The 56,516-nt window shown below is 70.2% G+C and carries 48 protein-coding genes and 2 tRNA genes (2 of these 50 cut by a window edge); 25 read left to right on the top strand and 25 right to left on the bottom strand.

All coding sequences use genetic code 11. The features are described from left to right. The 3 genes from prfB to MCHT01_RS22280 form a co-directional block, all read left to right on the top strand. Nucleotides 1-206, top strand: a protein-coding gene (gene prfB, locus MCHT01_RS22290) for a peptide chain release factor 2 (protein ID WP_148661672.1); it begins 899 nt to the left of the window's first position. Within the gene, nt 1-206 belong to an annotated coding region that runs on past the window's edge; the region does not span the whole gene. A 96-nt stretch (nt 207-302) separates the two neighbouring features. Then, the gene (gene pepN, locus MCHT01_RS22285) at nt 303-3,026 is read left to right on the top strand and encodes an aminopeptidase N (RefSeq protein WP_067068914.1); all 2,724 of its coding nucleotides are present in this window, start codon (nt 303-305) and stop codon (nt 3,024-3,026) included. 95 nt (nt 3,027-3,121) lie between these two features. Further along, nucleotides 3,122-4,141, top strand: a complete 1,020-nt coding sequence (locus tag MCHT01_RS22280; protein ID WP_067068912.1) for a class 1 fructose-bisphosphatase — start codon at nt 3,122-3,124, stop codon at nt 4,139-4,141. Between the two features lie 194 nt (nt 4,142-4,335). Here MCHT01_RS22280 and MCHT01_RS22275 read toward each other — a convergent pair whose 3' ends face one another. From MCHT01_RS22275 to MCHT01_RS22260, 4 genes are all read right to left on the bottom strand, one after another. Next, complete coding sequence (locus MCHT01_RS22275; RefSeq protein ID WP_148661671.1) at nt 4,336-7,050, bottom strand: TonB-dependent receptor; 2,715 nt, start codon at nt 7,048-7,050, stop codon at nt 4,336-4,338. 143 nt (nt 7,051-7,193) lie between these two features. Then, nucleotides 7,194-8,423, bottom strand: coding sequence for an MFS transporter (locus MCHT01_RS22270; protein ID WP_067068909.1), 1,230 nt, complete (start codon nt 8,421-8,423; stop codon nt 7,194-7,196). A 23-nt stretch (nt 8,424-8,446) separates the two neighbouring features. After that, on the bottom strand, nt 8,447-9,484 hold the full coding sequence (locus tag MCHT01_RS22265; RefSeq protein WP_067068906.1) for a carbohydrate kinase family protein: 1,038 nt from the start codon (nt 9,482-9,484) through the stop codon (nt 8,447-8,449). 116 nt (nt 9,485-9,600) lie between these two features. Further along, entirely contained in the window at nt 9,601-10,785 is a 1,185-nt protein-coding gene (locus MCHT01_RS22260) for an ROK family transcriptional regulator (RefSeq protein WP_218017932.1), read from the bottom strand. 348 nt (nt 10,786-11,133) lie between these two features. On the opposite strand from MCHT01_RS22260, the gene MCHT01_RS22255 reads away from it, so the two are divergent. The 3 genes from MCHT01_RS22255 to MCHT01_RS22245 all read left to right on the top strand — a co-directional run bounded on the left by MCHT01_RS22255 (nt 11,134) and on the right by MCHT01_RS22245 (nt 16,431). Further along, a complete protein-coding gene (locus MCHT01_RS22255; RefSeq protein WP_067068900.1) occupies nt 11,134-12,309 on the top strand; it encodes a hypothetical protein in 1,176 nt (391 codons plus the stop codon). A gap of 145 nt (nt 12,310-12,454) precedes the next feature. Continuing rightward, nucleotides 12,455-14,341: a glycoside hydrolase family 9 protein gene (locus tag MCHT01_RS22250; RefSeq protein ID WP_148661670.1), complete on the top strand. Its 1,887-nt coding sequence runs from the start codon at nt 12,455-12,457 to the stop codon at nt 14,339-14,341. A 239-nt stretch (nt 14,342-14,580) separates the two neighbouring features. Further along, entirely contained in the window at nt 14,581-16,431 is a 1,851-nt protein-coding gene (locus MCHT01_RS22245) for a putative bifunctional diguanylate cyclase/phosphodiesterase (RefSeq protein ID WP_067068891.1), read from the top strand. An 87-nt stretch (nt 16,432-16,518) separates the two neighbouring features. Here the strand turns inward: MCHT01_RS22245 and MCHT01_RS22240 are convergent, their stop codons facing one another. Then, nucleotides 16,519-17,331: a class I SAM-dependent methyltransferase gene (locus MCHT01_RS22240; protein WP_067068888.1), complete on the bottom strand. Its 813-nt coding sequence runs from the start codon at nt 17,329-17,331 to the stop codon at nt 16,519-16,521. A gap of 238 nt (nt 17,332-17,569) precedes the next feature. On the opposite strand from MCHT01_RS22240, the gene MCHT01_RS22235 reads away from it, so the two are divergent. Beyond that, complete coding sequence (locus MCHT01_RS22235) at nt 17,570-18,172, top strand: hypothetical protein (protein WP_067068886.1); 603 nt, start codon at nt 17,570-17,572, stop codon at nt 18,170-18,172. 16 nt (nt 18,173-18,188) lie between these two features. Next, on the top strand, nt 18,189-18,746 hold the full coding sequence (locus MCHT01_RS22230; protein WP_067068882.1) for a hypothetical protein: 558 nt from the start codon (nt 18,189-18,191) through the stop codon (nt 18,744-18,746). A 79-nt stretch (nt 18,747-18,825) separates the two neighbouring features. Here MCHT01_RS22230 and MCHT01_RS22225 read toward each other — a convergent pair whose 3' ends face one another. The 3 genes from MCHT01_RS22225 to MCHT01_RS22215 are packed head-to-tail and all read right to left on the bottom strand — an operon-like array spanning nt 18,826 to nt 21,645. Further along, a complete protein-coding gene (locus MCHT01_RS22225) occupies nt 18,826-19,536 on the bottom strand; it encodes an alpha/beta fold hydrolase (protein ID WP_148661669.1) in 711 nt (236 codons plus the stop codon). A gap of 1 nt (nt 19,537) precedes the next feature. After that, nucleotides 19,538-20,881 carry an alanine racemase gene (locus MCHT01_RS22220; protein WP_148661668.1) on the bottom strand — a complete coding sequence of 448 codons (1,344 nt, stop codon included), beginning with the start codon at nt 20,879-20,881 and terminating at the stop codon, nt 19,538-19,540. Further along, nucleotides 20,878-21,645 (bottom strand): helix-turn-helix domain-containing protein, encoded by a 768-nt coding sequence (locus tag MCHT01_RS22215; protein ID WP_067068879.1) that lies wholly within the window; start codon nt 21,643-21,645, stop codon nt 20,878-20,880. The genes MCHT01_RS22220 and MCHT01_RS22215 overlap by 4 nt, the downstream gene beginning before the upstream one ends. A 141-nt stretch (nt 21,646-21,786) precedes the next feature. Between MCHT01_RS22215 and MCHT01_RS22210 the strand changes: the two genes are divergently transcribed. Next, nucleotides 21,787-24,132, top strand: a complete 2,346-nt coding sequence (locus MCHT01_RS22210) for a TonB-dependent receptor (protein ID WP_067068876.1) — start codon at nt 21,787-21,789, stop codon at nt 24,130-24,132. A gap of 94 nt (nt 24,133-24,226) precedes the next feature. Here the strand turns inward: MCHT01_RS22210 and MCHT01_RS26920 are convergent, their stop codons facing one another. Further along, entirely contained in the window at nt 24,227-24,463 is a 237-nt protein-coding gene (locus MCHT01_RS26920) for a hypothetical protein (protein ID WP_067068873.1), read from the bottom strand. On the opposite strand from MCHT01_RS26920, the gene MCHT01_RS22200 reads away from it, so the two are divergent. From MCHT01_RS22200 to MCHT01_RS22185, 4 genes are read left to right on the top strand one after another with little or no spacing between them, the layout of a single operon-like run. After that, nucleotides 24,438-25,928 (top strand): MFS transporter, encoded by a 1,491-nt coding sequence (locus MCHT01_RS22200; RefSeq protein WP_169806194.1) that lies wholly within the window; start codon nt 24,438-24,440, stop codon nt 25,926-25,928. The genes MCHT01_RS26920 and MCHT01_RS22200 overlap by 26 nt on opposite strands. A gap of 14 nt (nt 25,929-25,942) precedes the next feature. Then, the gene (locus MCHT01_RS22195; RefSeq protein ID WP_067068867.1) at nt 25,943-27,739 is read left to right on the top strand and encodes a serine hydrolase domain-containing protein; all 1,797 of its coding nucleotides are present in this window, start codon (nt 25,943-25,945) and stop codon (nt 27,737-27,739) included. A 31-nt stretch (nt 27,740-27,770) separates the two neighbouring features. Beyond that, a complete protein-coding gene (locus tag MCHT01_RS22190) occupies nt 27,771-29,234 on the top strand; it encodes a M81 family metallopeptidase (protein ID WP_067068865.1) in 1,464 nt (487 codons plus the stop codon). 17 nt (nt 29,235-29,251) lie between these two features. Further along, nucleotides 29,252-30,424, top strand: coding sequence for an NAD(P)/FAD-dependent oxidoreductase (locus tag MCHT01_RS22185; protein ID WP_067068998.1), 1,173 nt, complete (start codon nt 29,252-29,254; stop codon nt 30,422-30,424). A 14-nt stretch (nt 30,425-30,438) separates the two neighbouring features. Here MCHT01_RS22185 and MCHT01_RS22180 read toward each other — a convergent pair whose 3' ends face one another. Continuing rightward, entirely contained in the window at nt 30,439-32,277 is a 1,839-nt protein-coding gene (locus tag MCHT01_RS22180) for a S8 family serine peptidase (protein ID WP_169806193.1), read from the bottom strand. 218 nt (nt 32,278-32,495) lie between these two features. Between MCHT01_RS22180 and MCHT01_RS22175 the strand changes: the two genes are divergently transcribed. Continuing rightward, on the top strand, nt 32,496-33,344 hold the full coding sequence (locus MCHT01_RS22175; RefSeq protein ID WP_067068860.1) for a hypothetical protein: 849 nt from the start codon (nt 32,496-32,498) through the stop codon (nt 33,342-33,344). Between the two features lie 58 nt (nt 33,345-33,402). Here the strand turns inward: MCHT01_RS22175 and MCHT01_RS22170 are convergent. After that, nucleotides 33,403-33,478, bottom strand: a tRNA-Thr gene (locus MCHT01_RS22170). Nucleotides 33,479-33,554: 76 nt separating this feature from the next. Further along, nucleotides 33,555-34,010 carry a MarR family winged helix-turn-helix transcriptional regulator gene (locus tag MCHT01_RS22165; RefSeq protein ID WP_067068857.1) on the bottom strand — a complete coding sequence of 152 codons (456 nt, stop codon included), beginning with the start codon at nt 34,008-34,010 and terminating at the stop codon, nt 33,555-33,557. 57 nt (nt 34,011-34,067) lie between these two features. Between MCHT01_RS22165 and MCHT01_RS22160 the strand changes: the two genes are divergently transcribed. Together MCHT01_RS22160 and MCHT01_RS22155 are read left to right on the top strand one after the other, a co-directional pair. After that, a complete protein-coding gene (locus MCHT01_RS22160; RefSeq protein ID WP_084453217.1) occupies nt 34,068-34,853 on the top strand; it encodes a siderophore-interacting protein in 786 nt (261 codons plus the stop codon). 174 nt (nt 34,854-35,027) lie between these two features. Further along, nucleotides 35,028-35,429 (top strand): VanZ family protein, encoded by a 402-nt coding sequence (locus tag MCHT01_RS22155; protein WP_067068854.1) that lies wholly within the window; start codon nt 35,028-35,030, stop codon nt 35,427-35,429. On the opposite strand, the gene MCHT01_RS22150 is transcribed toward MCHT01_RS22155, so the two are convergent. After that, a complete protein-coding gene (locus tag MCHT01_RS22150; RefSeq protein ID WP_169806192.1) occupies nt 35,401-36,243 on the bottom strand; it encodes a helix-turn-helix transcriptional regulator in 843 nt (280 codons plus the stop codon). The two genes, MCHT01_RS22155 and MCHT01_RS22150, sit on opposite strands and share 29 nt — an antisense overlap. Before the next feature lie 169 nt (nt 36,244-36,412). On the opposite strand from MCHT01_RS22150, the gene egtB reads away from it, so the two are divergent. Next, the gene (egtB, locus tag MCHT01_RS22145; RefSeq protein WP_439956181.1) at nt 36,413-37,933 is read left to right on the top strand and encodes an ergothioneine biosynthesis protein EgtB; all 1,521 of its coding nucleotides are present in this window, start codon (nt 36,413-36,415) and stop codon (nt 37,931-37,933) included. Next, entirely contained in the window at nt 37,930-38,850 is a 921-nt protein-coding gene (gene egtD / locus MCHT01_RS22140; RefSeq protein ID WP_067068846.1) for an L-histidine N(alpha)-methyltransferase, read from the top strand. Before egtB ends, egtD begins: the two co-directional genes overlap by 4 nt. 21 nt (nt 38,851-38,871) lie before the next feature. Here egtD and MCHT01_RS22135 read toward each other — a convergent pair whose 3' ends face one another. The 4 genes from MCHT01_RS22135 to MCHT01_RS22120 all read right to left on the bottom strand — a co-directional run bounded on the left by MCHT01_RS22135 (nt 38,872) and on the right by MCHT01_RS22120 (nt 43,616). Continuing rightward, nucleotides 38,872-39,624 (bottom strand): N-acyl amino acid synthase FeeM domain-containing protein, encoded by a 753-nt coding sequence (locus MCHT01_RS22135; RefSeq protein WP_067068843.1) that lies wholly within the window; start codon nt 39,622-39,624, stop codon nt 38,872-38,874. Between the two features lie 424 nt (nt 39,625-40,048). Further along, entirely contained in the window at nt 40,049-41,410 is a 1,362-nt protein-coding gene (locus MCHT01_RS22130; protein ID WP_169806191.1) for a lyase family protein, read from the bottom strand. Between the two features lie 167 nt (nt 41,411-41,577). Beyond that, nucleotides 41,578-42,318 (bottom strand): SapC family protein, encoded by a 741-nt coding sequence (locus tag MCHT01_RS22125; RefSeq protein ID WP_067068837.1) that lies wholly within the window; start codon nt 42,316-42,318, stop codon nt 41,578-41,580. Then, a complete protein-coding gene (locus MCHT01_RS22120) occupies nt 42,315-43,616 on the bottom strand; it encodes a hemolysin family protein (protein ID WP_067068835.1) in 1,302 nt (433 codons plus the stop codon). The genes MCHT01_RS22125 and MCHT01_RS22120 overlap by 4 nt, the downstream gene beginning before the upstream one ends. Before the next feature lie 99 nt (nt 43,617-43,715). On the opposite strand from MCHT01_RS22120, the gene MCHT01_RS22115 reads away from it, so the two are divergent. From MCHT01_RS22115 to MCHT01_RS22100, 4 genes are all read left to right on the top strand, one after another. Further along, nucleotides 43,716-44,546, top strand: a complete 831-nt coding sequence (locus tag MCHT01_RS22115) for a symmetrical bis(5'-nucleosyl)-tetraphosphatase (protein ID WP_067068833.1) — start codon at nt 43,716-43,718, stop codon at nt 44,544-44,546. 31 nt (nt 44,547-44,577) lie between these two features. Then, nucleotides 44,578-44,667: transfer RNA gene (locus tag MCHT01_RS22110), tRNA-Ser, on the top strand. 134 nt (nt 44,668-44,801) lie between these two features. After that, nucleotides 44,802-45,575 (top strand): hypothetical protein, encoded by a 774-nt coding sequence (locus MCHT01_RS22105; RefSeq protein ID WP_067068832.1) that lies wholly within the window; start codon nt 44,802-44,804, stop codon nt 45,573-45,575. Nucleotides 45,576-45,648: 73 nt separating this feature from the next. Continuing rightward, entirely contained in the window at nt 45,649-46,584 is a 936-nt protein-coding gene (locus tag MCHT01_RS22100) for a cyanophycinase (protein ID WP_067068830.1), read from the top strand. A gap of 60 nt (nt 46,585-46,644) precedes the next feature. Here MCHT01_RS22100 and MCHT01_RS22095 read toward each other — a convergent pair whose 3' ends face one another. Next, nucleotides 46,645-47,520, bottom strand: a complete 876-nt coding sequence (locus MCHT01_RS22095) for an NAD(P)H-dependent oxidoreductase (protein WP_084453211.1) — start codon at nt 47,518-47,520, stop codon at nt 46,645-46,647. A 142-nt stretch (nt 47,521-47,662) separates the two neighbouring features. Between MCHT01_RS22095 and MCHT01_RS22090 the strand changes: the two genes are divergently transcribed. The 3 genes from MCHT01_RS22090 (at nt 47,663) to MCHT01_RS22080 (ending at nt 50,850) form a co-directional block, all read left to right on the top strand. Next, the gene (locus MCHT01_RS22090; RefSeq protein ID WP_067068828.1) at nt 47,663-48,562 is read left to right on the top strand and encodes a LysR family transcriptional regulator; all 900 of its coding nucleotides are present in this window, start codon (nt 47,663-47,665) and stop codon (nt 48,560-48,562) included. A gap of 304 nt (nt 48,563-48,866) precedes the next feature. Then, complete coding sequence (locus MCHT01_RS22085) at nt 48,867-49,289, top strand: tripartite tricarboxylate transporter TctB family protein (RefSeq protein WP_067068826.1); 423 nt, start codon at nt 48,867-48,869, stop codon at nt 49,287-49,289. A gap of 10 nt (nt 49,290-49,299) precedes the next feature. After that, on the top strand, nt 49,300-50,850 hold the full coding sequence (locus MCHT01_RS22080) for a tripartite tricarboxylate transporter permease (RefSeq protein ID WP_067068823.1): 1,551 nt from the start codon (nt 49,300-49,302) through the stop codon (nt 50,848-50,850). 118 nt (nt 50,851-50,968) lie between these two features. On the opposite strand, the gene MCHT01_RS22075 is transcribed toward MCHT01_RS22080, so the two are convergent. The 7 genes from MCHT01_RS22075 to MCHT01_RS22045 form a co-directional block, all read right to left on the bottom strand. Next, nucleotides 50,969-51,799 (bottom strand): SDR family oxidoreductase, encoded by an 831-nt coding sequence (locus tag MCHT01_RS22075; RefSeq protein WP_084453209.1) that lies wholly within the window; start codon nt 51,797-51,799, stop codon nt 50,969-50,971. 81 nt (nt 51,800-51,880) lie between these two features. Then, on the bottom strand, nt 51,881-52,570 hold the full coding sequence (gene ureG, locus MCHT01_RS22070) for an urease accessory protein UreG (RefSeq protein WP_067068821.1): 690 nt from the start codon (nt 52,568-52,570) through the stop codon (nt 51,881-51,883). After that, nucleotides 52,567-53,325 (bottom strand): urease accessory protein UreF, encoded by a 759-nt coding sequence (locus MCHT01_RS22065; RefSeq protein ID WP_084453207.1) that lies wholly within the window; start codon nt 53,323-53,325, stop codon nt 52,567-52,569. The genes ureG and MCHT01_RS22065 overlap by 4 nt, the downstream gene beginning before the upstream one ends. Further along, nucleotides 53,252-54,016 (bottom strand): urease accessory protein UreE, encoded by a 765-nt coding sequence (ureE, locus tag MCHT01_RS22060; protein ID WP_067068819.1) that lies wholly within the window; start codon nt 54,014-54,016, stop codon nt 53,252-53,254. Before ureE ends, MCHT01_RS22065 begins: the two co-directional genes overlap by 74 nt. Beyond that, on the bottom strand, nt 54,016-55,734 hold the full coding sequence (ureC, locus tag MCHT01_RS22055; RefSeq protein WP_067068817.1) for an urease subunit alpha: 1,719 nt from the start codon (nt 55,732-55,734) through the stop codon (nt 54,016-54,018). The genes ureE and ureC overlap by 1 nt, the downstream gene beginning before the upstream one ends. Next, nucleotides 55,734-56,039 (bottom strand): urease subunit beta, encoded by a 306-nt coding sequence (locus tag MCHT01_RS22050; RefSeq protein WP_067068814.1) that lies wholly within the window; start codon nt 56,037-56,039, stop codon nt 55,734-55,736. Before MCHT01_RS22050 ends, ureC begins: the two co-directional genes overlap by 1 nt. Next, nucleotides 56,036-56,516, bottom strand: the 3' portion of a protein-coding gene (locus tag MCHT01_RS22045; protein WP_067068811.1) for a HupE/UreJ family protein. 125 nt of this gene lie beyond the right edge of the window; 481 of the gene's 606 nt are visible here — the last part of the coding sequence; its start codon lies beyond the right edge, outside the window — the gene reads right to left on this strand; its stop codon occupies nt 56,036-56,038. Before MCHT01_RS22045 ends, MCHT01_RS22050 begins: the two co-directional genes overlap by 4 nt.

Raw genomic sequence — 56,516 nt, 5'->3', positions numbered from 1 at the left:
ACGAGATGAAGAAGCGCCAGGCCGAGCAGCAGAAGCTCGAGGACAGCAAGACCGACGTGGGCTGGGGCCACCAGATCCGCTCGTACGTGCTGGACCAGAGCCGCATCAAGGACCTGCGCACCAACGTCGAGATCTCCAACACCCAGAAGGTGCTGGACGGCGACCTCGACGCGTTCATCACGGCGTCCCTGAAGCAGGGCGTGTGATGCGCCAGGGGCTCCCGCGGAGAGGGGGAGCCCCTGCCCTCGACACCACAAGAAATCACTCGGTGCGCGAGCACCCATCCCACAAGGAAGCCCGCCATGCGTGAAGGCACTGCCACCCTGATCCGCCGCGAGGACTACGTCGCGCCGATCTTCTGGATCCGTACCGTCGACCTGTGCTTCGACCTCGATCCGGCCAAGACGCTGGTCACCAGCAAGATGCGCCTGGAGCGCAACGCCGCGGTGGCCCACGGCCCGCTGCGCCTGCATGGCGAGGAACTCAACCTGCTGCGCGTGCTGATCGACGGCGAGAGCGTCTCCTTCCGCCAGGAAGGCCATGAGCTGATCATCGACAACGTCCCCGACGCCGATTTCACGCTCGAGATCCGCAACACCTGCGCGCCCGAGAAGAACACCGCGCTGTCCGGCCTGTACACCTCCGGCGGCGGCTTCTTCACCCAGTGCGAGGCCGAGGGCTTCCGCCGCATCACGTATTTCCTGGACCGCCCCGACGTGATGGCGGTCTACACGGTGACGATGCGCGCCGACAAGGCCAAGTACCCGGTGCTGCTGTCCAACGGCAACCTGCTGGAGACCGCCGAGCTCGACAACGGCCGCCATCTGGCCAAGTGGCACGACCCCTTCCCCAAGCCCAGCTATCTCTTCGCGCTGGTGGCCGGCGACCTGGTCGCGCGCGAGCAGCGCGTCCGCACCCGCGGCGGCAAGGACCATCTGCTGCAGGTCTTCGTCCGCCAGGGCGACCTGGAGAAGACCGAGCACGCGATGAACTCGCTGATCGCCTCGGTCGTGTGGGACGAGGCCCGCTTCAAGCTGCCGCTGGATCTGGAGCGCTTCATGGTGGTCGGCGTGTCCGACTTCAACATGGGCGCGATGGAGAACAAGGGGTTGAACATCTTCAACACCTCGGCGCTGCTGGCCTCGCCCGCCACCGCCACCGACGCGGACTTCCACCGCATCGAGTCCATCGTCGCGCACGAGTACTTCCACAACTGGACCGGCAACCGCGTCACCTGCCGTGACTGGTTCCAGCTGTCGCTCAAGGAAGGCCTGACGGTCTTCCGCGATCAGGAGTTCAGCCAGGACATGGCCGCGACGCCCAGCGCGCGCGCCGTCTGCCGCATCCAGGACGTGCGCGCGCTGCGCGCCGGCCAGTTCCCCGAGGACGCGGGCGCGATGGCCCACCCGGTGCGCCCGGACCAGTACGTCGAGATCAACAACTTCTACACCGCCACCGTCTACAACAAGGGCGCGGAAGTGGTGCGGATGTACCAGACCCTGGTCGGCCGCGAGGGCTTCGGCAAGGGCATGTCGCTGTACTTCGAGCGCCATGACGGCCAGGCCGTGACCTGCGACGACTTCGCGCAGGCGATCGCCGACGCCAACCCCGGCTCCGCGCTGTCCACCCGCCTGGACGCGTTCAAGCGCTGGTACTCGCAGGCCGGCACGCCGCGTCTGCAAGCGCGCGGCCAGTACGACGCCGCCGCGCAGACCTACACGCTGACGCTGCAGCAGATCACGCCCGCCACGCCGGGCCAGGACGGCAAGCAGCCGCAGGTGATCCCGGTCGCGCTGGGCCTGCTGAGCCGCGAGGGTCAGGCCTTGCCGCTGATGCTGCAGGGCGAGGACGGCGCCGCGGGCGCCACCGAGACCGAGCGCGTCGTGGTGCTGGACGCGGCCGAGCAGCAGTTCGTGTTCATCAACGTCCCGAGCGAGCCGGTCCCGTCGCTGCTGCGCGGCTTCTCCGCGCCGGTGGTGCTGGACGACGGCCTGGGCGATGCCGAGCTGCTGACGCTGCTCAAGCACGACAGCGACGCCTTCAACCGCTGGGAAGCCAGCCAGCGCCTGGCGCTGGCGCGCATCCTGGGCGCCGTGCGCGGCGGCCAGAAGCTGACGCTGGACGCGGCCTACCTCGACGCGATGCGCGCGGTGCTGCGCAACCCGGCGCTGGATCCCGCCTTCAAGGCGCTGGCGCTGCAACTGCCGGACGAGGCCTACATCGCCGAGCAGCTGGCCGAGGTCGATCCGCAAGCCATCCACGCCGCCGTCGAGGCCGCGCAGACGCAGCTCGCCACCGCGCTGCAGGCCGACTGGGTCTGGGCCTTCGAGGAGCACCAGATCGCCGGCGGCTACCAGCCCGATCCGGTCCAGAGCGGCAAGCGCGCGCTGGCCAACCTGGCGCTGTCCATGCTGGTCCTGAACGCCACCCGCAACGGTGACGGCGTCTGGCCGGGCCGCGCGTACCAGCGCTTCAAGGACGCCGGCAACATGACCGACCGTCTGGGCGCGCTGGCCGCGCTGGTCCACGCGCAGGCCGAGCTGGCCGACAGCGCGCTGGCCCGCTTCCATGCGCAGTTCAAGGGCGACCCGCTGGTCATCGACAAGTGGTTCGCGCTGCAGGGCCGCGCCGCCGAGCATGAGGGCAAGACCTTCGCGCGGGTGAAGCAGCTGATGAAGCATCCCGACTTCACGCTGAAGAACCCGAACCGCGCGCGCAGCCTGATCTTCTCGCTGTGCATGTTCAACCCGGCGGCCTTCCATCGCGCCGATGCGGCGGGCTACGTCTTCTGGGCCGAGCAGGTGCTGGCGCTGGACGCGATCAACCCGCAGGTCGCCGGCCGTCTGGCCCGCGTGATGGACCGCTGGACCGCCCTGGCCCAGCCCTATCGCAGCGCCGCCCGCGAGGCCATCGTCCGCGTGGCCGCCAAGCCCGACCTGTCCAACGACGTGCGCGAGATCGTCGAGCGCGCGCTCGCGCTGGACCCGCGCCCGGCCGCCGAGCCGGCCGAGGCCGCCCAGGGCTGACGAGGCCACCCCGGCGTCGGCCGATGGCCGATGCCGGGACCTCCCCTTGCCCGGGCCCGCGGACCGTACCGAATTTCAACCTCCGGAGTCGTTTCATGAGTCGTCGCGTCAGCCTGACCCAATACCTCGTCGAGCAGCAGCGCCTGCACGGCCACATCCCGCAGCAGCTGCGTCTGCTGATCGAGGTCGTGGCCCGCGCCTGCAAGCGCATCGCCATCAGCGTCAACAAGGGCGCGCTGGGTGACGTGCTCGGCAGCGCCGGGTCCGAGAACGTCCAGGGCGAAGTCCAGAAGAAGCTGGACATCATCGCCAACGAGGTCCTGATCGAAGCCAACGAATGGGGCGGTCACCTGGCCGCCATGGCCTCGGAGGAGATGGACAGCATCTACCTGGTGCCCAATCGCTATCCGCAGGGCGAGTACCTGCTGATGTTCGATCCGCTGGACGGCTCCAGCAACATCGACGTCAACGTCTCGATCGGCACCATCTTCTCGGTGCTGAAGAAGGCCGAGGGCAGCAAGGGCGTCAGCGAGGAGGACTTCCTGCAGCCCGGCACCTCGCAGGCGGTGGCGGGTTACTGCGTCTACGGTCCGCAGACCACGCTGGTGCTGACGGTGGGCGACGGCGTGGCGATGTTCACGCTGGACCGCGAGCAGGGCTCGTGGGTGCTGACCGCCGACGACGTGAAGATCCCCGCGGACACCAAGGAGTTCGCGATCAACATGTCCAACATGCGGCATTGGGACGAGCCGGTGAAGCGCTACATCGACGAGTGCCTGGCCGGCACGACGGGACCGCGCGGCAAGGACTTCAACATGCGCTGGATCGCGTCGATGGTGGCGGACGTGCATCGCATCCTGACGCGGGGCGGCATCTTCATGTATCCCTGGGACAAGCGCGAGCCCAACAAGGCCGGCAAGCTGCGCCTGATGTACGAAGCCAACCCGATGGCCTTCCTCGTCGAGCAGGCCGGCGGCGCCGCCACCAACGGCAAGCAGCGCATCATGGAGCTGCAACCGACCAAGCTGCACGAGCGCGTGGCCGTGGTGCTGGGCTCCAAGAATGAAGTCGAGCGGGTGACGCAATATCACCTGGATGCAGCGAAGGCGCCTTGATGCCCGCACGCTGAGCGGTGTCGACGCCCCTGGCGCCAGCCCGAGAAGAACGAAGGCCGCTCCATGAGCGGCCTTCTGCATTTCCAGGATCCCTGTTGCGGAGGTCGGCGACGCAGGGCCAGGTCTTGCCCCGCGTCACCTTGTCCGCCGCGACGCCGCGACGCCGTGGCGCCGTGACGCCGTGATCGACGCGATCAGTAGTCGATTCCCACCCGCAGCCCGAAGGTCCGCGGATCGTTCCAATACCCCCGCACGAAGCCGCCGCCATCCTGCGCGGAGTTGCGCGTCATCTTGTTGGTGGCGTTCAGCACGTAGAGCTCGGCGCGCCAGCCCTTGGGCGAGGCCAGCTTCACGCTCGCGTCCACCTTGGCGAAGGCCTTCTGCACATCGCCGACATGCGCGTTGTCCAGGTTCAGCAGCGAGAAGTACATCTTGTCCTGCCACTTCACGTTGACCCACGGCGTCAGTTCCCAGCCGTTGCCGAGCTGGAAGGTCTGCGCGAAGTTCACGCCGAAGCTGTACTTGGGCGACAGCGGCAGGTGGTGGCCGGTGATGTCCAGGATCTGGCGGCCGGCGAACTCGCGGATCGGACCGGTGTACGGGTCCGGGCAAGGCGGGGCGCCGACGTCCGCGCGCACGCCGCAGTTCCAGCTGTCGCTGTAGGACGGGTAGTCCTTGACCTTGCTGTCGATGTAGCTGAAGAAGGCTCCCAGGCGGGCGCCCGTCCAGGGCTTGTAGTCGAGCTCCAGCTCCAGGCCCGGGATGTCGACCACGCCGACGTTGACCGTCTGCCACTTGGTGACGATGTCGCAGGTCGGGTTGTCGTCCGGGCAAGGACCGTCGTGCTTGACCTTGGCGGCGAAGAAGTCGCCCGTGACCTGCATGTCCTTGTAGCGGCTGAAGAAGACCGTCGCCGACAGGCTCATCCGCTTGTTGAGCAGCAGGCCCTTGTAGCCGAACTCCAGGTTGGTCACCGTCTCCGGCTTGTAGGGGAAGAAGTTGTAGTGCGGTCCCGGCGGGCCGTCCACGCATTCCTTGCCGCCGCAGGCGTCGTCCTTGTCACCGAAGCCGCCCGCCTTGTAGCCGGTCGCGAGCGAGGCGTAGACCATGTCCAGCGGCGTCAGCTGCTTCTGCAGGCCCAGGCGGTAGGTGAACTTCTTCCAGGTCTGCGAATGGTCGTTGCCCGCGGGCTCGCCCCACAGACCATAGGCGCCCGGACCGGCGAAGGGCCCCATCTGCTCGGTCAGGTCGCGGCCGTTGTGGGCGCGGAAGCCCGGCGTCCCCGGCGTGCCCGGATCGAAGAGGCCGTTGTAGTAGGCCGGCGTCGAGCCGTCCCAGCCGCCGTAGACCTGGCCGCCCTGGTCGGCCTTCTTGTCGCGGCTGAAACGGCCGCCCAGCGTCGCCGTCCAGGTCGGCGCGAACTTCCAGTCCGCCTGCGCGAAGAGCGCCTTCGCATCGATCTGACGATCGGGCTGGTGGTAGTACTGGCTGGTCGGGAAGCCGTAGGGCGCGGTGACCAGCTGCTCCTGCGCGTAGTCGATCGCGTTCTTCTCGTGCATCCAGAACAGGCCCGTCACCAGCTGCAGCGCGTCGGTGTGGACCTTGTACTGCAGCTCATGCACCTGCGACTTGTACTTGGAGCCCAGCGTGTACGAGCCCTCGTCCTTGATCGGCCAGGTGCCGAAGTCGCCGTCCGCGCCCACCGGCAGATGCACGGTGACCTGGCTGGGAATCGGCTGGTAGCCGGCATCGTCGTCCGACTGCTGCGAGCGCCGCTGGTCCGCCAGCGCGAAGCCGTACTCCAGGCTGCTGTTGGCATTGATGTTCCAGACCAGGTTGGAGCGCAGCGTCCCGATCGACATGTCGGTCTTGCCCGGCACGTTGATCTTCACGTCCCACTTGCCGCCGGTGCACGCGAAGGCCGTGCCGGCCGCCATGTCGCAGTCCTTCATCGCGACTTCGCCGGCGCCGTTGTTCTGGAAGCGCTCGTAGGCCAGCAGCCATTCCACGTCGCTGCCCAGCTTGAGCCGGCCCGCGATGCGCGCCGCCCATTCGTCGCGGTTGTAGTAGTAGCGGCTGCCCTTGACCAGCGTGTTGCGGCGCTGGTCGACGTCGGGCACGCCGTCCGGCACGAAGCCGTTGGCGGGCACGTTGGCCTCGGTGAAGTCCTGCTGCTGATGGATCCAGCCGTCGCGGCGGATCTTCGTCAGCGTGGCGCGCAGCGCCAGGCTGTCGTTGACCGCGATGTTCTGGATCACGTTGACCTGGCGCTTGCGGAAGTTGCCGACGTCGACCTCCATGCTGCCGTAGGTCTCGCCGAACTCCGGCTTGGCCGGCAGGATGTTGATGCTGCCGCCCGTCGAGTTGCGCCCGAACAGCGTGCCCTGCGGGCCGCGCAGCACCTCGACCTGCTCGAGGTCGAACATCAGCGCCAGCGCGCCCTGCGGCCGCGGCGAGTACAAGCCGCCCACGTGCAGGCCGACGGCGGGGTCGCCGATCTCGGTGAAGTTGGACGAGCCGATGCCGCGGATGCTGACCTGCACGCCCGAGTCCGCGCCCGAGGAGATCTGCAGGTTGGGCACCGTGCCCGACAAGCCGCGCACGTCATGGATGCCCTCGCGGCTCAGCGCCTCCTGCGTGATCGCGGTGACGGCCACCGGCGTCTTCAGCAGGCTGGAGCTCACGCGCGTCGCGTTGATCATGACGGTGGGCAGCGCGTCCTTGTCCTTCTCGCCCTTCTCGCCCTTGGCGTCCTTCGCGTCCTTGGCCGCGTCGGCGGCCGCGACGGACTTCTGCTCGGGGGGCAGGTCTTGCGCGTGGGCCGCGGCGCAGGCCAGCCAGGCGGCCGCCGCGGCCGTCATCGTGCGGGTGAAGGCGCCGCGTCGGGTCGCCGCATGGGGGGTTCTCATCGTCCTCTTCTCCTTGGGTCTCTCTTGATGTATCTCGGGATGTCTCTGCGTTCTTGTCGTCGGACCGCGGCGCGTGCGCCAGGGCGGTCGTAGGGGCGTGACGCGTCCCGGCCGGGCTGGCCGTGGCTCGCGGGAACAGGGATTCAGGCTTGCTGCCGGGGTTTGAGCTGCGCGATCAGGCGCGACAGCGGGACCGTCTCGTTGCGCACCAGCGGCCGGGCCCAGGCGCTGACGCCCAGGATGTAGATCAGGGTCAGGAAGACCACGCCCATCGCGGCGCGCAGTCCGATGGCGTCGCCGAGCACGCCGACGATCATGGGCACGACCGCGCCGCCGAGGATGCCGGTGCACAGCACGCCGGAGAAGGCGCCGTGATGCCGCGGGACCGAGTTCAGCCCCAGCGAGAAGACCACCGAGAACATCACCGACAGGAAGAAGCCGCACAGCGGGAAGGCCCACAGCGCCGCGCCCGCCGGCCCGAACAGCGCGATCGCGGCGCAGCCGATGGCCAGCACGGTGAAGCCCGCCAGCACGACGCGCGAGTCCAGCAGCTTCAGCAGCCCCAGCCCGAGCAGACAGCCCAGCGACATCAGCCCCCAGAAGCGGCCCACCGCGTCGGCGCCCTCCTCCGTCGCGGAGAAGTGGTGGTACGTGGCGAGGAACTGCGACATCCAGTTGGCGAGCGTCTGCTCGGTGCCGACGTAAGCCATGATGCCCAGGAAGAAGAGCTTCACGTCGCGGCGCGCGAGCAGCTCCTTGTAGGCGGCCCAGCCGCCGGCGCGTTCGTCGTCCTTGAGCTCGACCTCGGGCAAGGGCAGCGTCTGGTTGGCCGCGATCAGCAGGAGGAAGGCCAGCGCGAAGATCCAGTAGAAGGGGACCCACGCCAGGCCCGCGCCCGCGTCGGGGCGCTCCATCAGCAGCTTGAAGCCGAAGGGGCTGAGGAAGGACGCCAGCCCGAAGACCAGTTGCCCCATCACCGAGAAGAAGGCGAAGTGCGCCTCGCCGCCCGCCGTGCGCATCAGGGGGTTGATCACCACCTGCAGCAGCGCCATGCCCAGCCCGATCACGAAGAGCCCGCCGATGGCCGTCGCATAGCTGGGCATCAGCGCGATCGCCAGCGCGCCGACGAAGTTCAGCGAGAAGGCCACCAGGATGGTCGTGCGCGAGCCCTTGGCCTCCACCAGCATCCCGCCCGGGATCGACACCAGCCCGTAGGCCAGGAAGAAGGAGAACGGCAGGAAGCCGGCCATGGCCAGGCTCAGCTTGAAGTCCTGGATGATGATCGGCATCAGCGGGCCGATCAGGTTGGTGACGAAGGAGATCACGAACCAGATCAGCAGGATGTAGCCGACGATCAATGCACGGTGCTTCATGGCGGGGGCCTCGATGCGGACGTTCAGGCGACGCAGTCGGCGAACTCGCCGGCGCGGATGGTCTTGCGGGGGAAGCGGGCCAGGATGGCCGCCGCGGTGCGGCAGCCGGCGGCCAGCGCCTCGGCCATGCCGGCCGCGCGCAGCCGCGCCGACAGATAGCCGGCGTTGAAGGCGTCGCCCGCGCCGATGGTGTCGAAGATGTCGACCGGCTCGATCGCGTGCTCGACGCGACGGTCCTGCTCCAGGCCCAGCGCGCCGCGCGCCCCGACCTTCACGATCAGGCTCGCGCCGGGCTTGAGCTCCGCGCCGATGCGCTTGAGCGCGAGCGCCAGATCCTCGGTGGCCGCGATGCTGCGCGCCTCCAGGTCGTTGATCAGCAGGTGGTCGCAGTGGCGCAGCCAGCCGCGCACCTCGGCCAGCGTGCCGTCGCGCCAGCCTTCGGGCGGCCAGCCGGTGTCCAGCGCGACCTGATAGCCGCGCGAGGAGGCCTCGGCCAGCAGCGCCTCGTAGCCGACGCGCAGCTCGGTCAGCAGGAAGGGCGCGGTGAACAGCGCGATCGGCGCGATCGGCGCGACGGCCGCGCCGCCGGACGCGCTCGACAGTGGCGATGCCACGAGGGCCTCCCGCTCGCGCCGACCGACCACCGGCAGGTGCTCGAGCACATGCGCCGCGGACAGCCGCTGCAGGTGGCCCTGCGTGGTGAAGAAGTTGCGATCGCCGCAGGCGTGCATCAGACCGACCGACATGGTGGTCTCGCAGTCGCAGATCTCGAGGCTGGTGCGCAGCCCGGTGAACTGCTCGGCCAGCCAGTGGCCGAGCTGGTCGTTGCCGACGGCGGAGATCAGATGGGCGCGTTGCCCGATGTGGCGCGCGGCCAGCGCCGAGTTGGCGCCGGAGCCGCCGGCGCGCAGCTCGCTGCGCGGCATCAGCAGCTCGGTCCCGATCGTGGGCCAGCCCTCCAGCGAGCCCAGCACCAGGTCGACACCGGCGTCGCCGACGATGCTCAGCGGCGCGATGTCAGGACGTTCCGTGAAGCGGTCCGATTGGCGTTCTGTTTCCATGGGCGCCGACTATAGGAGCCCGAGAATCCGCCCGTCAATAATTAAATCCAATGGATTGAAGTATTTACCCTAGGTCGGCGGGCGGGGCCTGCCCCCCGCATCGGCGCGGGTCCGGGTTAACGCCGAGACATCGGCTTGTTGCCCAGCAACTCGGCCGCGTCGAGGGTGCCGCGCCGGTCCTGCTGCAGCACTTCCAGGCGGGGCGAGAGCATCTCGTAGATCGGCAGCACCGCGGCGCCGAGCAGCGAGGAGTCATCCTGCCGATCCGACAGCAGCAGGCGCGTGGCGGGATCCGCCACGCCGCCGCGCACCGAGCGGTGCCAGGGCTGGGCCAGCGCCACCAGGTGCTCCACCAGCACCTTGGGCGCGGAGCCCCCGATCACGATGGAGCGCGGGTCCAGCATGTTCTCGATCATCGCGACCGCGTCGCGCAGCCGGTCGGCGGCCTCGCGGCACCAGGCGTGCAGCGCCTCGTCGTCGGGATTCTTCAGGCGCTCGCCGATGTCCAGCATCCACACGTCGTGGTCGGTCACGCCCAGCGCCTCGGCCAGCGAGTGCATGGACACGTAGCGCTCCAGGCAGCCGCGGTTGCCGCAGTAGCACGCCCGGCCCCCCGGCACGATGGGCACGTGGCCGATCTCGGTGGCGTTGCCGTTGGCGCCCGGATAGGCCGAGCGCCCCGTCACCAGCGCGCCGCCCAGGCCCATGCCCAGGTGCAGGTAGAAGAAGTCGTCCAGGTGGCGGGCGACGCCGAACAGCGTCTCGCCCAGCGCGCCGGCCACGCTGTCGATGCGATGGAAGAGCGGCAGGCCGGTGGCCTCGCCCAGTTCCTCGAGCACCGACAGGTCGCTCAGTCCTTCCAGCGCGGTGGGGCCGACGAAGCTGATCTCGGTATGGCCCAGCGGGCCCGGCAGCGCGATGCCGATGCCCCAGAGCCGATCGGTCGATTCGCGGCGCAGGCGCGCGATCAGCTGCAACAGCGTCGCCAGCATCTTCTGGCGATCGGTGGTGTCGATGTCGACCTCGCAGCGGTGCTGGATCTCGCCGATCAGGTTGACCAGCGCGGCCGAGGCGCGGCCCGGCTCCAGGCTGATGCCGATGGAATGGCCGGCCTGCGGGTTGAGCTCGAAGGCGATCGGCGGCTGGCCGCGCGACTTGTCCACCTTCTGCCGCCGCGACACGATCAGCCCGAACTCCTCCAGCTCGTTCGTGATGTTGGCCACCGTCTGCGGGCTTAGCGACACCATGTCCGCGATGTCCTTGCGCGAGGCGGCGCCCTGCTGGCGGATGAAATCCAGCACAACGCGGCGGTTGTACGGGGCACTGGACTGTTGGGTGGCTCCTCGGCCAATCGTTCTCATGCGGCTGCTGGGTTCGTTGCGCCCGGGATGGCGGGCGGGCCCCCGGTGTCAGGGCAGCGTTATACGCGTGCCGCGCGGACCCCGTGGTGCGGGGCGGGTCGACCGGGCGCTCAGTGTAATCCCCGCCCCGGGCCTCACATTTCAATACATCCACTGGTTTTAAATATTGACGGCAGCGCGGAACCTCTCCTACATTCGGCGCCGGCGAGCGGCTTGGAAGCAGTCGCGCGGCTCGCAGGCTACGACCCCCCACGTGGCTACGGCCACACGACTTCAGAGAGGCAACCCATGCAACTTCCTCGACCTGATCTGCGTCGCTTCGCGCGCCGCGCGGCGCTGCCGCTGCTCGCCGCTTCCACCCTGGCCGCCGCGTTCGGCGCGGCCTCGCCGGCCCTGGCGGCGGGCAACCGTGTCGCCGGCATGGCCGGCCCCAAGAGCGGCGCCAGCAGCGCCTACGTGCAGGATGGCTGGCTCTACACCCACACCCACACGGCCACCGGCGAGCCGCTGGTCACCGCCACCAAGGCCGCCGCCGCGGCGGGCGTGATTCCGGTCGGCGACTCGCGCGTCTATGGCGCGGTCTTCGACAAGGGCCGCAAGCTGACGGTCAATCAATGGCAGGCCGTGCTGAGCATGGACGCCTACCCCGAGAACGGCACGACCAACTACCAGGAGGTCGGCCCCTGGCGCTATTGCGAAGTCGACTACGAGGCGGCGCAAGGGATCTCCGACTACCGCGGCGACACCTTCGGTCCGGTCGGCGTCACCACGGTGGGCGACTTCCCCGACTACTTCAAGAAGGCCTTCGCGCCCTACGTGCTGGGCAAGAGCAACGCGACCAACGCCGACATGCTGGCCTGGGGCGTGCAGGTCACCGGCGTGACGGCGGGCAACTTCCAGGCGGACGACACGGCGCTGGATCCGTATCCGTCCAAGAGCCGCTCCGACAAGAACAAGCGCGCGGCGCTGACCAAGATCTGCGGCGCGCTGCAATCGGCCTTCGACACGCAGCAGGACAAGTACGTGATGAGCCATTACGCGCACATCGACCAGGACAAGCTGGTCCCGGTGCTGAACGCGCTCAAGGGCATCGGCTTCACCGCCTTCGACCGCTACAACCTGGTGGGCCTGGCCTTCCAGGTGCAGGTGAACACGGGCTCGATCGGCAGCATCTCGGCCTTCTCCTCGGTGAAGTCGGCCGGCAACTGCGGCAGCCTCAGCGCCGAGACCTGCTTCGCCACCTACCTGACGGACCAGTACATCCGCTGGCTGAAGTCCTCCAGCCTGGGCGACGATCCGGACAACTGCTGGCGCGCGAGCATGGCGCTGGACATCTACAAGAAGGACCCGACGATGGGCAGCGTCAGCGTGGTGAATCAGGTCATCAACGCGAGCTATCCCGGCAACAGCGGGAAATGCCCGACGTCAGGGATCAAGTGGTCGAAGAACATGTCGTGGCAGTGAGCCGCGACGGCGCGCCGCGCGCTGACGCGGCACGCCCCTGATCCCTCCCACCGATGCCATCGACCCGCGGGGCGCCGTTCGTGCGCGGTGCCCCGCCTCCGGCTTGTGATTTCTCCCTGACCCCGTCACCGACGCCCTCCCCGCCATGAAGACCTTCGCTCCCGACCTGGCTCGCCACGGCCGCCGCTCCGTCCTGACGATGACCGCCGCCGCGGCGATGGCCGCGCTGGGCGCCTGGGCGCTGCCGTCCGCCGCGCTGGCCGCCGACGCCGCCGCATCGGTCACGACCGTGTCCGTCCAGTTGCCCACGGACCCGCTGCTGGTGCAGATCAACCAGGTCGCGCTGGAGCGCGTCGGTCCCAAGCGGGCGATCGTCGAGTCCACCGGCGCGGCCGGGAGCGGCCGCTATCGCGTGCTGTCCGGCGGCAAGACCGTCGCGCAGGGCACGCTCAAGCCGCTGCCCGCGTTCAGCGAATGGGGCGCGGGCAAGCGCTATTTCGAGGTGGACTTCTCGTCGCTGGACAAGGCCGGCGATTACCGCGTCGAGGCGACGCTCGGCGGCAGGCGCGTGGTCTCCGCGCCGGTGCGGGTGCGCGACCGCGCGCTGTTCACGACCATCGCCGACAAGACGCTGGACTATTTCCATCGCGGCCGCCACACCGGCGCGGGCGATCGCAGCATCCGCATCTTCGAGACCGACCGCCGCGTCGACGTGCACGGCGGCTGGAAGGACGCGGGCGGCGACACCGGCAAGTACCTCTCGCACCTGGGCTACGCCAACTACTTCAGCCCGCAGCAGACCTCGATGGTCGCCTGGGTGCTGGCCTACACGGCGCAGACCTCGCCCGAGCTCTACCGCCGCGCGGGGCTGACCAGGCGCGTCCAGGACGAGGCCTTCTGGGGCGCGGACTACCTGCACCGCATTCTCGACGCCGAGGGCTACTTCTACACGACGGTCTTCGACAAGTGGGGCGGCGACGGCGCGGAGCGCATGGTCGTCGGCTACGAGGGCGAGGACGGCAAGTACACGACGCTGTACCGATCGGCCTACCGCGCCGGCGGCGGGATGGCGATCGCCGCGCTGGCGCGGGCCTCGATGCTGGCCAAGCAGTCGGGCCGCCACGGCGATGTCGACGGCGCGACCTACCTGGCCGACGCGATCCGCGCCTTCGATCACCTGCAGAGGTTCAGCGCGCAGTACGGCGCGAACGGCGTCGAGAACATCATCGACGACTACACCGCGCTGATGGCCGCGGTCGATCTCCTCGAGGCCACGGGCGAGCCGCGCTTCCTCGCCGCGGCGCGGGATCGCGCCGACCGGCTGATCGCGCGGCAGACGCCGGCGGGCGGCTTCATCGCCGATGGCGGGTCCCGCCCCTATTACCACGCGGTCGAGGCCGGCCTGCCGGCGTTGAGCCTCAGCCGCTACGCGAGCGTCGAGACCGACGAGGCCCGCCGCGCCAAGGCGGACACGGCGATCCGTGCCTCGCTGGATCACGAGATCGCGATCACGCGCCGCGTGGCCAACCCCTTCGACTACGCGCGCCAGTCCTTCCAGATCGCTCCGGACGGCAAGACGGCCTCCGGTCCGGTGATGGAAGGCTTCTTCATCCCGCACAAGAACGAGACCGGCTACTGGTGGCAGGGCGAGAGCGCGCGGCTGGCCTCGCTGAGCGCGGCCATGGTGGTCGGTGGACGGCGGGTCGCGCCGACGGCCGGCGCCGGCTTCGGCATCCCGGCGGCATGGGCCGGCTACGCGCAAAGCCAGATCGACTGGACGCTGGGCCGCAACCCGTATGGGATCTCCATGCTCTACGGGTTCGGACGTCGCAATCCGCCGACGGTGGCGTCCAGCGCGGGCGACATGTTCGTGGGCGGCCTCTCCAACGGGATCACCGGCGCGGTGGGCAGCGACACCGGCGCGGGCATCGCCTTCGCCCCGGGCCCGGACGGGGAGCAATGGCGCTGGGTGGAGCAATGGATCCCGCACTCGGCCTGGATGCTGCTGGCGGCGACCGAGATGGCGCGCTGAGCCCGGGACGAGACGGCCGATCGGGGCAAGCGCCTGGACGCGGCGGTCACGCGCGGCGCGCGCCCGCCGGACCGTCGCCGGCACGGCCGCGGCAGGCGCCGCGTCCCCGACGGCCGGGACAGCACGGGCGTCTGTAGGCGGATCACGCACAGCGCGTTCAGCGGTCCATGGATTGCCGTGCCCCGCGCGGCATGAAGAATTCCCCTCAGCCACGACCGCCCGTGGCCAGGGGGACCTCCATGAGCACCAACGCGACCACGAGCGCCCGATCCAGGCCGCCGCTCTACGGCTGGCACTTCGCCGCCACCACGCTGCTGACCCTCGTGATGCTGGCCGCGATGACGGTGCACTTCGGCTTCCAGGCGCTGGCACACACGGCGCGGGACATCTCGGGGGCCGTGCTCAAGCATGTCGAGGCCCAGCAAGGGCTGGGCATGGCCCCGGCAGACATCGTCGAGCAGTCCCTCAAGGAGTTCCACGACGCCGCGCAGATCGAGGTCTGCATCGACGGCCGATGCGACACGCGCGCCGCGTCGGCGGACACGCCCTTCAACGCGGAGCTGCGCGCCGGCCTGGGCTGGCCCTGCGCGACGCAGGCCGTCGCGCATCGGGGATCGACCCGGACGGCCACCGTCTGCATGGTGATCGACGACGTGATGGAGGACATCGGCCGCGACGCGATGGTGCTGCTCATCGCGCAGGCGATCGGCTTCGGCATCTGGTTCGCGGCGACCCGGCGCTTCGTCGCCCGGCGCGAGATCTGGACCGAGCGCGTGGCCCGGGCCGCGACCACCGATGCGGCCACCGGTCTGCTGAACCGCGCCTCCTTCCGGGTGGCCCTGGACGAGGCGGCCGCGCGGGGCGACGAGGGCTGGCTGGTGCTCGCGGGCATCGACGAGCTCAAGTCGGTGAACGAGCTGCACGGCTCCAGCGTCGGTGACCACGTGATCCTCACCGTCGCCGAGCGCCTGAAGGACCTGGGCGCGGTGGTGCGGGTGCTGGGCCGCACCGGTGGCGACGAGTTCGCCTTCGTGCTGGACGGCGCGAGCCCCACGACGCTGGAGCGCTCGCTGAGCCGGCTGCGCGCCGCGATGGCCGCGCCGATCGAGCATCAGGGCCTGCTGCTGAGCGCCTCGATCAGCGCCGGCGCGGTCGCCGTCGAGCGGCAGCTCTCGGCCGCCGAGCTGATGCGCCGCGCCAACGTCGCGCTACGCGCGGCCAAGAAGGTCGGGCCGGACTCGCAATCCATCTTCAACGTCGCCTACGACGTCGAGCTGCGCAAGCATCACCAGCTGCGGCTGGACCTGATGAACGCCGTCGAGAAGGGCCATCTGGAGCTGGTCTACCAGCCCATCGTCGACGCACGCGGCCAGGTGGTGGTCGCGGAGGCGCTGGCGCGCTGGAAGCATCGGGAGCTGGGCTTCGTCTCGCCGGAGGTCTTCATCGCGGCGGCGGAGTCCAGCGGACTGATCCATGAACTGGGCATCGCGCTGCTGAAGAAGGCCTGCGAGGACCTGGCCGCGGCGCGGCGGCGCGGCCTGCCGCTCAAGCGCCTGGCGGTGAACCTGTCCCCGGCGCAGCTGACGAACCCGGACCTCGCGTCCATCGTCTATGCCGTGGTGCGTGGCGCGGGTCTGGAGCCCGCCGACATCGAGCTGGAGCTGACCGAATCCGCCGCGATGGCCTCGCGCCAGGACGCGACGCAGCAGCTGCGCGAGCTGGCCGAGGTCGGCTTCGCGATCTCGATCGACGACTTCGGCACGGGCTACTCGTCGCTGAGCCGACTGCAGACCCTGCCGCTGAGCAAGCTCAAGATCGACCGGTCCTTCGTGCGCGCCTTCGAGGAGCCCTCGGGCGCGGTCCTGCTGGACGCGATGATGGACCTGTCCCGTCGCCTGGGCCTGAGCTGCGTGTGCGAGGGCGTCGAGACAGCGGCGCAGATGCACTGGCTGCGCGATCACGGGTGCGACCTGTTCCAGGGCTACCTCATCGGCAAGCCGATGCCGCTGGACCAGCTGATCGGCCTGGGGTTCCGGGTGCCGCTGCCTGGCGCGACGGTCGCACCGGATCCGGCACGTCGGAGCGCATGATGTCCCGCCGCGACGATCGCCCGCCGGGCCGCTACAGCCTCACCTGCCGACTCCAGCCGACGTCCGATGGCGGCCGCGTGATCGGGCTCAGCCCGAGGCCACGACCAGATGCGCCTGGATCCTGCTGGCGACCGGGCCGTCTCCGTGACGCGCGGCGATCGCCGCCGTCGCGCGAGCCGTCGCTTCCGCGAGCAGGCCGGCGTCCCGCGCCTCGATCTCGCTGCGCAGGGGCGTGCCCTCGCAGTACGCGATGGCGACGTTCCGTGCGGATGGGGATCGGCTCACCTCGGCATGCGTGCTGATGGCGATGTCGGTGAACCCCGCGCGGCCCAGGTCCTCGCGGATCGTCGCGACCTGGTGATACCCATGCGGCGTGCGCGCGAGGAAGCGCGGCGGGTCGTCCGGGAAGAGCGTCGCCACGGCCCGCGTCACCTCGTCGGCGAACTCGTTGTCCTCGATCCGGTCCCAGATCGTCAGCACGAAGCGACCGCCCTTGCGCAGGACGCGGCGCGCCTCGGCATAGCCCGCCGAGCGATCGGGGAAGAACATGGCGCCGAACTGGCAGCACACGACGTCGAAGCTGGCATCGGCGAAAGGCAGGCTCATCGCATCCGCCGGCCGCCACTCGATGCGCGGGTCCGGCCCCTGGCGCTCGGCGGCGAGCTCCAGCATGGCCGGGCTGAGATCGGTCACGACGTAGCGCACGCCGGCCCCCAGCTTGGGCGCGAGCGAGCGCGTGACCGCGCCGCTCCCGGCGGCCGTCTCCAGTACCGCCCGCGGCGACCACGACGCGATCAGCGTCGCCGTGCGCGCGGCATAGCCCTGGAAGATCAAGGGCACCATCAGCCCGTCATAGAGGCGGGGCATCGAGCCCGCGAAGACCTTGTCGCTCTCGGCCATGTGAGACCTCCTGGTTCGCGACCTCCCCGGGCGTGATGCTGGGCCGCGACCGGGCACACGTCAACAGATCCGGCCAGGACACCGAAATCCGTCACGGACGGACGCCTGGAGCCGGGCGGCCCGATCGAGGACGGGCGGGCAACACCGGCATCATGCGGACCTCGCGCGCCGGCGAGCTCACGAGCACAGACTCGGCCCCGGCGCGGCTTCCAACGACTGTCTTGAGGGAGGAAATCTCATGTCCCAGCATCCGCCGTTCGTGCCGACCGTGCCGACGGACCCCGCGCAGGAACTCGACGCGCGTTTCGCGCCGCCCACGGCCCACGTCGAGCCGATCGCCCCGCTGCAGGTGGCGGGAGAGCCGATCTGGTTCTCCGTGTCGCCGCTGAAGCTGGTGGTGATGTGCACCGTCACGCTGCAGTTCTACAGCGTCTACTGGTTCTACAAGCAGTGGAAGCTGGTGCGTGATCGCGAGCACTCGTCGATCCTGCCGGCGATGCGCGCGATCTTCCCGATCTTCTTCATCTGGTCGCTGGGGACCAAGGTGCGCGACGCCGAGGTCGGCCCCGGCCCACGCCTGAACGCTGGCGGCATGGCCGCGGCCTGGATCGTGTGCTCGCTGATGTGGAAGGCACCCGGTGCCATGTGGTGGATCGCGATGGCCGCGCCGCTCTTCCTGATCCCGCTGCAGAACGCGATGAACGCGACCAACCGCGTCGTCACGCCCGGCCACCCGGAGAACGACCGCTTCACCTGGGTGAACTGGATCGGCATGGTGCTGGGTGCCGGCTTCGTCGGGATGGCGCTCCTGGGTACGTATATCGAGATGAAGAACGGTTGAGGCCAAGGACGCGAACATGCCGATCACGCTCACTGTCGATCAGATCCGAGCCACTCTCCCCCTCATCGAGAACGGGCTTGGCAGATATCAATGGCTTCAAAGACGGTTCGCGGAGAGGGACGCCTGTGAGGATCCAGAGTTCAGACGAAGGTTCAACGGCTTCTACCGCGTCAGATTCGCGACCAGAATGCACGAGACCTTCTTCAACGTGCTGGAAGCGGCTCGCGAGCCGGGCCAGGACTTCGCAGCGGTGCTTCAACGCCTCTCCGCAGTGACGGGGCGATTCGAAGCGTCGTTCAGCAGCAAGATCATTGCGACCGTAGACCCCACGAAGCCGGTGATCGACGCCTGGGTTCTTCAGAACGTACAGCGTCAGATGCCAAGGCGCACAGACGCAGCTCGTCTTGCAAATGCCTGCGTGGTCCACCAAGACATCGGGAACGATGTCAACGAGTTCCTCGCCTCGCAGATCGGTCGGACATTGGTTGCCCTGTTTGATCAGATGTATCCGGAGTCCGGCATCACCAATCAGAAGAAGGTCGATCTGGTTCTTTGGCAGACTCGGCCGAACTGACTACAGCGTTGACGCAAGCGCGAAAGGTTGCATGAGTCGCGGCCCTACCAGCATCCACGTCCGATGCCTGGGCCGCGGTTCAGTTCGAAGCACCGCGTCCGCGCTGTTCTAGCGCCAGTTGCGCGATGGCCGCCGCCGCCTCCTTTGGCGAGCACTGCAGCAGCATGTGTGGCGCCTCGATGTCGATCACCCGGCAATCGCCTGACCGGCGCTCGATCTCGCGTGTCGCGCCCGCCGACACCACGCGATCTCGAGTCGCTCGCAGGCACAGCAACGGGACGCGGATCTGGCTGACCGCGTCCAACGCATCGAATGCCAGCACCTGGCTGCCTCGCTTCGCCAGCACCGCCGGCGCCACCCGCGCCAGCGACGCGCGCAAGGCGGCTTGCAGCGCCGGCGTCGCGAAACGACCCAGCAGAAGCGCGCTCATCACGGTCATCGGCATCGAGTGCATCGGCAACCACGCCGCCACGCCCTTGAACGGCGCCAGCATCCGATTCGGATACCGCGCGAACGATGCGCACATCGCCACCGCGCGCAGACCCACCGGCTTCTCCGCCGCGATCCTCAGCGCGACGGGCCCCGAGAAGGACTCGCCCAGCAGCACGAAAGGCTGCTCCCTTGGCAGCGCTGCGCGCACGAACGCCAGGAGCGCCTCGTCATCGAGCCACCGATCGACGGGATAGCGCACGATCACCGGCCTCAGGTCGGCCGGCAGCTCGCGCACGAGCGGCCCGAACAGGTCACCGGTGCCGTCCATCCCCGGCAGCAGCACGAGCGCTGTCGTCACCTCAGAAGAAGGTCCTGACGCCGCCCGTCACTCGGTAGGCGTCGTCGACGAGGTACAGCAGCGGCCACTTGTCGAAGGTCGTGCACGGGTGGCCGACGCCGAAGGCGATCAGGTCGCCGACCTGCAGCGGCAGCGCCCCGTCGCCCTGCGCGTCGACGAAGGCATGCTGGTCGTTGAGCTTGGTCACCGCCCAGTCCGCAGGCGCCATCCGTGGCGCCTCGTGCTGCCCCGCGCGGTACCACCACAGCGGCTGCGGCAGGCAGGCGTCGTAGCTCAGGTCCCGCTTGCCGGCCGTGCAGATCGCGCGGCCGGGCTCGGGCACGGACTGCACCTGCGCCCAGACCTCGATCGCGTTGCGCAGCCCGGGGCCCTCGCCCCACACCGCCCCCGCGCGCTGTCGCAAGCGGTCCTGCATGCGCTCGTACTGCAGGCTGTCGTGGGACAGGTAGCAGCCGCTGCGCAGCACCACGCGCAAGCGGTGGCCGCTGCCGCCGGCATCGACCGCCGCCAAGGTCCGGGCCGCGATGTCGAACAGCGCCGAGCCGCCCGCCGTCAGCAGGACCTCGCCCGGCGCGAACCAGTCCTCCGCGCAGCCCGCGCGGGCCAGCGCCGCCACCGTCTCCACCATCGTGAGCGCGCCCAGCTCGACACGCGCCGTGTCATCGCCGCTGTAGACGCCCTCGAAGGCCTCGACACCGCGCAGCGCGATCGCCGGTGCCGCCGCACGGATCAGGCGACCGAGCGCCAGTCCCTCCTCGACGCTGCGGACGCCCGTGCGCCCCCCCGGCGTGCCGACCTCGAGCAGCACCTGCAGCGGCCGCTTCAGTCCGCGCGCCGCGACCGCGCGGCGCAGCAGGTCCAGGCCCGCCGCCGAGTCCACCAGCGCGTAGAAGTCGAAGTCCTCGTCGGCCTCGAGCTCGCGGAACACCAGCTCCAGATCGGCCGCGCCGAGCAGCTGATTCGCGAGCAGCACCCGCGGCACGCCGAAGCGGCGATAGCTGCGCACATGCGAGGCCGTGGCCGCGGTCATGCCCCAGGCGCCTTCGTCGAACTGGCGCTGGAACAGCTGCGGCGCCATCGTCGTCTTGCCGTGCGGCGCCAGGCTCACGCCCGCGCGCTCGGTGAAGCCGCGCATCCAGCGCGCGTTGTGCGTCAGCGCAGAATCCTTCAGCACCGCCACCGGCAGCGGCAGGTCGCCCGCCAGGACCGACAGGCCCATCGCGCCCAGCGCCCGCAGCGGTCGGCCCTCGGCCCCCGCCGGCAGCCCCTTCAGCGTGCTGGCCAGCGGCGCCTCCTCGATCGCGTCGAGTGCGAGGCGCACCGCGGCGCCGTCCTTCGTGCTCATCGTGTGCCCTTCGTCTTGCGTGTCGTCGGCGCCGTGGCGCCCTTGCCCTTGCCGGCCGGCTTGACCGTCGCCGCCTGCGCCGCGACCGTGGCGCGCGCCACTGCGGACTGCCGCACCGAGGCGCCGACGAAGGTCTCCAGCATCTGGTCCGCCGCCCCGCGGCCCGAGCAGATCGCCATCACCCGGCAGGTCGCGTTCGAGCCCTTCAGGTAGGCATGGCCCATGGTGCTGTCGAAATACATCGAGTCGCCCTGCTTCAGCCGCACCGGCGCGTACAGGTCGGTGTGGAACTCCACCTCCCCGTCCAGGACGTAGACGAACTCCTCGCCCGAGTGCCGGATCAGGCCCCCGAACTCGGCGAGGAACTCGTCCAGCGTGCGCGCCCGCAGCTCCGCGATGATGGGCACCAGCTTCTTGTTGAGCAGCTCCGTCGCCAGGTAGGTCTGGCGGTAGCTGGCGGTCTCCACCACCTGGCCCTCGCCGGCGCGATGGACGATGCGCCGGCCGCTCAGCGCCACGCCCGGCAGCGCCGCCGCGGGACTGGCCTCCAGCAGCTCCGAGATGTCCACCTCCAGCGCCTTGGCCAGCAGCACCAGCTTGTCGTAGGACAGCGAGGCCTGCCCCTTCTCCAGCTTCGAGATCGTCGACACCGCCAGCCCCGTGCGCTGGCTCACGTCGCTCAGCGTCATCTCGCGCCGCTTGCGCAGCGTGCGGATCACCTCACCCGGCGTCGGGCCGGCGTCGTCATGGGCGGTTGCGTTCATGGCCGGAAATATAGCCACGCGCCGACCGCCGTCGACCCCTTCCGTGACTTCCAGCCCCTGGTGTTTTTCCTTATCGGAAATTTTTCTCTCATTCGTCTTTTTTCTCTAATATGGAAAAACATCGAACGACAAGGAAAGTCCGTGAACACTGGTCCTGCGCTTCTTTGCTGTCCCGCCGCCGCGTCCCGACGCGGCCTCCCCGCCCTGCTGCCGCTGGCCGTCGCCCTGCTGGCGGCCTTCCCCGCGGTCCGGGCCCAGCAAGCGCCGCAGGGCCCCGCGCCGGCACCCGCCGCCACCGCGGCCGCCGCCCCTGAGGCCGCGGTGGCCGGTGCCGACGCGGACAAGGACGCGACCGCCCGCCCCCCGAGCGCCCGTCCGACGCCCCAGGTGCTGGACGTCGTCACCATCAGCGCCAGCCGCCGCCGCGAGCCGGCCCGCGACGTGCCCATGCAGGTCAGCGTCATCAGCGCCGAGGGCCTGGAGAAGCGCGGCGCCAAGGCGCTGGGGGACTTCCTCGCCAACGAGCCGGGTGTGAGCATCGGCAGCAACGGCGGTGCCGGCGTGGGCGGCATCAACCTGCGCGGCGTGACCACCGGGGTCGACGTCTCCGCCACCGTCGGCGTCTACGTCGACGAGGTGCAGACCGGCGCGAACGGCGCCAGCGCCGGCGGCAACGGCATGTTCCTGGACATGGGGCTGCTGGACCTGCATCACGTCGAGGTGCTGCGGGGACCGCAGGGCACGCTCTACGGCGCGTCCTCGGTCGGCGGCCTGATCAAGTACGTGACCCACACGCCCGACACCACCGAGCTGTCCGGCAAGGTCTCGCTGGGCGCGAGCACCACCGCCAAGGGCGGCACCGGCAACACGATCGCCGGCGTCCTCAACGTGCCGCTGAAGGAGGACGTGGCCGCCATCCGCGTCGCCGCCTATCGCGACCAGGTACCGGGCCACATCGAGGCCGTCGGTCCGCTGCCGGGCAAGGACACCGACCGCGGCCAGTCCAGCGGCGCGCGGATCTCCGCGCTGGTGACGCCGACCCGCAAGCTCAGCCTGCGCTTCACCGCCACGACGCAGAAGGTCGAGCGCGACGGGCGCGACTTCGTCGACTACGCGGCGGCCACCTCGCAACCGGTCTACGGCGACTTGCGCCATCAGCGCGCGCTGTCCGAGGCGTACCGCCAACGCACCGACCTGTTCTCGGCCGAGGTGGACTACGACTTCGGCTGGGCGCGGCTGGAGGCGATCAGCTCCTACCAACGCCTGCGCTCCGAGAACCAGATCGACGCCAGCACCGCCTACGTCCCGCTGCTGGGCCAGTTCGGCATCCACCTCGACGCGGTGGACGTGCGCATCCCGCTGAACCTGAACCGCAACTCGCAGGAGCTGCGGCTGACCTCGGCGGCGGATCCGCGCTTCGAATGGCTGGTCGGGCTCTACATCGACCGCGAGCGCGGCCGTCAGACGCAGTACGCCGAATCCTTCGTGGGGGGCGCCGCCGGGCCGCGGCTGGCCTACATCGACATCCCCAGCAGCTACCGCGAGGACGCGGTCTTCGGCGACGCGACCTGGAAGTTCGGCGGCGGCTTCTCGCTGACCGGCGGTCTGCGGGTGGCCCGCAACCGGCAGACCTATGTGCAGCAGAGCTCCGGCCTGCTCGCCGGCGGCGACGCTTCCATCGACGCCGCCTCCAAGGACACCAGCCGCACCTACCTGCTCACCGGTCTGTACGCGCTGGACAAGACCAGCAACGTCTACGTCCGCGTCGCCAGCGGCTATCGGCCCGGCGGCCCCAACGCGGTGCTGCGCGACATCAACACCGGCGATCCGCTCGCGCCGCCCAGCTTCCGCCCGGACGAGCTGGTCAGCACCGAGCTGGGCCTGAAGTCCTCGCTGCTGGACCGCAGCCTGCAGCTGGAGGCCGCCATCTTCAACGTCGACTGGAAGGACATCCAGCAGGCCAGCTCGGTCAACGGCGTGTCGGTGGTCGTCAACTCCGGCAAGGCCCGTATCCGCGGCGCCGAGGCCTCCCTGAGCTTCAAGCCCACGCCGCTGTGGAGCCTCTCGGCCAGCGCCTCGTACAACGATGCCAAGCTGACCCAGGACGCCCCCGGCCTGGACGCCAAGTCCGGCGACCGCCTGCCCCGCACGCCGCGACTGTCGATGGCCGTGCAGGCGCAGCGCAACTTCGAGCTGGCCGGCCATCCCGCCTATGCCGGCCTGTCGGTGCGCCACGTCGGCGAGCGCGACGCCGGCATCCCCGGCAGCAGGCAGCTGGTGTCGTACAGGATGCCGGCCTACACGCTGACCGACCTGCAGGCCGGCATCGAGTTCGGCCGCTACAGCCTGGCGCTCTACGCCCGCAACGTCTTCGACCGGCGCGCGCAGCTCTCGGTCTACCCGGCCTTCCTGCCGCTGGGCGGCAATGCCATGGTGTCCGTCGCGCAGCCGCGCACCCTCGGCGCCACGCTGAGCGCCAGCTTCTGAGGTCCCGCATGAGCGCCCTTCCCGATCTCGGCATCTCCGGCACCGGCCCGGCCACGTCCGCGATGCCGCCACCCTCCGGTGGCACGCCCCCTCCTCACGCGAGCCACGCTTCAGCTTCACACGCGGCGTCACCGGCATCGGCATCGGCATCGGCATCGGCATCGGCATCGGCATCGTCGTCGTCGTCGTCGTCGTCGTCGTCGTCGTCGGCATCGTCGTCGACGGCGGCAGCGGCTGCGCCGGTGGCTTCCGCGTCGGCGTCGGCGTCGGCGTCGCATTCAGCGCTGTCACGCGAGCCGTTGCGCGTGTGGCTGCTCGCCTGGTATGGCATCGCCGTGCTGGTGGCGACCTCGGTGCTGGCCGCGATCGACCGCCAGATCCTGGTGCTGCTGGCCGAGCCCATCCGGCAGTCGCTGAGCCTGTCCGACACCAAGCTCGGGCTGCTGCAAGGCGTGGGCATCGCGCTCTTCGCCGGGCTGGCCGCCGTGCCGCTGGGCGGCCTGGCCGATCGGCACGGCCGCAAGCCGGTGCTGGCCGGCTGCGTGCTGCTGTGGACCGCCGCCACCGCCGCCTGTGGCCTGGCGGGGGACTTCCCCGCGCTGTTCATCGCCGCGATCGGCCTGGGCATCGGCGAGGCCGGTCTCGCGCCCGTCGTCTACGGGATGATTCCGGACATCGTCCCGCCTTCGCGCCGCGTGCTGGCCAACGGCATCTTCGCGCTCGCGTCCATCCTTGGCGCGGGACTGGGCATCAGCGTGAGCGGCGCGATGATCGGCGCCATCGCCGACCTGCGGCCCCTGCTGCCGGCATCGATGGCCGGACTCGAGGCCTGGCGCCTGGCCTTCTTCGCGGTGGCCGTCCCCGGCCCACTGATGGCGCTGGCGGTCGTCGCGATCCGCATCCGACCGCCGGCGACGGTGACGGTGACGCCGACAAGCTCGATGCCGGTGGCGACCCCTGACCCCGGCGCCGGCCCTGGCTTCTCCCACTCCTCCGGCTCCTCCACGTCCGCCGTATCCGTCGCGCCCACCGCATCCGGCGCGGTCACGTCGGGCGGCACGTCGTCCGCGGCGGGCTCATCGCCGGCGCCGACCAGCGCCGCGCCGATCACCACGCTGCGCGACTACTTCCGCGCCCACGCCCGCACCGCCTTCGGCATCTTCGGCGGCGCCGGCCTGGGCAGTCTCGGCATCCAGGCCCTGGGCGCCTGGGCGCCGGTGCTGGTCACGCGCAAGTTCGGCGCGACCGCGCAGGACGTCGGCCAGGGCTTCGGCGCGGCCTACATGATCGGCACGCTGGCCGGCGCGCTGCTGGGCGCCTTCGCCGTGAAGCTGCTGCGCCCGCGCACCGGCCCCGCCACCCCGGTGCGGGTGCTCGGCGTCGGCACCGGCCTGGCCGCGCTGGTCTGCGTCGCCCTGCCCTGGGCCGCCAGCGCGCTGCAGGTCTACCTGCTCTTCGGCGCGCAGGTCGTCTGCCTGATCGCGGGAACCGTCGTCGCGCCGACCATCCTCCAGGACATCTCCCCACCGGCGCTGCGCTCGCGCGTCATCGCGCTGGGCACCGTGGTGGTCACGCTGCTCAGCGCCGCCAGCCCGGTGCTGGTGGGCCTGGTCTCCGACGCGCTGAGCGCGCATGCCGGCGCGCTCGCGCTGTCGGTGGCCCTCGTCGCCGCGACCAGCATGGCCGTGGGCGCCGTCCTCACCCGCTGGTCCGAACCTCATTTCGTCCGCACGGTCGCCGAACTGGACGCGCATGCGCCCACGCCGACCGACACCCCCTCACCCCACCACCCTTGAAGAACGGCCTCACCATGTCCGACCTCAAAGCCCCCGCCTCGACCCCCTCGACCACCGCCGCCGAGGCCCTCTCCACCGCCCCGGCCGCCGACGCCAGGAGCGCCGCGCCCGAGACCGCGCCGAAGACCGCGACCCAGCGCCTGGACGAGGTGTTCCAGTCCCTGAACCGCGGCGACGCGCCCGGCCTCGTGGTCGGCATCGCGCAGCAGGGCCGCCCGATCTACCGCCGCGGCTTCGGCCTGGCGAGCGTCGAGTCCATGGTCGCCAACGGGCCCGGCACGCGCATGCGCATCGGCTCGACCAGCAAGCACTTCACCTGCCTGGCCGTGCTGCTGCTGGCCGAGGACGGCAAGCTCGACGTGGACGCCGGCATCCGCCGCTATGTCCCCGAGCTGCCGGCCTCGCTGCCCGATCCCACGCTGCGCCAGCTGATGACGCACACCGGCGGCGGCCGCTGCTATCTGGACGTGGCCTTCCTGGCCGACGGCAACGCCATCCGTCCCAAGGGCGAAGGCCTGAAGACCTTGTGCCTGCAGCGCGGCATCAACTTCCCGCCCGGCGAGCGGATGATCTACAACAACGGCGGCTACCACCTGCTGTCCATCGTGGTGGATCGCATGGCCGGCATGCCGCTGGAGACCTTCCTCAAGCAGCGCATCTTCGACCCGATCGGCATGGTGGACAGCGCCTCGGTCCCGAGCGACTTCGAGGTCCATCCGCACACCGCCGCGCTGCACATTCCGCTGGGTGACGGCAAGTTCCGGCGCGGCATCTTCCCCACCGAGGAGGTCCGTGGCGAGGGCGCCATCATCTCCACCATCGACGACATGCTGCGCTGGCTCGAGCATCTGCGCGCCGAGCGAAAGACCGTGGGATCGGCCGCCTCCTGGGCGCAGATGCTGACGATGACCCGGCTCAACAACGGCACGGTCAATCCCTACGGCCTGGGCCTGATGAAGCACGACTACCGCGGCGTGGAGGTCATCCACCATGCGGGCGGCGTCGTCGGCGGCAGCTGCCAGATGATCACCGTCCCGGCGCATCAGCTGGACATCATCATCATCAACAACGGCGGCGCGATGGCGCCCACCGAGGCCGCCTACAAGGTCATCGACACCCTGCTGGGCGAGGACGGCACGGCCGTGCTGGCGCCGGCCCGCGTCCCGCCCCAGGCCGAGCGCTTCAAGCCCATGATCGGCCGTCGCTACCACGCGCCGGCCTCGGGCTTCTCCTTCGGCTTCGTCGAGACCGAGGGCAAGCTGCAGATCAGCGTGCTGCACTCGCAGGGCCTGCCGCTGCGAGAGGTCGGCGACGAGCTGCTGCTGGCCTTCGAGGACGTGGCCGTCGGCCCGCTGACGCTCAAGACCGCTGACCTGGCCACCGAGGGCACCGCGCCCGCCTCGCTCACGCTCAGCGAGGCCGGCAACGCCGAGCGCTTCGAGCTGCTGCCCGAGCAGGCGCCGTCGCTGCGGGACGTGGGTGCCGCGCTGGTCGGCCGTTACCTGGCGGGCGATCTGGGCGATGCCCAGGCCGAGATCCTCTTCGAGCCGGTCGAGCGCACGGCAGGCCAGGACGCCAAGGACAGCAAGGACGGCGAGCGCCGACTGCTGCTGCGCATCGACGGCCGCTTCGGCGGCAACGAGCTGGCGCTGGAGGCCTTCTCCGCCGACGTCTTCGGCTGGAAGGCCACCAACCCGCTGCTGCCGCTGACCGGCCTGATGTCGGTGCGCCGCCGCGACGGCCGCGTCGTCGGCTTCGAGGTCGACACCACGCGCACCCGGCACATGGCCTTCGACCGCGTCGACGCCTGACCCCACGGACCGCCCCACGAGGAGACCTCCGATGAAAGTCCTGATCGCCCAGTTCGCCACCGAGACCAACACCTTCGCGGCCTTCCCCACCGGCCGCGGTGCCTTCGAGGAGTACGGCATCCACTTCGGCGACGCGACCACGGTCGCGCCCGAGGGGTCCGGCGAGTTCATGCTGTTCCTGCGCCAGATGATCGAGCGCGACGGCCACGAGGTGGCCGAGAGCCTGTGCGCCTTCTCGCAGCCGGCCGGCCGCACGGTGCGCGCGGTCTACGAGGAGCTGCGCGACGCGCTGCTGCAGGACGTGCGCGACGCGATGCCGCTGGACGCGGTCCAGCTGCTGCTGCACGGCGCGATGGCCGCCGACGGCTATGACGACTGCGAGGGCGACGTCATCGCCCGCATCCGCGAGATCGTCGGACCGGACGTGCCCATCGGCGTGGAGCTGGACCTGCACTGCCACTTCACCGAGCTGATGCGGCGCTCCGCCGACGTGCTGATCTGCTTCAAGGAGTACCCGCACATCGACGGCAAGGAGCGCGCGCAGGAGGTCTGGGCGCTGCTGAAGGATTGCGTGGCGGGCCGCATCCAGCCCACGACCGCGGTCTTCGACTGCCGCATGGTCGGCCTGTGGCACACGACGCGCGAGCCGATGCAGTCCTTCGTCGCGCGCATGCAGTCGCTGGAGGGCAAGGACGGCGTGCTGTCGGTGTCGCTGGGGCACGGCTTCCCGTGGGGCGACGTGCCCGAGTCCGGCGCCAAGCTCTGGGTCATCACCGACAACGACCTGCCCCGGGCCCAGCGCCTGGCCGAGCAGCTCGGCCGCGAGTTCTGGGAGCTGCGCGACCTGACCGGCGCGCCGGTGGTCGGCATCGACGAGGCGCTCGATCGCGCGCTGGCGGTGACGGGCGGGCCGGTGGTGCTGGGCGACGGCGCCGACAACCCGGGCGGCGGCGCGCCGGGCGACAGCACCTTCCTGCTGCGCCGCATCCTGGAACGCGGCATCGGCGACGTGGCGCTGGCCGCCTTCTGGGACCTGGGCGCGATCCAGATCTGCAAGGACAGCGGCGTGGGCGCGCGCGTGGACCTGCGTCTCGGCGGCAAGTGCGGCCCGAGCTCCGGTGATCCGGTGGACCTGCGCGTCACCGTCAAGGCGGTGCTGGAACAGCACTCGCAGAGCGCCATGGGGGCGCGCGCGCCGCTGGGCGCGTCGGTCTGGGTGCAGGCGGAGAACGGCATCGACCTCGTGCTGGCGAGCGTGCGCTCGCAGGTCTTCGGGACCGACGCCTTCACCGGGCTGGGCATCGACCTGTCGGCGAAGAAGTTGGTGGTGGTCAAGTCGACGCAGCACTTCCACGCCGAGTTCGCGCCGATCGCGAAGGAGGTGATCTATGTGGCCTCGCCGGGCGCGCTGACCTCGGACATCGCCAACATCCCGTACCAGGTGCGTGATCGGCAGTACTGGCCTCGCGTGGCCGATCCGCACGGCTGGCTGTGAAGGGGATGGCGCATCACATGCAGGACCAGTCCTTCGATTTCATCGTCGTGGGCGGCGGCATGGCGGGGCTCTCCGCCGCCGCCGAGCTGTCGCGCCACGCGCGGGTCGCGCTCGTCGAGCGCGAGTCGCAGCCCGGCTACCACGCCACCGGCCGCTCCGCGGCGCTCTACAGCGAGCTCTACGGCAACGCCGCGATCCGCGCGCTCACGCGCGCCAGCCGCGGCTTCTACTTCGAGCCGCCCGCCGGCTTCGCCGCCTATCCGCTGGTGAGCCCGCGCGAGACCATGTACTTCGCCGGTCCGGACGAAGCCCAGGAGCTGGACGCGCTGGCGGCGGCGCTCGGCGCCTCCAGCGGTCTACGTCGGCTGACCGCGGCGCAGGCGCTCGACAAGGCCCCCGTCTTCCGCGAGGGCTACCTGGAAGGCGCGCTGCTGGAGACGGGCTCGGCGGACATCGACGTGTCGGGGCTGCTGCTCGGCTATGCGGCCCTGGCGCGACATCACGGGGTCACGTCCTGCTTCGGACGCGCGGTGCATCGCATCGATCGGGTCGGGCCGGACTGGCGCATCACGCTCGGCGAGGGACAGGGGGAAGGCACGCAGCGCCTGAGCGCGCCGGTGCTGATCAACGCGGCCGGCGCCTGGGGCGACGAGCTCGCCGCGCTGGCCGGCGTGCCCGGCGTGGGCCTGGTGCCGAAGCGGCGCACGGCCGTGCTGATCGAGGTGCCGCGCGAGCTGCCGGCGCACGGCTGGCCGGCGGCCATCCATGTGGGCGAGCAGTTCTACTTCAAGCCGGATGCGGGATTGCTGCTGCTCTCCCCCGCCGACGAGACCCCGTCCGCGCCCTGCGACGCGCAGCCGGACGAGTTCGACATCGCCGTCGCGGTGGACCGCTTCGAGCAGGCCACCGGCGCGCAGGTGCGCAAGCTGCGCGGACGCTGGGCGGGGCTGCGCAGCTTCGTCGCGGACAAGACGCCGGTGGTGGGCTACGACGCGGACGCGCCGGGCTTTTTCTGGCTGGTCGGCCAGGGCGGCTACGGCATCCAGACGGCGCCCGCGATGGCACGCCTCACGGCGGCACTGGCGCGGGGGTTGGCGGTGCCGGAGGACATCGCCGCCCAAGGCCTGAAGGCGGAGGCATTGACGCCCGCGCGCTGGCGGGCGAGGACGTCGACGGCGGAGATGGGCTGAACGGTGACGCCGGGTCACTCCGCCGCCAACTGCTGGCGGCACAGCGGCGGGACGGCGACGTCGCTCGCCATCACGATGCCGTAGCCGGACACGTCGCTGGGCTGCGGCGCGCCGATCGGGATGGTCGATCGAAGCAGAGCGGCCTTGACCTGTTGGGGACTCGGCCGGGTCGAGCAGGACAGCAGCACGGCGGCGATCCCCGCCGCATGCGGCGCCGCGGCCGACGTGCCGAAGAAGGGGTTCAGGCCGCCGCCGGCGGGCAGGCTCGTCGTGACACCGTTGGCCGCGGCGATGTCCGGCTTCTGATAGACGCGGCCGCCGCTCGCCGACAGGTTCCCGGGGGTGATGGGCGTGCCGTCGCTCTCGTAGAACATGCGACGCGGCCCATCCGAGCTGAACTGCTCGACCACGTACTTCCCCTGTCCGGAGAACGAGGCGAGCGGGGACGGGACACGGATGGCGGCCACGGAGAAGGCCAGATCCGCGACGCTGGCATTGTGGCCACGCACGTTGCCGCCCGTGCCGAACCGCAGCACCGCGCGGCCGGTGTCCAGGTGGAGAAAGCGCGCCTGCGCGTCGCCCGCCTTCACGATGACGATGCTCTCGCCCGGGCGGATGCCTTCCACCGACTGGTACGGGTCCTGGGTGCCGCTCTGGGTGGTCGTCGACGAACGCACGACCTGCCCCTTGTTGTTGACCACGAACAGGTTGTACTGGCTCCTGGACGCGCCCAGCGGATCGGACCAGAACAGATCGACCCGGTCGGCCTGCGTGGCCTTGTCGACGGTGTTCAGCGTGGCCCGTTTCGCCTGATCGAAGACGTGCAGCCGTCCTGGCGCGCCCGGCCCCTGCAAGCCGCCCAGGGCCGGCCCGCCATCGGAGAAGTCCCCCTCCCAGGTGCCGGAGGTCCCCAGCGGCTTGTTGCCGGAGTTGCGCGCGGAGGAGAAGTACAGAACCCCGCGCGCCGTCACCCGACGGACCGCGATCGAGATCGGTCCGTCCTGGAACGGACTCTCGTTGTAGTAGGTGAGGTCGTCCACGATGACCTGGCATCCCTGATCCGCCAGGGCCAGGATGTTGGCGGCCATCTGCGCCGGTCCGCCGTAGCCCGTCGCGAAGACGATCTGCGCCTTCGGCGCCAGCGCGTGCACGATCTCCGCCATCGCCAGACCTTCGCCCTCGCCCTCGCCTTCCTGCTCCGGCAGCGTGGACAGCAGCGCCGCGTCGATGGTGCCCCGATCGATGGCGTTGCGCAGTGCGCCATAGCCGTCATCGATGCTGTCGGACAGCACGCCGACCCGGATGCCCTCGCCGAACGCCGCGATGTCCTTCTGGAAACCCTCGACCCCGTGGGCAATGCGCCCTTCCACGGCGGCGATCGCGTTCTTGCGTGCCCGCACGGCGGGCAGGATCTGCCGGACGTCCTCGCGCGCGGCGAGCTGCTCGATGCTCTCGAGCGGCATCGAGGCCCGTACCGCGTCGAACTCCGCATGCTCGCTCTTGACTTTGCCGCCCAGGCGGGCGATCTCGCCCAGCAGGTCGTCCGACACCTTCGCGTTGATGTCGATCAGCACGCCTTCGTCCGTGCGGGTCAACGGGCCTGCCTTCATCATCGGCGCGTTGGCCGACACCGCGCCGGTCGACGACGCCTTGAGCGCATCCAGCAGGTGCGAGGACATCTTCTGCTGCGCCGGATTGCGGTTCGCCGTCTCGGCCTGGAGCGCGGCGATCTGCGGCTTGGTCTTGTCCGCGATGTCCTGCGACGACTGCGCCGCCGCCGTCATGGCGCAGGACCAGAGCATCGCCGCGGCCAGCGGTCTCGCGTACCCGCCCGTCCTTGCATCGGTCGTCATGTCGACTCCTGGTTGCCGCACGCACGGTGCGATGGAGCCGCATTGGAGGCCCGGGCGCATGGGGTCGCATCCCCAAGACTGCGGATCCGCCCGGTGTCCGGCTCGTGCCGGTCGTCAAGCTTGAGGATGACGAGGGCCGCGCGAGCGGGGCCAATGACGGGTCAGAACAACCAAGTCGGAGGGAATGCATGCACCCGTCATCGCTCACGCAACGAGCCGTGGTTCTCCTGTGCGTCGCGTCGCTGGGCGGATGCTCGGTCTGGCCGATCGAGAAGAAGTACGACCGCGCGGAACTGGCCAAGGGCGCGGCCATGCCGGCCGCGGTGTCCGTGGACGATGCCAAGAAGATCGCCCAGGGATGGTCGGACCAGCTTCAGGAAGCCACGCGCGATCGGGTGGTCCAGGGCATCGTGGCCAAGGAGGTGCTCTTCTACGGCACCCTGCTGCTGACGGCGGGGGCGGTGCAACTGTCGCGCGGCGCCTCGGACGGCTGGCGCCGGGTGCGCAACGTCGGCGCGGGCGCGGCCGCGGGATCCGAACTGTTCAGCTCCCACTACCAGACGGCCGATCAGGCCATGGCGTTCCAGAAGGCGTCGGCGCAGATGACCTGCATGATCGAGTCGCTGCAGCCCATCCCGGATCGCGCCGAGTACCTCGCGCTCTTCGACGATGACGAGAAGGCCAGGGTCAACGCCGGCTTGACGGCGGACCCCAAGGACCTGGACGCGCTCTACAACGCGGTCCCTCGACAGACCCTGCACTTCATGGAGCAGACCGTGCTCCCGAATCTGCAGGCGGAGCTCAAGTCCGTGCGGCTGGGCACCCCCTCGAAGGAGGAACTGACCACCTTGGTCGACAAGTACAAGACCGCGAAGGACTCCGGCACGGCCGGCGCCAACAATGTCGGTACACCGGACAACGCGGCCGTGAACAACGTGCACGGCTTGCTGTCCCGCAACGGCATCGTCGCGCAGCCCTCGGCGGAGGTGATCAAGTTGCGGCGCAAGGAAGTGGTGGCCGCGCTCGCCGCCTACAGCAGCGCGATCGCGCTGTGCCGTCCGACTTGAACAAGGCCACTCGAGCAAAGAAAAAGCCGCTTGGGAGAACCCAAGCGGCTTTTCAGATTGGTGCCGATGAAGAGAGTCGAACTCCCGACCTTCGCATTACGAATGCGCTGCTCTACCAACTGAGCTACATCGGCGCTGTCGCGAACAACAGAGTCTAAGAGTATAGGCGAACTTTTCGGGGTCGACAAGCTTCCGGGAGATTTTTTCGTCTCACTCCTCGCCCAGGTTCGCCTGCACGCGCTTGAGCAGCGCCATCAGCTGCTGATGCTCCGCCGCGCTCAGCCCCGTCACCGCGTGCGCGGACAGCTGCCGTGCCTGGCGCTTGAGCTCGCGCTGCACCGCCTCGCCAGCCTCGCTCAGCCGCAGCCGCACCTGACGGCGATCGACCTCATCGGTCTCCGCGTCCAGCAGGCCCTTGTCCCGCAGGCCCTTGATCAGGCGCGCCAGCTGCGCCTTGTCCCGACCGCTGTGCTGCGCCAGGTCGCTCTGCGTGCCGCCGGGATGCCGGTCGAAGAACCCCAGCACCTTCCCCTCCATGTGCGTGATGTCGCTGGGACTGTCGCGCAGGAAGCGGTATTGCCGGGCCCGGTACTGATGCATCACCGTGTGGATCAGCTCCAGCACGTCGTCGTCCTTGCCCCTACGGCCGGTGGTGTTGGTTGACATTGTCAATCGTTCTCCGCAAGATGGTGGACATTGTCAACGAAGAGAAGCAACCCGGCAATGACGACCGACACCCCCGACAACGCCCCCACCCGCGCATCCCTGGACACCGCCACCCCCGCACCGGCCGATAGCCGCGTGCAGCGCGTCCGCCACGAGATCAAGCGTCGCGAGCTCTCCGTGCTCGCGGTCGACGACGTGACGCCCAACTTCCGCCGCGTGACGCTGGGCGGCGACTCGCTGTCCGACTTCATCAGCGCCTCCTTCGACGATCACGTGAAGCTGATCTTCGACGCCAGCGGCGAGACACCGGTGATGCGCGACTACACCCCTCGCCGCTACGACAACGCGGCGCGCGAGCTGGTGCTCGAGTTCGCGCAGCACGGCGACGGCCCCGCCGCGGCCTGGGCCGCCGGCGCGCGACCCGGCCAGACGCTGACCGTCGCGGGACCGCGCGGCTCCTTCGTCATCCCGACCGATTTCGACTGGCACCTGCTCGCCGGCGACGAGACCGCCCTGCCCGCCATCGCGCGGCGGCTCGAGGAGTTGCCTGCCGGCACGCGCGCGATCGTGCTGCTGGACGTGCCCGAGAACGACCGCCGCGCGCTGCCAAGCCGGGCCTCGCTGGACCTGCGCTGGGTCGACGGACCGGCCGCGCTGCTGGAGGCGGCGCGCGCGCTGACCTTGCCCGGTGGCGAGGGCTATGCCTGGTGCGCCGGCGAGGCCGCCGCGATGGCCGAGCTGCGTCGCATCCTGGTCGACGAGAAGGGCCACGACCGCCACGCCATCCGCGCCGCCGCCTACTGGAAGCGCGGCGCGAGCAGCCACCACGAGAACCTCGAATGAGCGCTCGGCGTGTCGAGGCCCTGCGCCCGCCTCGAGCCCGCATCGAGCCGGCGCTGAACCGGCGTTGATCGGCGCGGCGCGTGGCACTGCCGCCGGCGTCGGTCCGAAGGGCTCACGCGTCGATCACGGTCCCCGTGGCACACTGCGCCCCGCCCGGACCGGAGGCGGGCTCACGTGATCGCTGCTGTCCTGCATGACCCGCGCTGGCGCGCCGCCTGGCGCCTGCTGTTCCTGGTGCTGATCGGCGTCGTGAGCTGGCTCGCGTTCTCCCCGAATCCACCACCGGCGGCCGATCTGGGCTGGGACAAGGCCAATCACTTCGCCGCCTTCGCCACGCTCACCGTCGTGGCGATGCAGAGCCTGCGCACGGGCCGGCGCCGCGTCTGGATCGTGCTGCTGGCGATGCTCGCCTACGGCATCCTGATCGAGCTGGTGCAGTCCCAGATCCCCGGCCGGGACGCCGACGTGCGCGACGTCGCCGCCGACATGGTCGGCGCCTTCATCGGCGTCGCGCTGCACGCCGTGATCATCCGCCTGGCCGGGCGCCTCAAGGTGCCGTCGGATCCGGCTCGCTGAACTCGCGCCGCGCCATCGCGATCGCGACCGCCTGGGCGCGGTTGTTGGCGCCCAGCTTGCGCAGGATCTTGCGCACGTGGTTCTTCACCGTGAACATGCTGATGCCCAGCTGGATCGCGATGCCCTCGTTGCTCAGGCCCGCGCGCAGGCCTTCCACGATCTGCTGTTCCCGCGGCGTCACCAGCATGCCGATGCGGCGCGGCAAGGCCTGACCCCGCTGCTGCAGCCGCGAGCGGCGCCAGGCCGCGTGCAGCGACGGCGTCATCAGCTCGAAGCGCTGCATCTGCTCTTCGTCCCAGTCGTCGCCGCCGAGCAGGAACAGGCTCTGCGGTCGGTCCCCGTCGCCCGCGATGCCGTGCAGGGCCAGCGTGCGCAGGCCCGCCTCGAGCAGCGGCTGGAAGAGCGCGAACGGCGCCTCGCTGGCGACATCGAGGCGCACCGGCCGGCGGCCCTCGCCCCAGCGACGGATCAGGTGCAACCACAGCCCATGGTCCGGCGTCTCCAGCTGCGCCTGCAGCGTGGTGCCGATGGGCTTCAGGTGGAAGAGCTGTGCCTGCAGGCGCGGCGACGGCGGCACGTCGGTCGCGCAGACCAGCAGGCGATGCGGCAGCAGCGGCTGCAGCCGGCTCTGGCTCCAGACGAAGAACTGCGCCGGCGTGGCGGGCTGGCGCGCGCTCCACATCGCCTCCAGCAGGCGCTCGCCGAGCACGCGCTCCTGCAGCCAGGCCAGCGGCAACGCGTCGCCGCCCTCGGCGACACGCTCGGCGCGGTCGAAGCGGTCGGGGGGCAATGGCGTCGGAAAGGGCTGCGTCATGGACATGGGACGATGCGTGAGCCGGGTCGCCCGCAGCCTGCCGGTCCGCGATGACGGCGCGATGAACGAATCGCGACGCCTGATACGCCTCTTCACCCGAACTCGGCCGGAGGCGGGTCCTCCGTCGCCTCTCCCCGCAGCCGAGTCCGTCGAGGAGCGGCCCCGCGACATGGGTACCCGCCTTGCCCTACCTGACATCGGCTGGCAGCTGAGCCGGCGTTCCAGCGCGCGGCGAGCGGCCCGCGACGGGCACGGCCCGGTCAAATCGGCTACCGTTCAGCAGCGATCCGCCTCCCCCGGATCCGCAGGAGTTGCTTGCATGTCGGATCACGATCTGCCGCTCGACCGGCGCGATCTCGCGCGCCGTTTCGATGCGGTCCGGCGTCACACCTTGACGCTGGCCGAACCCCTGTCCGCCGAGGACCAGGCCGCGCAGTCCATGCCCGACGCGAGTCCGGCCAAATGGCATCAGGCCCATACCAGCTGGTTCTTCGAGGCGCTGCTGCTGCGGCCCTTCTTGGCCGGCTACCGCCCGCTCGACGAGAGCTATCACGTCCTCTTCAACTCGTACTACGAAGGCCTGGGCCCGCGCCACCCGCGTCCGCGGCGCGGCCTGCTGACGCGGCCCTCGCTCGACGAGGTGCGCGCCTACCGTCGCCATGTCGACGAGCAGGTCCACGCGTTGATCGCGCGCGCCAGCGAGGCGCAATGGGCCTCGATCGCGCCGACGCTGGAGCTCGGTCTCAACCACGAGCAGCAGCACCAGGAGCTGCTGCTGACGGACGCGCTGCATCTGCTGTCCTGCCACCCCTGGCGGCCGGCGATGCGGGCGGGCGAGCCACCGCGCTTCGCCGAGTCGCGCGCCGAGTGGATTCCGCATGCGGGAGGCCTCGTCGACATCGGCCACGACGCCGAGGGCCGCGATCGGGGGACGGGCACGGGGCCCGGGTCGTCGTCCGGATCGGCTTCGGCGGGATCGCCGGGCCCCGTCCCGGGGGCGGGTTTTGCCTTCGACAACGAGGGCCCGCGCCACCGCACCTGGCTGGAACCCTTCGAGATCGCCAGCCGCCTGGTGACTTGCGGCGAGTTCCTGCGTTTCATCGATGCCGGGGGCTACCGCGAGCCGCGATGGTGGCTGTCCGATGGCTGGGCCACGGTGCAGGCGCAGGACTGGCGCGCCCCGCCCTACTGGATCGCGCCGGAGGACGGCGCGGATCCGGGCGACGCCGAGAACGCCGAGAACGCCCAGGGCGCGCGAGGCCCCACGGGCTGGTCGGTCTTCGGCCTGCACGGCGTGCAGGCCCTGGACCCTGGGGCGCCGGTGATGCAGCTCAGCTTCTACGAGGCGGCCGCCTATGCCGAATGGGCCGGCGCGCGCCTGCCCTCGGAGCACGAGTGGGAAGCCGCCGCGGCCCTGCCCGGCATGGCGCAGCTGGACGATCAGGTCTGGCAGTGGACACGCTCGGCCTACCACCCCTATCCCGGCTTCCGCCCGCTGGAAGGCGCGGCCTCGGAATACAACGGCAAGTTCATGGTCGGCCAGCTGGTGCTGCGCGGCGGCAGCCTCGCGACGCCGCCCGGCCACACGCGCCCGACCTACCGCAATTTCTTCCCGCCGGCGGCGCGCTGGCAGTTCAGCGGGCTGCGACTGGCCCGTGATGCGCGCCCGCGCGCGGAGACCCACGCATGAGTTCCTTCGCCGAAGACCTGCACGCGGCGCTCGCCGGCCCGGTGCACGAGATCTCCCCCAAGTACTTCTACGACGCCGAGGGCTCCGCGCTCTTCGAGCGGATCTGCGAACTGCCCGAGTACTACCCCACCCGCACCGAACTGGCGCTGCTGCGCCGGCACGCACCGGACTTCGCGCGCCGCATGGGCCGTGACGCGCAGCTGATCGAGTACGGCGCCGGCGCGCTGGTGAAGGTGCGCCTGCTGCTGGAACGCGCCGAGCGGCCGCACAGCTTCGTGCCGGTGGACATCTCCGGCCCGCATCTGCTCGCGGCCTGCGAATCGCTGCAGGCGGAACATCCCGCGCTGCGCATCCTGCCGGTGGTCGCGGACTTCACCCGCATGCATGTGCTGCCGGATCCGCCCACGGACGGCCGCCGCATCGGCTTCTTCCCGGGCTCGAGCATCGGCAACTTCGACCCGGCGCAGGCGCTGGACTTCCTGAAGCTGCTGCGCGACGAACTCGACGGCGGCGCGCTGCTGATCGGGGTCGACCTGATCAAGGACCCGGCGCTGCTGCACGCGGCCTACAACGACGCGCAGGGCGTGACGGCGCGCTTCAACCTGAACCTGCTGCGTCATGCGCAGCGCGAGCTGGGTCTGGAATGCGACGCGAGCGGCTTCGACCATTACGCGTTCTACGAGCCGCGCCTGCACCGCATCGAGATGCACCTGCTGCCGCGCGGACCGCAGCTGCTGCAGCTGCAGGGTCGGCAGTACACGCTCGCGCCGGGCAAGAGCCTGCACACCGAGAACTCCTACAAGTACAGCGTGGCGAGCTTCCAGGATCTGGCGCGTCAGGCGGGCTTCACGCCGGCCGCGCATTGGACCGACGAGCGCGGCTGGTTCAGCCTCCACTGGCTGGAGGCGGGCGGCTGAGGCGGTGCGGGGAGGACGCCGTCAGGCGTCGTAGCCGTAGACGTCCGCGAGCTTGCGCAGCAGCTCGGGCTCGTCCTGGGGCGAGAAGAAGTAGGGGAACAGGGTGCGCGAGCGGCCGTCCTCGTTCAGCGAGCCGCCATGCTTGGCGACCTGCGTCGAGCCGTAGGCCAGCGACAGGCTCATCAGCACCGCCGGCGCGCCGACGCTGCGATGCAGGCGCTGCTCGCCGTGCGGCTGGAAGTCCAGCATGCGGCGGTAGAAGCCCTTGTGGCGCGGATTGACCTCGATGACGAGGAACTCCACCCCCCAGTAGTGCATCGCATGCAGATAGGCCAGGTGGAACAGGCTGGCGAGCACCAGTTTGGACGGGCCGTCCGGATCGGCGGCCAGGCGGGTGAACTCGCACAGCTGCCAGCCTTGGCGGCGCATCGCCGCCATCTCTTCCGGGAAGCTCTGGTCGGCCGCCAGGCTGCCGCCGTCACGGCGCAGCCCCAGCGTCGACACCAGCTTGCCGTCCCAGTACGCGCCCAAGGTCACGTCGGCCGAGCGGCTCAGCTTGTAACCCCGTGACGCGTAGCGGCGCTCGAGCAGGTCGCTGCTGGTCTGCTCCATCAGCGCGCGGATCTCGATGCGGCCGAACTCGGTGTCGCGGGAAACGAGGTGGACGGAGTCGGAGCGGACAAACGGAATGTCGGCATGAATCGACTGGAACGCCTGCACGGGGCCGGCAGGGGCTTCCAGTTCGATATCCGACAGATGCGCTTCGTCGCTCATTCCCAACTCCAGACTGCTTCGTTATCAGGGGCGAGTCTATGGCCCACTCAAAGTAATTACTTCCGGCCCGTACGATAGATAACAAATGCGACTTTGGTCTTACGGGTCTGTACTGGGTTCAGGGGCTGGTCAATCCCCCAAGGGCCCGGAACCCCGCATTTGAGGGAACTCCGTTACATCGCGGGCATGCACGAGATATCGCTCGCAACACCACGCGGCAGTTCGCGGAAGCCCAAACCAGCGAGAGATTCCCGAGATTTCTCACCGCCGGTTTTGTAGCAGGTGTAACTGGGTGTATTAAGTTCAAATAGCGGATTCAGGGGACATGGGAATGCCCTGTTTTTGCAGAAATCCTTACGCGGCACTGGGATATTTGGTCGTGAACCGCCCAGAACCGGGGCTTCGGCGCCCCATTCCGGGTCGATCAGACGGCGGGCTGGGCCGCCAGCGCGTCCAGCCGGGCCCGCGCCTGGGTCATCAGGTCGCCGACGCGGCTGTCGGCCTGCGCGGCGACGGCATCGATGTCGAACAGCGACTTCAGCTCGGCGGCGGTCAGCGCGGTGGCCGGCAGGTCGCCGACGTCGATGGCGGCGTTCAGCAGTTGCTCCAGCGTGCCCTGCCCCTGGCGGACCCGATGGATCAGGTCGCGCACGAAGGCGCCGGTGCGCTGGCGTCCCAGGCGCGGCAGCAGCAGCAGTTCCAGCCGCTCGCTGGCGACCAGGCCCTGACGGTCCAGCACATGACCGCGCATGCGGTCCACGCGCACCACGGGTTCGGCCAGCGCGCGGGTGAGCGCCTGCACCGCGCTGTGCGCGCTGCCCATCAGGCCGCTCCAGTCGGCCAGTTCCGCCTGCTGCTGGCCCAGGCCGCGTTCGTGCTCCTGCGCCATGCAGGCCAGCAGGCCGGACACGCGCTGCGGCGCGCGCTGCACCGCCGACAGCGCCTGCAGCGCCGCCACCGGGTTCTTCTTGTGCGGCATGGTGGTGCAGGCGCCGTAGCCCTCGCCGGGCGGCTCGTTGAGCTCGTCGATCTCGGCCTGCGCCATCAGCGCGAAGTCCTGCGCCAGCTTGCCCAGGTTGCCGCACAGCAGGCCCACCTCCAGGCCGAGCCGCAGCCAGCGGTCGCGCTGGGTGTGCCAGGCCATCTCCGGCGCCGGCAGGTCCAGCTCGCGCGAGACCGCCTCCAGCACCTCGCCCGCCCGATCGCCGAAGCCATCGAGCGTCCCGACCGCGCCGCCCAGCTGCAGCTGCAGCGACTCGCGGCCCTGCTCCCGCAGGCGCTCGGCGCTGCGCAGCAACGGCATCAGCCAGTTCATCAACTTGAAGCGCAGGCTGATCACCTGCGCGGGCTGCATCATGGTGCGGCCCAGCAGCGGCACGGCGGCGTGGCGCTCGGCCAGCTCCAGCAGCTGGCCGCAGAGCAGTTGCAGGTCGTCGTCGATCAGGCGCAGCGCCTCGCGCGAGCGCATCGCCATCGCGGTGTCCACCAGATCCTGGGCGGAGGCGCCGCGATGCACGTAGACCGCGGCGGCGGGGTCGAACAGCGCGACCGTCTCGCGCAGCCGCTGCACCATCGGCAGGGCCAGGCTGCCGCTGCGCGGCGCGGCGGCGACCAGCGCCTGCACGTCGTAGAGCTCGGCACGGCACAGGCTGACGATCGCCTGCGCGGCGGGTGCCGGTATCAGCCCCGCCCCGGCGGCCGCGCGCGCCAGCGCGGCCTCCACATCCATCATCGACTGCACCACCGCGGCGGGGGAGAACACCGTCTCCATCGCGGCGGAAGACAAGAAAGCCTCGAACAACATCCAACGTCCTCGTGAGGGGTGTGGATGCTATCGAGGCTTCCTCGTACGCCGTACTCAAGCAAACCCGGTTGGGGTTCGTCCGGGCCGGCTTTCGCCCCGGCGTGGGTCCCTCCTCGGAGGGACGCCGCGCCGGATCGACGCGGCTCGCGTCAGTTCGTGGCCATGTACTTCTCGGCCAGCACGCTCATGTGGCGCAGCGACAGGCGGTGCATGGTGATCACTTCCATCAGGCCGTTGCGGTGCAGCTCGATGATCTTGTCGTCGGGCAGCTCGCCGAGCACCTTCTCGTTGATCGTCATGAAGCCGTCCACGTCGATCTTCTCGCCGCTGGGCAGTTGCGCCTCGAAGCGCATGTCCTGCAGCAGGTTCAGGCCCTGCAGCACCTCGCAGGCCTGGCGGGTGCGCTCGGCCTCGACCTCGAAGTTCTCGCAGAACTGCTTGGCGTTGAGCAGCAGGTCGCTGGGCTCGCCGTCTTCCTTGAACAGCGGCTCGCCCTCGGTCTCGGAGAAGGCGCCCGAGGCCACGTCCAGGCACAGGGCCATGTCGTTGCCCGAGTCGGTCAGGCGGGCCATCGCGAACGGGTAGCGGCGCACGTAGGCCGGCAGGTAGCGCGCGGTCCAGCGGCCGTCCTGGATGTACACGTTGCTGCCCTGCTTCAGGCCGAACACGGCCAGCGGGGCGATGGCGGGGGCCTGGCCCTCGCCGCCGCCGACGCGCACGAACACCACCGGGTATTCCATGGCCACGTCGGCCATCTCGGCCACGGCGATGAACAGCGAGTTCAGCGGGCTCAGACGGTCCATCGAGGACACGCCGCTGATCATGCGGGTGTTCTTGTGCTGGACCCGATCCACGGGCACCAGGTTCTCATACATCGGGGGGTTGCTCATTCAGTCACTCCATCGTCGGCCAGTCGCGAAACCAGCACCTTGTCCACACGCTTGCCGTCGAGGTCGACCACCTCGAATCTCCACGCGTCCCACTCCGCCACATCGGCCGTGCGCGGCAGACGCCCCAGCAGCAGCATCACCATGCCGGCCAGGGTGTTGTAGCGCCCACGGTCCTCCTCGGGCAGTTCCTTCAGATCCAGGCGGTCCTTCAGCTCGGTGACAGGGATCAGGCCGTCCATCAGCCAGCTGCCGTCCTCGCGTTGCACCGCCCAGGCGTCCTCGCCGTCGGGCGAGTTGAACTCGCCCGCGATCGCTTCCAGCACGTCGCGCGAAGACACGACGCCCTGGACTTCGCCGTACTCGTCGACGACGAACACCAGCGGGGTTTCCGTGCCGCGCATGTGCGCCAGCAGCTCCATGCCGGACAGCGTCTCGGGCACGAAGACCGGGGCCTCGAGCCCCGAGGACAGGTCCAGCGACTCGCCCGCCAGGGCGCGCGCCAGCAGGTTCTGCGCGCTGAGCACGCCCACCACGTCGTGCAGGCCGCCGCGGCAGACCGGGTAGCGGCTGTAGCCGTGGGCGCGCAGGATCTGCAGCACCTGCTCGGGCTTGTCGGTGACGTCCAGCCAGGCGATCTCGGCGCGCGGGATCATCATCGAGCCGATCTGGCGCTCGTCCAGGCGGAAGACGTTGCGCACCATCTGGTGCTCGTGCTCCTCGATCACGCCGGCGTCCAGGCCTTCCTCGAGGCTGGCGGCGATCTCCTCTTCCGTCACCGCGCGGTTGGACTTGCCGCCGATGCCCAGCAGCTTGAGCGTGAACTCGGTGCAGAAGCTCAGCAGCTTGACGAAGGGCCGCGTGACCAGCGACATGATCTCCATCGGCGGCGCCACCAGGCGCGCGACGGTCTCGGGGAACATCTGGCCCAGGCGCTTGGGCACCAGCTCGCCGAAGATGATGGTCACGAAGGTCAGCACCATGACGACCAGGCCGATGGCGGTGATCTCCGCGGCGCGGTCGGTGATCGGGAAGTGGGCGCGCAGGATCTCGGCCACCGGGCCGGAGAACGCGGCCTCGCCGACGATGCCGTTCAGCACCCCGATCGAGGTGATGCCGATCTGCACCGTGGACAGAAACTTGGTGGGGTTCTCGTGCAGGTCCATGGCGGCCTGCGCCCCGGACTCCCCGCTTTCGACCATGACCTGCAAGCGTGCCTTCCGGGCGGCCGTGAGGGCCATCTCCGACATGGCGAACAGACCGTTGAGCAGAATCAGGAAGAGGACTAGGGCGGTATCCATTGACAGCGCGGACTGGGGATTACCCGGAGTCGCGCCCAAAACACAAGGCCGGCAAGGTTAGCAGACCCTGCGTGACATCGACACCGCACAATCCCCGGCATGCATTACCTCATCGGCGATCTCCAGGGCTGCTGCGACGCGCTGGCCCGGCTGCTCGAGAAGATCGATTTCTCCCCTTCCCGCGACCGGCTCTACCTCCTGGGCGACCTGGTCAACCGCGGTCCCGACTCCCTCACCACGCTGCGCCGTCTGCAATCGCTGGGCGACGCGGCGCAATGCCTGCTCGGCAATCACGACCTGCACCTGCTGGCGATGGCCGCGGGGGTGCGCGCGCCGCACAAGGGTGACACCCTGACCCCCATCCTCAACGCGCCGGACCGCGAGGCGCTGCTGGACTGGCTGCGCCACCAGCGGCTGGCGATCCGGTCGCAGGGCTGGCTGATGGTGCACGCGGGCGTGGTCCCGCAATGGGACGCGGACCAGACCCTGGCGCTGGCCGACGAGGTGCACGCGCTGCTGAGCGGCCCGGACCTGGCGGACTTCCTCCCGCAGATGTACGGCAACGAGCCCGACCGCTGGCGCGACGATCTGGCGGGCGTGGAGCGGCTGCGCTTCATCATCAACGTGCTGACGCGGATCCGCTTCTGCAACGGCAAGGGCAAGCTGGACTTCAAGACCAAGGAAGGGCTGGGCACCGCCCCCGAGGGCTACCTGCCCTGGTTCGAGGTCCCGGGACGCCGCACGGCCGGCCAGCCGATCGCCTTCGGCCACTGGTCGACGCTGGGCCTGGTGCAGCGGCCCGACCTGCTGGCGCTGGACACCGGCTGCGTGTGGGGCGGTGAGCTCACGGCCGCGCGCGTGGCCGATGGCCAGGTGCAGGAGATCATCCAGGTGCAGTGCGCGCAGGCGCGCAAGCCGGGAGCGGACTGAGGCACGCATACAATGCGCGGCTTCTCTTCGAGGAGACGTGGCCGAGTGGTTTAAGGCAGCGGTCTTGAAAACCGCCGAGGGTTTGCGCCCTCCGTGGGTTCGAATCCCACCGTCTCCGCCAGTCGCGGCGGTCTTGCCGCGATCGCTCCCGTCCCCTCCTCTTCGCCGCCCGCGCGTCCCGACCGTGGCGAGCGTGCGCCAAGGACCCCGCGAACCGATCCAGAATCGGTGCGTCACATCCTTCAGGAGAGGCCCATGCAGATGAACCGCAAGCGCATTCGCAAGATCCCCGCCCTGGCCGCCGCGTGCGCGCTGGCCTGGCTGTCGATGCCGGCCATGGCGCAGTCGACGCCGACCGATGTCCGCGACCTCGTGGGCGCACGCGCCGCGGGCGCCGAATCGCAACTGCTGGCCCGCGGCTACGTGTCCGTCGGCGGCAGTCAGGGCGAGGACCGCAAATGGACCTACTGGTGGAACGAGCAGCGCGGCGTGTGCCTGTCCGTGACCACGCGCGAGGGCCGCTACGACGCCATCGTGGCCACCCCCGCCCCGGATTGCCGCCAGAGCGACGCGCGCGGCGGCGCGCCCGAGTTCCGCGACCCGGGCCCGCAGGACGGCTACCGCGAGCACATCGCGCTGGTGTGCTACGGGGAGGGCCACAAGCTCGGCAACGAGCTGAAGTCGGGCTACGAGTACGACACGGACAAGCGCAAGTACGTGGCGCGCAGCGGCGTGGAGCTCAAGAAGCAGGACTACGACACCTCGCTGACCATCGACATCAACGGTGAGCGCGGCCGCATCCGCCCCGCCAAGGAGATGGTCCCGCCGATCCATGCCGACAACGAGGACGGCTGGTTCCCGATCACCGACCTGAACGTCTCCCGCGACTTCATCCGCGGCGCGTTCAAGCTCAACAACTTCAATCAACCCAAGATCACGATCGACCGGCGCAATGGACACATCGCGCTGGACGGCATGTCCAAGTTCAGCGGGACCTGCGACTCGCTGGACCGCGACCGCAAGTTCTGACGCCCGCGCCGATCGCCGCGCCGCGGCCCGATCCTCGCGATCGGCCCGGCGCTCCGCCCCTCCCCTGCCGAGCATGGTCCCTGCCCTTCCCTCCCTCCTCGCCCTGATCGGCGGCAACGAAGACCGCCTGACCCCGGGCACCGTCCTGCGTGACCTGGTCGCCGCCTGCCGGGCCGAGCGCCATGCCGCGCGCCCCGCGGATGCCGCGCTCCGGCTGGTCGTGCTCAGCACCGCCAGCGGCGAGCCCGAGTTCCTCTGGTCCCAGTACGAGCCCGCCTTCCGCGCGCTCGGCGCCGAACCCCGCTGGCTGGACATCCGCGAGCGCGCCGCCGCCGCCCATCCGGACACGCTGGCCGCGTTGCGCGACGCCGACCTGCTCTTCATGACGGGGGGCGACCAGGAGCGCCTGGTCGACATCGTCGCCGGCACGCCGCTGCACGCGCTGATCCTCGACCGGCATGCGCGGGGCGAGCTCGCCATCGCCGGCACCAGCGCGGGCGCCTCGGCGCTGGGCGCGCACATGCCGGTGGGCGATCTCAACGAGCAGATCATCGCGCTGGGCCAGCCGGAGTCGCTGCATGCGGCGCTCGGCCTGTTGCCGGCGCTGGTCATCGACCAGCATTTCGCGCAGCGCCGACGTCACGCGCGGCTGATGCACCTGGTGATGCTGTCGCCGCGGCATCTGGGCGTGGGCGTCGACGAGGACACCGCCCTGCTGATCCGCCCCGGCCGCGGGCTGCGCGTGGTGGGATCCGGCGCGGTCACCCTCATCGACGGCTCGCGCGCCAGCGAGCGGCGCGAGGGCGGCGCGCCGACGTCGGCATCGGCATCGGCATCGGCATCGACCGTAACGTCGACATCGGCGTCCCCGACCACCAGCCCCGAACCGCGTGCCGTGGCCATCGAGCCGCTGGGCTTCTTCCTGCTTCCGAGCGGCTGCGCGTTCGAGCTGTCCAGCCCCTCGCTGCCTGCGCACCTGCACCGCGTGCTGCACGCCATCGCCGGCTGAGACAGGGGCGGCGAGCAGTCCGACCCCGGTCCCGAGCGCGGATCGAATCGCACCGAGGGCTCAGCCCGCCACGTGCGCGGCGAAGCCGCTGAGCGCGGGCGCCACGTCCTCCGCGAGCGAATGCCCGTCCGGATAGTCGCCGCCGTTCTGCGCGCGGAACGCGATCGGGGCCTCGTCGAAGAGGCCGCCCAGGCGTTCGGCCCAGCCGGCACGCGCCGCCTCGACCTGCTCCGGCGTCATGCGCCCGGCGCCGTGCACCGCATGGGTCTTCAGCACCGACATGCCGGGATAGAACAGCGTCCCGTGCGTGATCGGGAACAGCAGCTGGTCGATGGGGCCGTTGATGCCGCGCGGGCCGTAGTCCGCGGCCGGACCGCCCGTCGTCACCGACACCATCGCGCGGCGCCCGGCGAAGCCGCCCTCCCCGTAGCGCAGCCGGTTGCCCTGCCCCTGGTTGCCGTAGGCCAGGCCGCGCGCCCAGACGCGGTCGATCCAGCCCTTCATGATGGCCGGCATGCCGAACCACCACAGCGGGAACTGCAGGATCACCAGGTCGGCCGCGAGCACCTTGCGCTGCTCCTCGACCACGTCGGCCGGCTGCAGGCCCTCGTCGTAGGCGTGACCGGACTCGCGCACGAAGTCCAGCCGGCGGCCGTCCACCCGCATCGGGAAGTCGGCTTCGTCATAGACGGCCTTCCAGCCCATGCCGTAGAGGTCGGATTCCAGGACCTCGTGGCCGGCCGCCCGCAAGACCTGACCCGCCGTCTCCACCAGCGTGCGCGTCAGCGAGGTCGGCTCCGGCTGTGCGTGGACGATGAGCACGGTCTTGCGGCCGACGACCGTCCCGGCGGGGGCCCCCTCGGCACCCGCGGTCGTCGACCGGGTCCGGGTGGCTTGGGGGGCCGGGGTGACGGGGATGGCGGTGGGCTGGCTCATGAGGAACTCCGTTGAGAGGGATCGAAAGGGGATGGGCCGCGGCGTGGCGTCCAGGGATGCGCCGGCGCAGCGAATGACCGTCAGTCTGGCGATCGCCGACCCATCCGTGAAATCACGATTCCTCTGACCTACTATCCACGCCATGGATACCAGCCGCCTCGACCTGAATCTGCTCGTCACGCTCGAGGCGCTGCTCGCCGAGCGCAACGTGACCCGGGCCGCCGAGCGCCTGCACCTGAGCCAGCCCGCCGTCAGCGCGCAGCTCAGCCGGCTGCGCGACGTCTTCCAGGATCCGCTGCTGCTGCCCGCGCAGCGCGGCATGACGCCCACCGCCAAGGCCCTGTCGCTCCTGGAGCCGCTGCGCCAGGCGCTCGATCAGGTGCGCGGCGTCGCGACCTCGCACCTCACTTTCGATCCGGCCAGCGCCGCGCTCACCGTCACCATCGCGGCGTCGGACTACCTGCAGACCTCGGTGCTGCAGCCGCTGGTGCTGAAGCTGCGGCGCGAGGCGCCCGGCGTGCGCGTGGCCCTCCGCCACATGGATCCCAGCCAGCACGAGGCGCTGATGAGCCGCGGCGACATCGACCTCGGGCTCATGATGCCCAGCGAGGCCGCGCCCGGCCTGCGCATGCGCTCGCTGTATCACGAGCGCTATGTGCTGATCGCGCGTCGCGGCCATCCGGCCGTGAAGGGCAAGGTCACCCTCAAGGGCTATGCGAAGCTGGAGCAGGTGATCGTCTCGCCGGCCGGCGGCGCGTTCTCGACGCCGGTGGATCACGCGCTGGCCGCGCTGGGGCTGCGGCGCCAGGTCGTGCTCTCGGCCGCGTCCTTCCTCTTCGTGCCGGACATCGTGTCGCGCTCCGACCTGGTCGCGCTGGTGCCCGAGCGCCTGGTCAAGGGCCGCGCCACCGGCCTGCAGGTGCTGGCGCCGCCCTTCCCGATCGACGGCTTCGAGCTCGCCATGGTCTGGCACGAGCGCAACCATGGCCACGTCGCGCAGCAGTGGTTGCGGGAACGCGTGCTCGGCATCGCCGCCGCATGAAACCCGCATGACGCGCGCGTGAGGCGGTCGACAGCGAATCGTCAGCACCGCGTGAGTCGCACGTCCTTGGCGCACGCCGCGCACCAGGGACGCCCTCCCGGAGCCCCGGCGAGGGTCGTTTGAGCGAGTCACGAAAGCGACAGCAAACGACTTCTTCATGTCGACTTAACGCCGTCTTGACTTGAATCTGTCGGAAAGCTGTCCGGCCGCACAAGCCCGATGGATTCTGCGGTTAACGCGTATGACTTCGCAGGGCGTCGCCGGAACCATGAGCGCATTCCGTTCATTCCACTCTGGTGTGTCCATGATCAACCGCTCCCTGGCGCGAGGCCTCTTCCTCGCCGCGGTCGCCCTGTTCTTCGGACTGGGCGCGCTGCGCTACCCCATCGGCCGCATGGACCATGCCGGTCCGGGTCTCTTCCCGCTGATGATCAGCATCCTGCTGGGCCTGGTGGCGCTGGCGACCATCGTGCGCGGCGTCGTCACCGGTGGCCCGGCGATGAGCTTCCAGTACAAGAACATCGGCCTGGTGCTGGGCGCGCTGTGCGCGTTCTCGCTGGTCTCGCGCTGGGTCAACATGTCCGCCGGCATCGTCGTGATGGTCTTCATCGCCACCGCCGCGGGCAGCAACTACTCCTGGAAGCGCAACATCGCGATCAGCGCCGGCCTGCTGGCGATCGCCTTCGTGTTCCAGAAGTTCCTCGGCCTCAACCTGCCGCTGCTGTAAGGACCTGGCCATGGAAATCCTGCACAACCTCGCCTTCGGCTTCGAGCACGCGCTGACCTGGCAGAACCTGATGTTCTGCGCGATCGGCTGCGTGGTGGGCACCCTCGTGGGCCTGCTGCCCGGTCTGGGCCCGCTGGCCACCATCAGCGTGCTGCTGCCGCTGACCTACTCCATCCCCGTCAACGGCGCGCTGATCATGCTCGCCGGCATCTACTACGGCGCCCAGTACGGCGACAGCGTCAGCGCGATCACGATGAAGATCCCGCACGCGAGCTCGATCGTGGCCTGCATCGACGGGTACCAGATGACCCTGAAAGGGAAGACAGGCCTGGCCCTGTTCACCGCGGGCATCTCGAGCTTCATCGGCGGCACCGTCGCCATCGTGGTGCTGGCCTGCCTGGCCCCGACGCTGGGCGAGGTGGCCTTCCTGTTCGGCCCCGCCGACTACTGCGCGCTGATGTTGCTCGGCTTCCTCTGCGTGAGCTTCGTGACCACCGGCAGCCTGCTCAACGGCCTGGCCATGTGCCTGATCGGCGTGCTGTTCGGCCAGATCGGCACGGACGTGAACTCGGGCATGGAGCGCTACACCTTCGACATGCCCTTCCTGGCCGAGGGCGTGGGCCTGGTGAGCATCGCGCTGGGCTGCTTCGGCATCGCGGAGATCTCCAAGAACCTGGACGCCAAGAACGAGCGCACGCCCTTCAACGGCAAGATCCACCTGATGCCCACGTGGCCGGAGTTCAAGCGCATCATCCCGAGCGCGCTGCGCGGCAGCGTGGTGGGCTCGATCCTGGGCATCCTGCCCGGCGGCGGCCCGACCATCGCGCAGTTCGCGGCCTATGCCGTGGACAAGAAGGTCAGCAAGTACCGCCACGAGATCGGCGACGGCGCGATCGAGGGCGTGGCCGGTCAGGCCGCGGCGGACGAGTCGGCCGCCCGCACCAGCTTCATCCCGCTGATGTCGATCGGCATCCCGGAGAACCCGGTGATGGCGCTGATGATGGCCGCGTTCATCATCAAGGGCATCCAGCCGGGCCCCAACATGATCGCCGGCCACCCCGACATCTTCTGGGGCCTGGTCGCCTCGATGTGGATCGGCAACGTGTTCCTGGTCGTGCTGAACGTGCCTCTGGTGCGCTACTGGCTGTCGGTCTTCAAGATCCCGTACAACGTGCTGTTCCCGTCGATCCTGTTCTTCTGCTGCATCGGCACCTTCAGCGTCAACAACAACCTGGACGACGTCTTCGTCACCGCGGCCTTCGGCCTGGCCGGCTACATCTTCATGCGGCTGGACATGGACCCCGCGCCGCTGATGCTGGGCTTCATCCTGGGCCCGATGCTGGAGGAGAACTTCCGTCGCGCGATGCTGATCAGCCGCGGCAAGTTCGACGTCTTCGTGCAGCGCCCGATCAGCGCGACGCTGTTGGGCATCATCGCGGTGTTCATCGCCTGGCAACTGATCGCCTTCTTCATGACTGCCCGCAAGGGCGCCAAGAGCAAGGCCGGCGGCGACGACCACGACAAGGACGGCCCGAGCGAGGCGGCTCCCCAGATCGCCTGAGCCCCGGGGAGCGCCCACCCGCTCCCCCGTCGACGCCCCCCCGTCGACTCTCTCCCCCTCTCCACGCCTCTCGACTTCCCCCTCTCCCGCTTGCGGGAGAGGGTCGGGGTGAGGGTCTTCAGACCTTCTTGATCGACACCCCGCCATCGACCAGCAGCGTCGCGCCGGTCATGAAGGAGGAGGCCGGCGACGCCAGGAACAGCACCGCGCGCGCCATCTCCTCGGGCTGCGCGATGCGACCCAGCGCGTGCAGCCGCGCCACCTGCGCGAGCGCCTCGGGCGTGGCGTTCATCTCGCGCGCCATGGGCGTGTCGGTGCCACCGGGCAGCAGCGCGTTGACGCGCACGCCCTCCGCGGCGACTTCCACCGCCAGCGCCTGGGTCAGGCCGATCAGCCCGGACTTCCCGGCCGCGTAGCTGGCCGCGCCCGGGAATCCCGCCGTATGACCGACGAAGGTCGACGTGAAGATCAAGGCGCCCCCACCTCGCGCCCGCAGCGCCGGCAGTTGATGCTTGGCGCCGAGGAAGGCGCCCGTCAGGTTCACCGACAGGGCCTCGTTCCAGGCGTCCAGGCTCACGTCCTGCGTCGGTCCCAGCGGCCCCATGGCCCCGGCGTTGTTGAAGGCGATGTCCAGCCCACCGAAACGCGACTGCGCGAGCGCCACCAGCGCCCGCGCATAGGCCTCATCGCGCACGTCGCCGGCCAGCGCGGCCGCGTGGCCGCCCTCGGCCTCGATCTCGCGCACGAGGGCGTCGAGCTCGGCCTGGCGCCGCGCGCCGACGACGACGGCCGCGCCTTCCCGGGCGAAGAGCCGCGCCGTCGCGCGTCCGATGCCGCTGCTCGCGCCGGTGATCAGCGCGACCTGGCGGGCCAGGCAGCGGGAGATGGGGACGGTGGCGACCTCCGCGCTGGCGGCGTGGGGGGTCGTGTGGTGATCTGCGGTGGTCATGAGCGCTCCCTGCTCGTGATGAAGGAGCGCCCAGTCTTTCCTCCGCGGCCCGACCTGTCTGGCCGGATGCGGACCTGGAATTCAGCGGCCGAGCATGCCCTTCTGCTCAATGAAGGCGACCACCTCGTCCAGCCCGCTCAGCGTCTTGAGGTTGGTCATCACGAAGGGCCGCGTGGGCCGCATGCGGGTCGTGTCGGCGGCCATCACGTCCAGGTTCGCCCCGACGTGCGGCGCCAGGTCGGTCTTGTTGATCACGAACAGGTCGCTCTTCGTGATGCCGGGTCCGCCCTTGCGCGGAATCTTCTCGCCAGCGGCGACGTCGATCACGTAGATCGTCAGATCGCTGAGCTCGGGGCTGAAGGTCGCGGCCAGGTTGTCGCCGCCGGACTCGATGAACACGACGTCGGCGTCGGGGAACTGCGCCAGCATGCGGTCGATCGCCTCGAGGTTGATCGACGCGTCCTCGCGGATCGCCGTGTGCGGGCAGCCGCCGGTCTCCACGCCCATGATGCGTTCCGGCGGCAGCGCGCCGCTGACGGTCAGCAGGCGCTGGTCCTCCTTGGTGTAGATGTCGTTGGTGATGGCGACCAGGTCCCACTTGTCGCGCATCGCCTTGCAGAGCATCTCCAGCAGCGTCGTCTTGCCCGAGCCCACCGGACCGCCGATGCCCACGCGCAGCGGCGGCAGGCGCTTGGCGCGCCCGGGGATGTGGTGCAGGGGCGAGGCGCCGACGGCGCCGCTCGCGGCGGAGGTCGTGGAGGTGGTGCTCATGATCGGAACAGTCGGGAGTACTGGGTTTCGTGGCGCGCCGCCAGGATGGACAGCATGGGCGCGAAGAGCTGGCGCCGCGCGGGCGGCGTCGAGACGGCCTCGGCGACCGCGGCGGGAATCTCGGCGGCGAGTCGCGTCAGCACGCGCTGTCCGGCGGTCTGGCCCAGCGGCACCGCCTTGAGCGCCGCCTGCACCTGGTTCTCGGCCCAGCCGAAAGCCTGCGTGAACAAGGCCTGCTCCAGCGGGACGTCGATCGTCGACAGCGCGAGCGCCATCACGAAGGCGTAGTGCGCGGGGCCGGCCTCGCCGCAGTCGGACAGGCGCGCGAGCTGGTCGGGCGAGGCCATCGGCTGCGCGCGCAGCCAGGTCAGCAGCGACTGGCCCATCTGCTCGCTCTGCAGGCGGGCCTCGGCGCCGTCACGGGTGACGCGCAGCCAGCGGGCGAGATCGCGCAGCGCGGGCTCGTCGTTCGCGCGCCAGGCGACGATGCCCTGCGCGATCGCCGCGAGATCGCCACGCGCGAGCAGCCGCAGCTGCTGGCTCAGCCAGTGGCCGGCGCTGAGGTCGTCATGCACCAGGCCGTGCTCGACCGCGGCCTCCAGCGCCTCGGAGTACGAGAACGCCCCGATCGGCAGCGCCGGCGACGCGAGCCAGGCCAGCCGCAGCAGCGGCGGGACCGGATCAGTGGTCGCGCTTGTGGCCGGGCTTGCCGTGCGGGTGGTCGTGGTCGTGCGGGTGACCGTGGCCGTGGTCATGCTGGTGGTGCTCGTGCGAGTGGTCGTGGCCGCAACCCGGGCCGTGCACATGGGGCGCCGGCGCCGCGTTGATCGCGATGGTCCTGCGGCCTTCGTGCTTGTGGGCTTCGTGCTTGTGGCCAGGGTGCTCATGGCCCTCGTGCTGATGCCCGTGGTGGCCGTGGTGCTCGTGGCCCTCGTGCCGATGACCGTGAGACTCATGCCCATGGCCGTGCCCGTGCGCATGACCGTGGCCGCCGGCCGCGTAGGCGCCGGCCTCGGGCTCGAAGGCCTCCTCGACCGCGTTCACGATCAGATGCATCGCGCGCAGCATGTCGGCCAGCACGTGATCGGGCTCGATCTTGAGGTGGTCGGGCTGCAGCTCGATCTGCACATGGCGGTTGCCCAGGTGATACGCCGCGCGCACCAGGTCGAAAGTCGAGCCGTGGGCCGTGCAGGCGGTGATGCGCAGCAGGGCCTGAGGCGCCGCGACGACACGCACCAGCGAGCCATCCTCGCCCACCAGCACATCGCCGCCACGCACGGCCGTGCCGCGCGGCAGGAAGACGCCGAGTTCGCGCCCCTGGCTGTCCACGGCCTGGAAGCGGCTCTTCTGGCGCGTGTCCCAGTCGAGCGTCACGGTGGCGGCGCGCTTGAGCAGCACCGGGGCCAGGCCGGCGCCGCGCGCCAGCAGTTTGGAGACTTGGATCATCAGAACAGGAAGTAGCGCTGCGCCATCGGGAGCGCCGTGGCGGGCTCGCAGTGCAGCAACAGGCCGTCGGCGCGCACCGCGTAGGTCTGGGGATCGACCTCCATCCGCGGGGCGTAGGCATTGTGGACCATGTCCTTCTTGCCCACGCCGCGAATGCCCTTCACCGCCACGGCCTGCTTGGCCAGACCGTAGCGGGCCGGCGCGCCCGCCGCGATCGCGGCCTGCGACACGAAGCTCAGCGAGGCGCGCGTCAGCGAGCCGCCGTAGCTCCCGAACATCGGCCGGTAGTGCACGGGCTGCGGCGTCGGGATGGACGCGTTGGGATCGCCCATCGCGGCCATCGCGATCACGCCGCCCTTGAGGATCAGCGCCGGCTTCACGCCGAAGAAGGCCGGCTTCCAGATGACCAGGTCGGCCCACTTGCCGACCTCGATGCTGCCGACCTCGTGCGAGACGCCGTGCGCGATCGCCGGATTGATCGCCAGCTTGGCCACGTAGCGCTTCACGCGACCGTTGTCGTGCCGCTCGCTGTCGCCGGGCAACTGCCCGCGCTGCTGCTTCATCTTGTGCGCGGTCTGCCAGCAGCGCAGGATCACCTCGCCCACGCGGCCCATGGCCTGCGAGTCCGAGCTGAACATGCTGATCGCGCCCAGGTCGTGCAGGATGTCCTCGGCCGCGATGGTCTCCTTGCGGATGCGGCTCTCGGCGAAGGCCAGGTCCTCGGCGATGGCCGGATCCAGGTGGTGGCAGACCATCAGCATGTCGACGTGCTCGTCGAGCGTGTTGATGGTGTACGGGCGCGTCGGATTGGTCGAGCTGGGCAGCACGTTGGCCTCGCCGACCACCTTCAGGATGTCCGGCGCATGGCCGCCGCCCGCCCCTTCCGTGTGGAAGGTGTGGATGGTGCGGCCCTTGAAGGCGGCCACCGTGTCCTCGACGAAGCCGCTCTCGTTGAGCGTGTCGGTGTGGATGGCGACCTGGGTGTCGGTGAGCTCCGCGACGTCCAGGCAGTTGCTGATCGCCGCGGGCGTGGTGCCCCAGTCCTCGTGCAGCTTCAGCCCGATCGCGCCGGCCTCGATCTGCTCGACCAGGCCCTCGGGCCGGCTCGCGTTCCCCTTGCCCAGGAAGCCCAGGTTCATCGGGAAGGCATCGGCCGCCTGCAGCATGCGCTCGAGGTGCCAGGGCCCCGGCGTGCAGGTGGTGGCGAAGGTGCCGGTCGCCGGACCGGTGCCGCCGCCCAGCATCGTGGTCACGCCGCTGGCCAGGGCCTCCTCGATCTGCTGCGGGCAGATGAAGTGGATGTGGGAGTCGATCGCGCCGGCGGTGACGATGTTGCCCTCGCAGGCGATCACCTCGGTGCCGGGCCCGATGACGATGTCCACCCCCGGCTGCGTGTCCGGATTCCCGGCCTTGCCGATGGCGACGATGCGGTGGTCCTTCAGGCCGATGTCCGCCTTGACGATGCCCCAGTGGTCCAGGATCAGCGCGTTGGTCAGCACCGTGTCCACGGCGCCCTGCGCGCGCGTGCGCTGCGACTGCGCCATGCCGTCGCGGATGGTCTTGCCGCCGCCGAACTTCACTTCCTCGCCATAGCCGCCGGCGCGCAGGGTCAGGTCTTGCTCGACCTCGATGACCAGCGCGGTGTCGGCCAGCCGGACACGATCGCCGACGGTGGGGCCGAACATCTCGGCGTAGGCGCGTTTGCCGATGCGGGCCATCAGAGCGCTCCCTGGATCAGGCCGCGGAATCCCCAGATCTCGCGGGTGCCGGCGAAGTCGACCAGTTCGACGGTGCGCTGCTGGCCGGGCTCGAAGCGCACGGCGGTGCCGGACGCGATGTTGAGCCGCATGCCGCGCGCGGCCTCGCGGTCGAAGTTCAGCGCGCCGTTGGTTTCGGCGAAGTGGTAATGCGAGCCCACCTGGATGGGGCGATCCGCGGCGTTGATCACGGTCAGGGTGACCGTGCGACGACCCGGGTTGAGCGGCAGCTCGCCGGGGTCGGTCAGCAGCTCGCCGGGGATCATGCGACCACCAGCCGGGTCAGCAGGCCCAGGCCCAGCAGCGCGATCGTGCCGCCCGCCGCACTGGACCAGGCCGGAGCCGCCGCGCGCAGCCTCAGGCCGAGCGCCAGGCCGCCCGCATGCAGCAGCGCCGTGGCCGCGACCATGCCGATCAGCGCGGCGCCGCCGCCGAGTTCGGCGCCGTGCGCCAGGCCGTGGAAGACGGCGAAGGCGCCGACCAGCGCGGATGCGGCGGCGGCGCTCAGCTTCCAGCGCGTCGCGGCGATCAGGCCCAGCGCGAGCACGGAGGCGGCGACCATGGGCTCGATGCCCGGCAGCGCGGCGCCGACGCCGGCCGCGCCGATCAGCGCGCCGGCCAGGAGCAGGCCCGCGAAGGCGAAGGGCGCGGCCAGCATGCGGCGGCCGGTCTGGGTGAGCGCGCTCCACAGGCCGACGGCCAGCATCGCGGCCAGGTGGTCCAGGCCGGTGAAGGGATGCAGG

The sequence above is a fragment of the Mitsuaria chitosanitabida ATCC BAA-476 = NBRC 102408 genome (assembly GCF_001598255.1).
Classification (GTDB): Bacteria; Pseudomonadota; Gammaproteobacteria; order Burkholderiales; family Burkholderiaceae_C; genus Roseateles; species Roseateles chitosanitabidus.
Note: the sequence above shows the minus strand (reverse complement) of the source record. Positions and strands in the feature narration are given on the sequence as shown.

What these genes read in the sequence shown, in the direction of transcription:
- MCHT01_RS22245 (WP_067068891.1), top strand. Translation starts at nt 14,581, where the DNA reads ATGAGCACCAACGCGACCACGAGCGCCCGATCCAGGCCGCCGCTCTAC.
- MCHT01_RS22120 (WP_067068835.1), bottom strand. Translation starts at nt 43,616, where the DNA reads ATGGATACCGCCCTAGTCCTCTTCCTGATTCTGCTCAACGGTCTGTTC.
- MCHT01_RS22255 (WP_067068900.1), top strand. Translation starts at nt 11,134, where the DNA reads ATGCAACTTCCTCGACCTGATCTGCGTCGCTTCGCGCGCCGCGCGGCG.
- MCHT01_RS22180 (WP_169806193.1), bottom strand. Translation starts at nt 32,277, where the DNA reads ATGACGACCGATGCAAGGACGGGCGGGTACGCGAGACCGCTGGCCGCG.
- MCHT01_RS22190 (WP_067068865.1), top strand. Translation starts at nt 27,771, where the DNA reads ATGAAAGTCCTGATCGCCCAGTTCGCCACCGAGACCAACACCTTCGCG.
- MCHT01_RS22240 (WP_067068888.1), bottom strand. Translation starts at nt 17,331, where the DNA reads ATGGCCGAGAGCGACAAGGTCTTCGCGGGCTCGATGCCCCGCCTCTAT.
- MCHT01_RS22150 (WP_169806192.1), bottom strand. Translation starts at nt 36,243, where the DNA reads ATGACGCAGCCCTTTCCGACGCCATTGCCCCCCGACCGCTTCGACCGC.
- MCHT01_RS22220 (WP_148661668.1), bottom strand. Translation starts at nt 20,881, where the DNA reads ATGAGCACGAAGGACGGCGCCGCGGTGCGCCTCGCACTCGACGCGATC.
- egtB (WP_439956181.1), top strand. Translation starts at nt 36,413, where the DNA reads ATGGGTACCCGCCTTGCCCTACCTGACATCGGCTGGCAGCTGAGCCGG.
- MCHT01_RS22165 (WP_067068857.1), bottom strand. Translation starts at nt 34,010, where the DNA reads ATGTCAACCAACACCACCGGCCGTAGGGGCAAGGACGACGACGTGCTG.
- pepN (WP_067068914.1), top strand. Translation starts at nt 303, where the DNA reads ATGCGTGAAGGCACTGCCACCCTGATCCGCCGCGAGGACTACGTCGCG.
- MCHT01_RS22185 (WP_067068998.1), top strand. Translation starts at nt 29,252, where the DNA reads ATGCAGGACCAGTCCTTCGATTTCATCGTCGTGGGCGGCGGCATGGCG.
- MCHT01_RS22105 (WP_067068832.1), top strand. Translation starts at nt 44,802, where the DNA reads ATGCAGATGAACCGCAAGCGCATTCGCAAGATCCCCGCCCTGGCCGCC.
- MCHT01_RS22135 (WP_067068843.1), bottom strand. Translation starts at nt 39,624, where the DNA reads ATGAGCGACGAAGCGCATCTGTCGGATATCGAACTGGAAGCCCCTGCC.
- MCHT01_RS22160 (WP_084453217.1), top strand. Translation starts at nt 34,068, where the DNA reads ATGACGACCGACACCCCCGACAACGCCCCCACCCGCGCATCCCTGGAC.
- MCHT01_RS22090 (WP_067068828.1), top strand. Translation starts at nt 47,663, where the DNA reads ATGGATACCAGCCGCCTCGACCTGAATCTGCTCGTCACGCTCGAGGCG.
- ureC (WP_067068817.1), bottom strand. Translation starts at nt 55,734, where the DNA reads ATGGCCCGCATCGGCAAACGCGCCTACGCCGAGATGTTCGGCCCCACC.
- MCHT01_RS22250 (WP_148661670.1), top strand. Translation starts at nt 12,455, where the DNA reads ATGAAGACCTTCGCTCCCGACCTGGCTCGCCACGGCCGCCGCTCCGTC.
- ureE (WP_067068819.1), bottom strand. Translation starts at nt 54,016, where the DNA reads ATGATCCAAGTCTCCAAACTGCTGGCGCGCGGCGCCGGCCTGGCCCCG.
- egtD (WP_067068846.1), top strand. Translation starts at nt 37,930, where the DNA reads ATGAGTTCCTTCGCCGAAGACCTGCACGCGGCGCTCGCCGGCCCGGTG.
- MCHT01_RS22095 (WP_084453211.1), bottom strand. Translation starts at nt 47,520, where the DNA reads ATGAGCCAGCCCACCGCCATCCCCGTCACCCCGGCCCCCCAAGCCACC.
- MCHT01_RS22280 (WP_067068912.1), top strand. Translation starts at nt 3,122, where the DNA reads ATGAGTCGTCGCGTCAGCCTGACCCAATACCTCGTCGAGCAGCAGCGC.
- MCHT01_RS22075 (WP_084453209.1), bottom strand. Translation starts at nt 51,799, where the DNA reads ATGACCACCGCAGATCACCACACGACCCCCCACGCCGCCAGCGCGGAG.
- MCHT01_RS22085 (WP_067068826.1), top strand. Translation starts at nt 48,867, where the DNA reads ATGATCAACCGCTCCCTGGCGCGAGGCCTCTTCCTCGCCGCGGTCGCC.
- MCHT01_RS22265 (WP_067068906.1), bottom strand. Translation starts at nt 9,484, where the DNA reads ATGGAAACAGAACGCCAATCGGACCGCTTCACGGAACGTCCTGACATC.
- MCHT01_RS22195 (WP_067068867.1), top strand. Translation starts at nt 25,943, where the DNA reads ATGTCCGACCTCAAAGCCCCCGCCTCGACCCCCTCGACCACCGCCGCC.
- MCHT01_RS22050 (WP_067068814.1), bottom strand. Translation starts at nt 56,039, where the DNA reads ATGATCCCCGGCGAGCTGCTGACCGACCCCGGCGAGCTGCCGCTCAAC.
- MCHT01_RS22125 (WP_067068837.1), bottom strand. Translation starts at nt 42,318, where the DNA reads ATGAGCAACCCCCCGATGTATGAGAACCTGGTGCCCGTGGATCGGGTC.
- ureG (WP_067068821.1), bottom strand. Translation starts at nt 52,570, where the DNA reads ATGAGCACCACCTCCACGACCTCCGCCGCGAGCGGCGCCGTCGGCGCC.
- MCHT01_RS26920 (WP_067068873.1), bottom strand. Translation starts at nt 24,463, where the DNA reads ATGCCATACCAGGCGAGCAGCCACACGCGCAACGGCTCGCGTGACAGC.
- MCHT01_RS22100 (WP_067068830.1), top strand. Translation starts at nt 45,649, where the DNA reads ATGGTCCCTGCCCTTCCCTCCCTCCTCGCCCTGATCGGCGGCAACGAA.
- MCHT01_RS22115 (WP_067068833.1), top strand. Translation starts at nt 43,716, where the DNA reads ATGCATTACCTCATCGGCGATCTCCAGGGCTGCTGCGACGCGCTGGCC.
- MCHT01_RS22235 (WP_067068886.1), top strand. Translation starts at nt 17,570, where the DNA reads ATGTCCCAGCATCCGCCGTTCGTGCCGACCGTGCCGACGGACCCCGCG.
- MCHT01_RS22080 (WP_067068823.1), top strand. Translation starts at nt 49,300, where the DNA reads ATGGAAATCCTGCACAACCTCGCCTTCGGCTTCGAGCACGCGCTGACC.
- MCHT01_RS22270 (WP_067068909.1), bottom strand. Translation starts at nt 8,423, where the DNA reads ATGAAGCACCGTGCATTGATCGTCGGCTACATCCTGCTGATCTGGTTC.
- MCHT01_RS22065 (WP_084453207.1), bottom strand. Translation starts at nt 53,325, where the DNA reads ATGACCACGGCCACGGTCACCCGCACGACCACGACCACCCGCACGGCA.
- MCHT01_RS22215 (WP_067068879.1), bottom strand. Translation starts at nt 21,645, where the DNA reads ATGAACGCAACCGCCCATGACGACGCCGGCCCGACGCCGGGTGAGGTG.
- MCHT01_RS22275 (WP_148661671.1), bottom strand. Translation starts at nt 7,050, where the DNA reads ATGAGAACCCCCCATGCGGCGACCCGACGCGGCGCCTTCACCCGCACG.
- MCHT01_RS22230 (WP_067068882.1), top strand. Translation starts at nt 18,189, where the DNA reads ATGCCGATCACGCTCACTGTCGATCAGATCCGAGCCACTCTCCCCCTC.